At 70.4% G+C, this 57,501-nt stretch carries 44 protein-coding genes (2 of these 44 running past the window's edge); 28 read left to right on the top strand and 16 right to left on the bottom strand.

Annotated elements, in window-relative coordinates; all coding sequences use genetic code 11:
• The 4 genes from KY661_RS07025 to KY661_RS07010 form a co-directional block, all read left to right on the top strand.
• Nucleotides 1–2,735: the 3' portion of a DEAD/DEAH box helicase gene (locus KY661_RS07025; protein WP_225409462.1), read on the top strand. Its footprint begins 214 nt before the window's first position; only the last 2,735 of its 2,949 coding nucleotides appear in the window; its start codon lies off the left edge, out of view; it ends in the stop codon at nt 2,733–2,735.
• Between the two features lie 97 nt (nt 2,736–2,832).
• Nucleotides 2,833–3,438 (top strand): outer membrane beta-barrel protein, encoded by a 606-nt coding sequence (locus KY661_RS07020; protein ID WP_225409461.1) that lies wholly within the window; start codon nt 2,833–2,835, stop codon nt 3,436–3,438.
• A 6-nt stretch (nt 3,439–3,444) separates the two neighbouring features.
• Nucleotides 3,445–4,299, top strand: a complete 855-nt coding sequence (locus KY661_RS07015; protein WP_225409460.1) for an alpha/beta fold hydrolase — start codon at nt 3,445–3,447, stop codon at nt 4,297–4,299.
• Nucleotides 4,300–4,501: 202 nt separating this feature from the next.
• Nucleotides 4,502–6,598 carry a S8 family serine peptidase gene (locus tag KY661_RS07010; RefSeq protein WP_225409459.1) on the top strand — a complete coding sequence of 699 codons (2,097 nt, stop codon included), beginning with the start codon at nt 4,502–4,504 and terminating at the stop codon, nt 6,596–6,598.
• Nucleotides 6,599–6,649: 51 nt separating this feature from the next.
• Here the strand turns inward: KY661_RS07010 and KY661_RS07005 are convergent, their stop codons facing one another.
• From KY661_RS07005 to KY661_RS06995, 3 genes are read right to left on the bottom strand one after another with little or no spacing between them, the layout of a single operon-like run.
• A complete protein-coding gene (locus tag KY661_RS07005) occupies nt 6,650–9,634 on the bottom strand; it encodes an ATP-binding response regulator (RefSeq protein WP_225409458.1) in 2,985 nt (994 codons plus the stop codon).
• Between the two features lie 27 nt (nt 9,635–9,661).
• On the bottom strand, nt 9,662–10,210 hold the full coding sequence (locus KY661_RS07000; protein WP_225409457.1) for a GNAT family N-acetyltransferase: 549 nt from the start codon (nt 10,208–10,210) through the stop codon (nt 9,662–9,664).
• An 18-nt stretch (nt 10,211–10,228) separates the two neighbouring features.
• Nucleotides 10,229–11,998 (bottom strand): DUF885 domain-containing protein, encoded by a 1,770-nt coding sequence (locus KY661_RS06995; RefSeq protein ID WP_225409456.1) that lies wholly within the window; start codon nt 11,996–11,998, stop codon nt 10,229–10,231.
• Nucleotides 11,999–12,132: 134 nt separating this feature from the next.
• Here KY661_RS06995 and KY661_RS06990 point away from each other — a divergent pair, with 134 nt between their 5' ends.
• The 3 genes from KY661_RS06990 to KY661_RS06980 all read left to right on the top strand — a co-directional run bounded on the left by KY661_RS06990 (nt 12,133) and on the right by KY661_RS06980 (nt 14,400).
• Nucleotides 12,133–12,480 carry an iron chaperone gene (locus tag KY661_RS06990; RefSeq protein ID WP_225409455.1) on the top strand — a complete coding sequence of 116 codons (348 nt, stop codon included), beginning with the start codon at nt 12,133–12,135 and terminating at the stop codon, nt 12,478–12,480.
• Between the two features lies 1 nt (nt 12,481).
• Nucleotides 12,482–13,708, top strand: coding sequence for a CPBP family glutamic-type intramembrane protease (locus KY661_RS06985; RefSeq protein WP_225409454.1), 1,227 nt, complete (start codon nt 12,482–12,484; stop codon nt 13,706–13,708).
• 155 nt (nt 13,709–13,863) lie between these two features.
• Nucleotides 13,864–14,400 (top strand): hypothetical protein, encoded by a 537-nt coding sequence (locus KY661_RS06980; protein ID WP_225409453.1) that lies wholly within the window; start codon nt 13,864–13,866, stop codon nt 14,398–14,400.
• Nucleotides 14,401–14,411: 11 nt separating this feature from the next.
• Here the strand turns inward: KY661_RS06980 and KY661_RS06975 are convergent, their stop codons facing one another.
• Nucleotides 14,412–15,404 (bottom strand): methyltransferase, encoded by a 993-nt coding sequence (locus tag KY661_RS06975; RefSeq protein ID WP_225409452.1) that lies wholly within the window; start codon nt 15,402–15,404, stop codon nt 14,412–14,414.
• 395 nt (nt 15,405–15,799) lie between these two features.
• Here KY661_RS06975 and KY661_RS06970 point away from each other — a divergent pair, with 395 nt between their 5' ends.
• A complete protein-coding gene (locus KY661_RS06970; RefSeq protein WP_225409451.1) occupies nt 15,800–16,489 on the top strand; it encodes a tetratricopeptide repeat protein in 690 nt (229 codons plus the stop codon).
• Between the two features lie 45 nt (nt 16,490–16,534).
• Here the strand turns inward: KY661_RS06970 and KY661_RS06965 are convergent, their stop codons facing one another.
• Entirely contained in the window at nt 16,535–17,998 is a 1,464-nt protein-coding gene (locus KY661_RS06965; RefSeq protein WP_075008525.1) for a glutamate synthase subunit beta, read from the bottom strand.
• 3 nt (nt 17,999–18,001) lie between these two features.
• The gene (gltB, locus tag KY661_RS06960; protein ID WP_398577153.1) at nt 18,002–22,561 is read right to left on the bottom strand and encodes a glutamate synthase large subunit; all 4,560 of its coding nucleotides are present in this window, start codon (nt 22,559–22,561) and stop codon (nt 18,002–18,004) included.
• 373 nt (nt 22,562–22,934) lie between these two features.
• Between gltB and KY661_RS06955 the strand changes: the two genes are divergently transcribed.
• The 3 genes from KY661_RS06955 to KY661_RS06945 all read left to right on the top strand — a co-directional run bounded on the left by KY661_RS06955 (nt 22,935) and on the right by KY661_RS06945 (nt 25,302).
• A complete protein-coding gene (locus tag KY661_RS06955) occupies nt 22,935–24,035 on the top strand; it encodes an alanyl-tRNA editing protein (protein WP_263436749.1) in 1,101 nt (366 codons plus the stop codon).
• A gap of 144 nt (nt 24,036–24,179) precedes the next feature.
• Nucleotides 24,180–24,671 (top strand): hypothetical protein, encoded by a 492-nt coding sequence (locus tag KY661_RS06950; protein WP_225409449.1) that lies wholly within the window; start codon nt 24,180–24,182, stop codon nt 24,669–24,671.
• A 4-nt stretch (nt 24,672–24,675) separates the two neighbouring features.
• Nucleotides 24,676–25,302 (top strand): HD domain-containing protein, encoded by a 627-nt coding sequence (locus KY661_RS06945; protein ID WP_225409448.1) that lies wholly within the window; start codon nt 24,676–24,678, stop codon nt 25,300–25,302.
• Here the strand turns inward: KY661_RS06945 and KY661_RS06940 are convergent.
• Nucleotides 25,282–26,133: an MBL fold metallo-hydrolase gene (locus tag KY661_RS06940; RefSeq protein ID WP_225409447.1), complete on the bottom strand. Its 852-nt coding sequence runs from the start codon at nt 26,131–26,133 to the stop codon at nt 25,282–25,284. The genes KY661_RS06945 and KY661_RS06940 overlap by 21 nt on opposite strands.
• Before the next feature lie 174 nt (nt 26,134–26,307).
• Here KY661_RS06940 and KY661_RS06935 point away from each other — a divergent pair, with 174 nt between their 5' ends.
• Nucleotides 26,308–28,101, top strand: a complete 1,794-nt coding sequence (locus KY661_RS06935) for a bifunctional metallophosphatase/5'-nucleotidase (protein WP_225409446.1) — start codon at nt 26,308–26,310, stop codon at nt 28,099–28,101.
• A gap of 38 nt (nt 28,102–28,139) precedes the next feature.
• Complete coding sequence (locus KY661_RS06930) at nt 28,140–29,678, top strand: MBL fold metallo-hydrolase (protein ID WP_225409445.1); 1,539 nt, start codon at nt 28,140–28,142, stop codon at nt 29,676–29,678.
• Here the strand turns inward: KY661_RS06930 and KY661_RS06925 are convergent.
• Entirely contained in the window at nt 29,657–30,679 is a 1,023-nt protein-coding gene (locus tag KY661_RS06925) for a fatty acid desaturase (protein ID WP_225409444.1), read from the bottom strand. The genes KY661_RS06930 and KY661_RS06925 overlap by 22 nt on opposite strands.
• A 64-nt stretch (nt 30,680–30,743) precedes the next feature.
• A complete protein-coding gene (locus KY661_RS06920; RefSeq protein WP_225409443.1) occupies nt 30,744–32,675 on the bottom strand; it encodes an SH3 domain-containing protein in 1,932 nt (643 codons plus the stop codon).
• A gap of 101 nt (nt 32,676–32,776) precedes the next feature.
• On the opposite strand from KY661_RS06920, the gene KY661_RS06915 reads away from it, so the two are divergent.
• Entirely contained in the window at nt 32,777–33,928 is a 1,152-nt protein-coding gene (locus KY661_RS06915; RefSeq protein WP_225409442.1) for an FAD-dependent monooxygenase, read from the top strand.
• A gap of 19 nt (nt 33,929–33,947) precedes the next feature.
• On the opposite strand, the gene KY661_RS06910 is transcribed toward KY661_RS06915, so the two are convergent.
• Together KY661_RS06910 and KY661_RS06905 are read right to left on the bottom strand one after the other, a co-directional pair.
• Nucleotides 33,948–34,469 (bottom strand): FHA domain-containing protein, encoded by a 522-nt coding sequence (locus KY661_RS06910; protein WP_225409441.1) that lies wholly within the window; start codon nt 34,467–34,469, stop codon nt 33,948–33,950.
• A 12-nt stretch (nt 34,470–34,481) separates the two neighbouring features.
• On the bottom strand, nt 34,482–35,009 hold the full coding sequence (locus tag KY661_RS06905) for an FHA domain-containing protein (RefSeq protein WP_075008515.1): 528 nt from the start codon (nt 35,007–35,009) through the stop codon (nt 34,482–34,484).
• 197 nt (nt 35,010–35,206) lie between these two features.
• Here KY661_RS06905 and greA point away from each other — a divergent pair, with 197 nt between their 5' ends.
• The 8 genes from greA to KY661_RS06865 all read left to right on the top strand — a co-directional run bounded on the left by greA (nt 35,207) and on the right by KY661_RS06865 (nt 42,978).
• Nucleotides 35,207–35,716: a transcription elongation factor GreA gene (greA, locus tag KY661_RS06900; protein ID WP_075008514.1), complete on the top strand. Its 510-nt coding sequence runs from the start codon at nt 35,207–35,209 to the stop codon at nt 35,714–35,716.
• A gap of 111 nt (nt 35,717–35,827) precedes the next feature.
• A complete protein-coding gene (gene recG, locus KY661_RS06895; protein WP_225409440.1) occupies nt 35,828–38,512 on the top strand; it encodes an ATP-dependent DNA helicase RecG in 2,685 nt (894 codons plus the stop codon).
• A 70-nt stretch (nt 38,513–38,582) separates the two neighbouring features.
• Complete coding sequence (locus tag KY661_RS06890) at nt 38,583–39,218, top strand: protein-L-isoaspartate(D-aspartate) O-methyltransferase (RefSeq protein ID WP_225409439.1); 636 nt, start codon at nt 38,583–38,585, stop codon at nt 39,216–39,218.
• 66 nt (nt 39,219–39,284) lie between these two features.
• Nucleotides 39,285–39,836 carry a hypothetical protein gene (locus KY661_RS06885; protein WP_225409438.1) on the top strand — a complete coding sequence of 184 codons (552 nt, stop codon included), beginning with the start codon at nt 39,285–39,287 and terminating at the stop codon, nt 39,834–39,836.
• Nucleotides 39,833–41,170, top strand: a complete 1,338-nt coding sequence (thrC, locus tag KY661_RS06880; RefSeq protein WP_225409437.1) for a threonine synthase — start codon at nt 39,833–39,835, stop codon at nt 41,168–41,170. Before KY661_RS06885 ends, thrC begins: the two co-directional genes overlap by 4 nt.
• Before the next feature lie 62 nt (nt 41,171–41,232).
• Nucleotides 41,233–41,574: a hypothetical protein gene (locus tag KY661_RS06875; protein WP_225409436.1), complete on the top strand. Its 342-nt coding sequence runs from the start codon at nt 41,233–41,235 to the stop codon at nt 41,572–41,574.
• The gene (gene tmk / locus KY661_RS06870; protein WP_225409435.1) at nt 41,571–42,233 is read left to right on the top strand and encodes a dTMP kinase; all 663 of its coding nucleotides are present in this window, start codon (nt 41,571–41,573) and stop codon (nt 42,231–42,233) included. The genes KY661_RS06875 and tmk overlap by 4 nt, the downstream gene beginning before the upstream one ends.
• Before the next feature lie 13 nt (nt 42,234–42,246).
• Nucleotides 42,247–42,978 (top strand): competence/damage-inducible protein A, encoded by a 732-nt coding sequence (locus KY661_RS06865; RefSeq protein WP_225409434.1) that lies wholly within the window; start codon nt 42,247–42,249, stop codon nt 42,976–42,978.
• Between the two features lie 3 nt (nt 42,979–42,981).
• Here KY661_RS06865 and KY661_RS06860 read toward each other — a convergent pair whose 3' ends face one another.
• A complete protein-coding gene (locus KY661_RS06860; protein WP_225409433.1) occupies nt 42,982–48,027 on the bottom strand; it encodes a tetratricopeptide repeat protein in 5,046 nt (1,681 codons plus the stop codon).
• A 183-nt stretch (nt 48,028–48,210) separates the two neighbouring features.
• Between KY661_RS06860 and KY661_RS06855 the strand changes: the two genes are divergently transcribed.
• Complete coding sequence (locus KY661_RS06855; RefSeq protein ID WP_225409432.1) at nt 48,211–49,251, top strand: oxidoreductase; 1,041 nt, start codon at nt 48,211–48,213, stop codon at nt 49,249–49,251.
• 57 nt (nt 49,252–49,308) lie between these two features.
• On the opposite strand, the gene KY661_RS06850 is transcribed toward KY661_RS06855, so the two are convergent.
• Together KY661_RS06850 and KY661_RS06845 are read right to left on the bottom strand one after the other, a co-directional pair.
• The gene (locus KY661_RS06850; protein WP_225409431.1) at nt 49,309–49,806 is read right to left on the bottom strand and encodes a hypothetical protein; all 498 of its coding nucleotides are present in this window, start codon (nt 49,804–49,806) and stop codon (nt 49,309–49,311) included.
• A 77-nt stretch (nt 49,807–49,883) separates the two neighbouring features.
• A complete protein-coding gene (locus tag KY661_RS06845; protein ID WP_317987227.1) occupies nt 49,884–50,372 on the bottom strand; it encodes an NUDIX hydrolase in 489 nt (162 codons plus the stop codon).
• A gap of 67 nt (nt 50,373–50,439) precedes the next feature.
• Between KY661_RS06845 and KY661_RS06840 the strand changes: the two genes are divergently transcribed.
• From KY661_RS06840 to KY661_RS06830, 3 genes are read left to right on the top strand one after another with little or no spacing between them, the layout of a single operon-like run.
• The gene (locus KY661_RS06840; RefSeq protein WP_075008503.1) at nt 50,440–50,655 is read left to right on the top strand and encodes a DUF3185 family protein; all 216 of its coding nucleotides are present in this window, start codon (nt 50,440–50,442) and stop codon (nt 50,653–50,655) included.
• A 54-nt stretch (nt 50,656–50,709) separates the two neighbouring features.
• A complete protein-coding gene (locus tag KY661_RS06835; protein ID WP_225409429.1) occupies nt 50,710–53,484 on the top strand; it encodes a M20/M25/M40 family metallo-hydrolase in 2,775 nt (924 codons plus the stop codon).
• Between the two features lie 33 nt (nt 53,485–53,517).
• A complete protein-coding gene (locus tag KY661_RS06830) occupies nt 53,518–53,721 on the top strand; it encodes a hypothetical protein (RefSeq protein WP_075008501.1) in 204 nt (67 codons plus the stop codon).
• Nucleotides 53,722–53,740: 19 nt separating this feature from the next.
• Here KY661_RS06830 and KY661_RS06825 read toward each other — a convergent pair whose 3' ends face one another.
• Nucleotides 53,741–54,571: an Ig-like domain-containing protein gene (locus tag KY661_RS06825; RefSeq protein WP_225409428.1), complete on the bottom strand. Its 831-nt coding sequence runs from the start codon at nt 54,569–54,571 to the stop codon at nt 53,741–53,743.
• Between the two features lie 203 nt (nt 54,572–54,774).
• On the opposite strand from KY661_RS06825, the gene KY661_RS06820 reads away from it, so the two are divergent.
• Both KY661_RS06820 and KY661_RS06815 read left to right on the top strand, forming a co-directional pair.
• A complete protein-coding gene (locus KY661_RS06820) occupies nt 54,775–55,977 on the top strand; it encodes a M14 family metallopeptidase (protein WP_225409495.1) in 1,203 nt (400 codons plus the stop codon).
• 81 nt (nt 55,978–56,058) lie between these two features.
• On the top strand, nt 56,059–56,967 hold the full coding sequence (locus KY661_RS06815; RefSeq protein ID WP_225409427.1) for a prenyltransferase: 909 nt from the start codon (nt 56,059–56,061) through the stop codon (nt 56,965–56,967).
• Here KY661_RS06815 and KY661_RS06810 read toward each other — a convergent pair.
• Nucleotides 56,964–57,501, bottom strand: partial view of a cytochrome P450 gene (locus KY661_RS06810; RefSeq protein WP_225409426.1) — the 3' portion only. It continues 1,268 nt past the right edge of the window; the window shows 538 of its 1,806 coding nt (coding positions 1,269–1,806); its start codon lies beyond the right edge, outside the window; the stop codon is at nt 56,964–56,966. The two genes, KY661_RS06815 and KY661_RS06810, sit on opposite strands and share 4 nt — an antisense overlap.

The raw sequence follows: 57,501 nt of genomic DNA, 5'->3' as shown, positions 1-57,501 counted from the left end.
GCCAGGTGGACCCGTGCGAGCACGTGGTGGCGGCGGCCATCTCGGTGCAGCAGGCGGAGAAGCAGGAGACGCCGCTCGTGGCCACGGCGAACCGGTGGACCCGCGTGGTGTACCACTTCACCCGGGTGGACGGTGGGCTGCAGATCCACCGGACGCTGGTGCACGCGGACGGGCGCGAGGAGCCCTTCGAGGGCAGCCTGACGTCCCTCATGGCGCAGCCGGCCCGGGCCGCGGAGATGCAGATCGAACAGGCGGACCTGGTCGTGGACCGGCTCCTGGAGCGCCGCACCCGCGGGGCCCTGCCGCCCGAGCGGCTGGATGCGCTGCTCAAGGCCCTGGAGCCCGCGCGCAACGTGCTGCTCGATGGGCGCCCCGTGGCCATCTCGGACGAGCCCGTCGTCCCGAAGGCCGTGGTGGAGGACCGGGGCTCGCAGTGGGCCGTGACGGTGATGCGCGACCCCCGCATCGTGGAGGTGGTGAGCCCGGGCGTCGCGCTGCTGGGGGATGCGCTGGCCCGGCTGGGCGAGACGCAGATGACGGGCCCCTGGCTCCAGAACCTCCCCATCGTGCGCACCTACGCGCCCGAGCAGCTCGGCGAGCTGTCCGCGAAGGTGCTGCCCGAGCTGGTCCGCCGCCTTCCGGTGGAGGTCCGCAGCAAGCGCCTGCCGTCCATCGACCGGGACCTCAAGCCGCGCATCCAGGTGGAGCTGCACCAGCTCGACTCGGGGCTCTCGGTCCTGCCGGTGCTCGTCTACGGGGCGCCGCCCTCGGTGCGGATCGACAACGGCAAGATGGTCTACCTGCGCGGGGCGGTGCCCTTGCGCGACGAGGCGGCCGAGCAGCGCCTGATTCACCAGCTCCGGGACGAGCTGAACCTGGTCCCCGGCAGGCGCCTGACGGTGCAGGGCCCGGAGATGGTGCGCTGGGCGGACAAGCTGCGGCGCTGGCGGGGAGACCTCACCGGGGACGGCGCGGGCATCGTCAGTCCCGATGTCCGCCTCCGGCCCTCGCTCCAGCTGGAGTCGGCCGCCTCCGGCACGGGCGTGCCCGAGGTGCGCTTCACGCTCGAGTTCCAGGTGGAGGGCGGCAAGGGCGGGCCGCAGACGGTGGACGCCGCGGCGGTGATTCGCGCGTGGAACGAGGGGCTGGGCCTGGTGCCGCTGGAGGGGGGAGGGTGGGCCCCGCTGCCCCGGGCGTGGCTGGACAAGAACGGCCAGCGCGTGGCGGACCTGCTGGCGGCGCGGCAGGCGGATGGCAAGGTGGCCAACCACGCCCTGCCGGAGCTGGCGGCGTTGTGCGAGACGCTGGAGCAGCCGCCGCCCCTGGGGCTCGACCGGCTGGCGCCGATGCTCCAGGGCTTCGAGAAGCTTCCGCCGCCGGGCCTGCCCGAGGATCTCACCGCCACGCTGCGCACGTACCAGCTGCAGGGCGTGAGCTGGCTGCGCTTCCTCCGGGAGGCGGGGCTCGGCGGCATCCTCGCGGACGACATGGGCCTGGGAAAGACGCTCCAGACGCTGTGCGTCCTGGGGCCGAAGACGCTCGTGGTGTGCCCCACGAGCGTGCTGCCCAACTGGGCCGCGGAGCTCAAGCGCTTCCGGCCCTCGCTCCGCGTGGGCATCTACCACGGGCCGGGCCGCGCGCTGGATGATGCCACGGACGTGACGCTCACGACGTATGCCCTGTTGCGGCTGGACGCCGCGGTGCTCGGGGGGCGCGCCTGGGATGCCGTCATCCTGGACGAGGCCCAGGCCATCAAGAACCCCGAGAGCCAGGTGGCGCGCGCGGCGTTCGGGCTCAAGGCGGGCTTCCGCCTGGCCATCAGCGGCACCCCGATGGAGAACCGGCTGGAGGAGCTCTGGAGCCTGATGCACTTCGTGAACCCGGGCCTGCTGGGCGGGCGCCGCTTCTTCGAGGAGCGCCTGGCCCGGCCCATCACCGATGGCCAGCCCGAGGCGGCCGACCGGCTGCGCCGGCGCATCCGGCCCTTCATCCTGCGGCGGCTCAAGCGGGACGTGGCGCCCGAGCTGCCCCCGCGCACCGAATCCGTGATGCACGTGTCCCTGGATGACCGGGAGCGGGCCGTCTACGACGCGGTCATGGCGGCGACGCGCGCGGAGGTGGTGGCCCTGCTGAACGAAGGCGGCAGCGTGCTGAAGGCGCTGGAGGCGCTGCTGCGCCTGCGCCAGGCGGCGTGCCACTCGGCGCTCGTGCCGGGCCAGCACGCCACCACGTCCTCGAAGGTGCAGACGCTCGTGGAGGCGCTCAGCACCGCCGTCTCGGAGGGCCACAAGGCGCTGGTGTTCTCCCAGTGGACCTCGCTGCTGGATCTCATCGAGCCCGGGCTCAAGGGGGCGGGCATCGCCTTCGAGCGTCTGGATGGAACGACGGCCGACCGGGGCGGGGTCACCACGCGCTTCCAGGCCCCGGAGGGCGCGCCCGTCATGCTGATGTCGCTCAAGGCGGGCGGCACCGGGTTGAACCTCACCGCGGCGGACCACGTGTTCCTGATGGACCCCTGGTGGAACCCGGCCGTGGAGGCGCAGGCGGCGGACCGCGCGCACCGCATCGGCCAGGAGCGTCCCGTGATGGTGTACCGGTTGGTGTCCCAGGGAACTGTGGAGGAGCGGATCCTCGGACTCCAAGAAAAGAAGCGCGCGCTCTTCGAGGCGGCCCTGAGCGAGGCGGGCTCGGCCACGGCCATCACCCGCGAGGATCTGCTCGAGCTCTTCGCGTGAGCCACCTCCATGGAATGCTGGCCTCCCGGAGCCCACTCACGGCATAACAGCCGTGGGCCCCGGGCCGGACGGGCTCATTGGCCAAGGAGTCTTCTCCATGATGCGGAACAGTTGGATCTTCGCCGCCGTGCTCCTCACGGCGACGCTCGCGAGCGCCCAGAATGATGAGGGCCGCCACACCCACGACGGCTTCTTCCTGCGCCTGCAGTTGGGCGGCGGCTACAACCACGCCGGCGCGACGTCGGTGGACCTGAAGCTCAAGGGGGGCGCCGCCGGCCTCAACGCGGAGATTGGCGGCGCGGTGACGCGCAACTTCATCCTCTACGGCAAGCTGTCGGGCTCCGCCGCGCCGGGGCCGGACATCGAGGCGGGCGCTGGACTCATCCGGGGGGATGACGACGTGAGCCTCAACTTCTCCGCGATCGGCCTGGGCGCCAGCTACTACCTCATGCCCAGCAACTTCTATGTCTCGGGCGCGCTGTCCTTCACCCAGTTGAGCATCAGCGTGGACGGCGAGACCCTGGGCGAGACGGACCTGGGCGGAGCCCTGCACCTGGGGTTGGGCAAGGAGTGGTGGGTGAGCGACAACTGGGGACTGGGATTGGGCGCCGAGGTGATGTTCGGGCGGATCCGCAGCGATGACACCGATGATGATTGGAACACCGCCAGCGTCATGGTCATGTTCTCCGCGACGTACAACTGAGTCTCCGTGACGGGCTCACGTGCATTTCCCCTGGAACTCGAGGACTGGGGCGGCAACGGCCCGGTGCTGCATCTGGCGCATGCCAATGGCTTTCCACCGGGCACCTACCGCAAGCTCATCGGGTTCCTGAAGCCCCGCTACCACGTCTTCACGCTGCGCAACCGGTGGCTCGTGCCGGGGACCGACCCCCGGGAAATCCACGCCTGGGATGAGGTGGCTGGGGACCTGGTCCAGGCCCTCCGGGCGCGGGGCCTGGAGCGGATTGTGGGCGTGGGCCACAGCCTGGGCAGCGTGGCCACCCTGCTGGCCGCCTCCCAGGATCCGGGCCTGTTCCGGGCCGTGGTGGCGTTGGATCCGGTGCTGCTCACGGGCCGGCGCCAGCGGCTGCTCCGGGTGCTGACCTGGCTCAAGCTCCGGGGCTGGTTTCCCCCCGCGAGCCAGGCCCGGCGCCGGCGCGAGCTCTGGCCGTCCCGCGAGGAGGCTGCCCGGAAGCTGCGCCACAAGCCCCTGTTCCAGCGGTTCGATCCCGAGTGCTTCCAGGACTACATCACCTCGGGCCTCACCGGGACGCCGGAAGGCACGTTCCGCCTGTCCATCCCCAAGGCCTGGGAGGCCCGCATCTTCGAGACCTCTCCGCGCCATGTCTGGCGAAGCCTTCGCGCCGTGCGGGTGCCCGTGCTGGTGATGCGCGGCGGAGACTCGGATGTGTTTTTCCCCGACGCCCTGGAGCGCGTCCGCGGCACCGTTCCCAACGTGCGGACCGAGGTGCTTCCGGACACCACCCATCTGTTTCCGTTGGAACAACCCGAGGCCTGTGCCCAGCGCATCCTCGCGTTTCTTGACGGTGATACAGACGGTTGACACTGAAAATTGTTACGCCTACCATTATTGATACCGCGTGAAACATCAGGGGGCGATGCGGCCGTCCAGAGACGTGCGCTGAGCCGCCGCGTGGATTTGATGCGCGCGGGCAGCGGAATGCTCTGGGCAGGGAAGGACGAGGAGACAGAGGCCAGTCCGGCCGCTGTCGTGCATTTCATGTCATCCTGGGAGCATTCACGAAATGAATCGTTTTATTGGCTCGCTTTGGCTGCAAGCGCTCACTGCCACCTCCGCGCTGGGGATCGCCGCGGCCGGGGGCCCGGCGGAGGCTGCCGGACGCATTGAAATCAATACGTTGCAAGCGGAAGGGCCGTTCAACCGCTTCATCGTCAAGTACCGGGATGACAGCGCGCAGTTCGCGCGGCCGGAGAGCGTTCAGCGCCACCTGGAGGCCACCTCGCAGCGCGCGGTCTCGCTGAACCGCAACGGGGCCGCTCCCCTGGTGATGGGCCACATCCGCCGGCTGGCCGTGGGGGCCGACGTGGTCTCCGTGGGCCGCGGCCTGGACCGCGCCGAGGCCGAGACGCTGATGCGCGAGCTGGCCGCCGATCCGGACGTGGAATACGTCGAGGTGGACCGCCTCAACAAGCCGTTCGCCGTGCCCAATGACACGCGCTACAGCGAGCAGTGGCATTACTTCGATCCCACGGGCGGCCTCAACCTGCCCGCCGCCTGGGACATCTCCACCGGCAGCGGCGTCGTCGTCGCGGTGCTCGACACGGGCATCACCAACCACAGCGACCTGAACGCCAACGTCGTCGCGGGCTACGACTTCATCAATGACACGACGGTCGCGGGAGACGGCAACGGCCGCGACGCGGACCCCAGCGATCCGGGTGACTTCGAGGGGGGCTATGCCTCCAGCTGGCACGGCACGCACGTGGCCGGCACCATCGCCGCGGTGACCAACAACGCCAAGGGCGTGGCGGGTGTGGCCTACGGCGCGAAGATCTCCCCGGTGCGCGTGCTCGGGCGGGGCGGTGGCTATGACTCGGACATCTCCGACGCCATCATCTGGGCCTCGGGCGGCACTGTGTCCGGCGTACCCGCCAATGCCAACCCGGCCAAGGTCATCAACCTGAGCCTGGGCGGCAGCGGCGCGTGCGGCAGCACGTTCCAGAACGCCATCAACGGCGCGGTGGGCCGGGGCTCGGTGATGGTGATCGCCGCGGGCAACTCGAACGCCAACGTGTCCGGCTTCAGCCCCGCGAACTGCAACAACGTCATCTCGGTGGCCGCCAACGGCAAGACGGGCGCCCGGGCGTCCTACTCCAACTACGGCACGCTCATCGACGTCACCGCCCCGGGCGGCGACGGCGCCTACGGCGTGCTGTCCACGCTCAACGCGGGCAGCACGACGCCGGGCGCGGAGAGCTACGACGGCACCTACATGGGCACGTCCATGGCCGCGCCGCATGTGGCCGGCGTGGCGGCCTTGATCCTGTCGGTGGTGAACAAGACGCCTGCGCAGATCGAAACCATCCTCAAGAGCTCCGCGCGCGCGCTTCCGGGCGCCTGCACGGGCGGCTGCGGCGCCGGCATCGTCAATGCCTACGGGGCGCTCCAGGCGGCCACGAACGGGGGAGGGACCGATCCCGAGCCGCCCACGGGCAACGTCCTGGCGAACAACGTGCCAGCCACCGGGCTGTCGGGCAGCGCCAACACGGAGCTGCGCTACACCCTGGAGGTGCCGGCCGGTTCGAGCAACCTGACGATCGCGACCTCCGAGGGCACGGGCGATGCGGACCTCTACGTGAAGTTCGGCGCGGCCCCCACCACCAGCCTCTCGGACTGCCGCCCGTACAAGAGCGGCAACGTTGAGAGCTGCGCGTTCGCCGCCCCGCAGGCCGGCACCTACCATGTCATGGTGCGTGGCTATTCGACGTTCGCGGGCGTGAAGCTGCTGGGGACCTACACGGCGGGCACGGGCGGTGGGCAGTCGTTCTTCGAGAACACCACCGACTTCTCCATCCTGGACAAGAAGACGATCGAGAGCCCCATCGCCGTGAGCGGGCGCAGTGGCAATGCCCCGGCGGCGCTGAAGGTCGGCGTGTTGATCTCCCACACCTATCAGGGAGACCTGAAGGTGGACTTGATTGCCCCGGACGGCTCCGTCTACGTGCTGCACAACTACACGGGCGGCTCCGCGGACAACATCAACACCACGTACACCGTGAACGCCTCCAGCGAGGCGGCCAACGGGACCTGGAAGCTCCGCGTCAACGACAAGGCCTCGGGGGACACGGGCTACCTCGACAAGTGGAGCCTGCAGTTCTAGAGCGCCCCGGCGCTTGAAGCGGGCGTCCAGCGGGAGGGTTCCGCTGGACGCTCAACCCCGCAGGGGCAGGCGCACGGTGAAGGTGGTGCCCGCGCCGTGGGCGGAGACCACGTGGATCGTCCCGCCGTGCGCGCGGACGATCTGGGAGACGATGTAGAGCCCCAGCCCGATGCTCCGGCCGCTGCGGTCTCCTCCTCCCGAGCCCTGTTGCATGGGCATGAAGAGCCGGGCCTGAAGCTCTGGCGGGATGGGCTCTCCCTCGTTGTGCACCTGGAGCTGGGCCTCGTCCTGCGTTCCGGTGAGCCGCACGGTGACCCGGGTGGCGGCGGGGCTGTACTTCACCGCGTTGGTGGCCAGGTTCGTGACGAGCTGGAAGAGGCGGTCATCGTCCCACTCGCCCGTCTTCACATTCCCGGCCTCGAACAGGATGTCCCGATCCGGGTAGGCGAGCTTCACGTCCTCGATGGCCAGCCAGGCGATGTGCTGAAGCTCGGCCGCGCGGCGCTCGATGCGCAGCCCTCCGCCCAGCCGGGCCTGGGTGAAGTCGAGCAGATCCCGGACCATCCGCATGGCCCGGTCCGCGCTGGCCTGGATGCGGGTGGCCACCTTGGCCGACTTCTCGTCCAGGGTGCCCAGCCGGAACAGGAAGCTCGTGGACATCAAGATGGCGGAGATGGGGTTGCGCAGGTCATGGCTGACGATGCCGATGAGCTGCTGCTCCAGCTCGATGCGCTCCTGCGCCTGCCGATCCCGCTCCGAGCGCTCCCGGGCCAGCCGCACCGCGTTCTCGACGCGTGCGAGCAGCTCCCGCGCGTGGAACGGCTTCACCAGGTAGTCATCCGCTCCGGCCTGGAGGCCCTCGATGCGGGCCTCTTCGCCCGCCCGAGCGGACAGCAGGATGAGCGGGACGCGCTGGGTGCTGGGGTTCGCGCGCAGCTTCTGGATGAGCCCGAAGCCGTCGAGCCGGGGCATCATCACGTCGCTGAGCACCAGGTCCGGGGGGGATTCGAGGACGGCGTGATAGGCCGCCTCGCCATCCGGGACGGCGTCCACCTGGCAGGAGGTCTCCAGCAGCGAGCGGATGTAGCCCCGCATGTCCGCGTTGTCGTCCGCCACGAGCACCCGGGGCCGCTGGCCGGACAGGCCCTGCACCGGTGCTTCCGGGGAGGGGGCAGGGGCCTCGGCGCCCGGGAGCCAGCGGAGGGCCTCCTCGACGAAGGACGCGCTCAAGGTGCCCGGCCCGGCAGGCGCGTTGCCGGAGATGATGCGGTCCGCGGGCACGTGCGCGTGGCCGAGGGGAAGCTCGACGTGGAAGGTGCTGCCCACGTTCTCGACGCTCTGCACGCCGAGGGTGCCCCCGTGCATCTTCACGAGCTCCTGCGTCAGGGCCAGCCCGATGCCCGTGCCCTCGAAGGTCCGTCCCTGGGAGTGCTCCACCCGGTGGAACCGCTCGAAGAGGCGGGGCAGCTCCGCCTCGGGAATCCCCGTTCCGGTGTCGCGCACGGTCAGCCGCACCCGGCCCTCGAGCGGCGTCAGCTTGACCTCGATCTCTCCCTGGAGCGTGAACTTGAAGGCGTTGGAGATCAGATTGAGGACAATCTTCTCCCACATGTCGTGGTCGACATAGACGGGCTCCAGGTGCGCCGGGACGGTGACGTGATACTGGAGCCCGGCCTTCTCCATCGCCGAGCGGAAGGAGCTGGCCACATCCGCGGTGAGCTTCGGCAGGTCCGTGGCCCGGTAGGACGCCTGGACCCGTCCGGCTTCGATGCGTGAGAAGTCCAGCAGCGAGTTGACGAGCTTGAGCAGGCGCAGCGCGTTGCGGTGGATGAGCTGCTGGCGCTCGTGCTGGGCCGGGGTGAGGTTCTCGCCGGTGGACAGGGACTCCTCCAGCGGCCCCAGCATCAGCGTCAGGGGTGTCCGGAACTCGTGCGAGACGTTGGAGAAGAAGGCCGTCTTGGCCCGGTCGATCTCCGCGAGCGCCGCGGCCCGCTGCTGCTCCTGTTCGTACGCCCGCACATTGGAGACCGCCGTGGTCACCGTCGTCTCGAACTGCTCGTAGAAGGCCCGGTAGGTGGAGTCCATCGCCCGCCGGGCGCTGACCCCCGCCACGAGGAACCCCAGGGGCGTGCTCATGCCCGAGGGGATGATGGGAATCAGCAGGGCCGAGGTGGGGGACTCGGGGTAGGGGCCACAGCCCAGGGGGCCGAACCGCTGGTCCAGCGCATCGGCCGGCTCGGTCTGCCGTGACTGGAGCATGCGCGCCACGGGCCAGGCGGCCGGTGCCTGCGTCTCTCCGGTCTCCAGGTGCTCGGGGGCGGCGGGGGTGTCTGGGGCCAGCCCGGCGGCGCCCACCCGGTGGGCGGTGGTGCCATCGAGCCGGTAGATGAGGAGGAAGGGCAGGTCGAGCGCGTAGTCGCCGTGCGACGCCACGGTGACGTCCCAGATCTGCTGCAGGGTCTTGGCCTTGCCGAGCCGCTCGGAGAGGGTCCGGAGCGCCTGGGTTCTCCGGGCGCTGAGCATCTTCTCGGTGACTTCGGTGATGGGGTGGAAGAGCCCGCCCACCTTGCCGGACTCATCCCGGATCGGGCTGAAGGAGAAGGTCATGAAGGCCTCCTCCAGGTACCCGTAGCGATCGAGAAACATGCGCAGGTTCTCGATGTACGAGCCCTCGCCCTGCTGGGCGCGGTCGAAGACGCCGCCCACCGCGGGGAGCGCCGAGGCCCAGCACTCCCGGAAGCGCTGCCCCATCGACTGGGGGTGCTTCTCCCCACAGATGGGGCGGTAGCTGTCGTTGTAGATCTGAACGTGCTCGGGTCCCCATGCGATCAGGATGGGGAAGGTGGACGAGAGGCAGAGGCTGACCGTGGTCCGCAAGCTCTGCGGCCAGGACTCCACCGGCCCCAGGGGCGTCCGGGACCAGTCCATGGCGCGGATCAGCTTGCCCATCTCTCCGCCGCCCGCGAGCCAGTCCAGGCCGCTGGGCAGGAGGGAGGGGGCGTCACGCCCTCCCGGCGTGGGGTGCTCCGGGCTCATGAGGGCGCTCTTTCTTCGAGGGGGGCCTCAAGTGTGGTCCGACGCGCGGCGTTTACGCCACTCCTCCCGGCTCTGCCCCCACAGGCCTATCTCCACTTTTTCATAAGGCGGCGGCAGGCGGCCGGGCCGGAGGTAGCGGGAGCCCAGCCGCTCGGCCACCTTGATGGAGGCCACGTTGGACGGCTCGATGGAGTGGATGATCTCCGTCCAGCCCAGGGTCTCGAACGCCCAGTCCATGGCGGCGGCGGCCCCCTCGGTGGCGTACCCCTTGCCCCAGGCCTCGCGGATCAGCCCCCAGCCCACCTCGGTGCCAGGCCAGCCATCGGGTTGCCAAGGGCCCAACCTGCCCACCCAGCGGTGGGTGGATTTTTCGATCACCGAGAACATGGCGAAGCCATCCAGCGCCCAGGCGCCCGCCAGGGTTCTCAGCTGGCGCCAGACCACGGACGGGTGCTGCACCCCTCCCAGGAAGCGGGTGGCCTCCGGGTCTCCGTGCAGGGTCTTGAAGCCTTCGAAGTCCCCGGCCGTGGGGAGCCGGAGGAGCAGGCGCTTCGTCTCTAGGACGGGGGCAGTCATGGCCTGGGTTTTACCACCTCAAGGGGCCGCATCCTCGCCGAGCATCAGCCTGCGCAGGATGGGGATGGGTGGGTAACCGTAGGAGACCAGCTCGTCGTGGAAGCGCTTCAGGGTGAAGTCCTTGCCCCACTTGGCCTGGGCGTCCTCGCGCAGCTGGAGGATGAGCTTCTTGCCCAGCGCGTAGACGAGGTAGGTGGGATCCGACGTGCCCCGGCGCGCCTCCCGCTCGGCGTTGACGCGCGTCATGTACGCCTCCTTCTCGAAGAAGCTCACCGCCTGCTCGTACGTCATCCCCCGGGTGTGCAGGGACAGGCCCACCACGTAGCGCGCCAGGCGCTGGAGGTAGAGCGCGAGCTGGTTGAGGCGCAGCTTGTCCGCCTGGGCGCCGCTGCCGTAGCCCTCATCCAGCATCATCTGCTCGGTGTACAGGCCCCAGCCCTCGCTGAAGGAGCCCGAGCCGAGCATCCGCCGCACCTTCGAGTCCACCTTCCGGGTCCACAGGAACTGCACGTAGTGGCCGGGGTAGGCCTCGTGGACGGAGACGATGGGCAGCGCGTAGCGGTTGTAGAAGCTCATGTGCTGTGCGACTTGCTCCGGGGTCCACGTGGGCTCGGGCGGCGTCACGTAGTAGTAGGCCTCGGTGGCCTTCGTCTCGAAGGGGCCGGCGATGCTGATGCTGGCGAAGGACAGGGCCCGGTTGAAGGCGGGGGTCTCCGCCACCTGGGCGCGCACCTCGCTGGGCACGGTGATGATGTTCCGGTCGATGACGAACTGGCGCAGCTCCTCCAGCGTGGCGCGCGTGGTGTCCACCAGCGCCTCCGGCGTGGGGTGCTCCTGGCCCAGCGTCTGGTAGACGGCCATGGGCGCCTGGCCGGGGGCGATGCGGCCCGCCACCTCGTGGAACTGGGCCTGCGTGCGCTTCAGCTCCGCGTGGCCCCAGGCCAGCAGCGAGTCGATGTCCTCGGTGACGCCTTCCTCGTAGCGCAGCTTCTGGCGGTACACCGCCTCCCCGATGGGGAACGCGCCCTGGGAGCGGGGCAGCAGGTCCTCGCGCAGGAAGCGGAGGTAGCCGTCGATGGCGGCCAGGCAGCGCGCCTGCTCCTGCTGGAATTGGGCGTGCAGGGCCTCGTCCTTCACGGAGGCGAAGGCCTTGGGCAGCGTCTCGGCATAGAGGGCGCGCGTGCCGGTGGCCTGCTGGAGGGCAATCTCCGTCCACAGCCGGGGTGGGTTCTTCAGCGTGCCCTGGGCCACGGTGAAGACCGCGGGCACCGTCTTCATGCGGCTCACCGCCGAGCGCATGCGCTCCGGCATCGGCGCGAAGTCCCGGTTGATGAGCTGGTAGACGGCGTTGGAGGCGATGCCCAGGTACGTGTTGGGGTTGCGCTCCCAGCCGCGCACGGCCTCGTGGTCGAGGATCCGGGCCCTCAGGTGGTTCTCCAGGATGTCGTAGTCCGCCTGGTCCAGGGGGGGCAAGGCCTGGCGGTCCACCCGCTGGGGCAGGGCCTCCAGCTCGGCCTTGAGGTGCGCGAGGTGGGCGGTGCGCTCCTCCACCGTGAAGCCTCGCAGCTCCGCGTCATAGGTGTGGATGCCCGCCTGGGTGGCCGAGAGGGGAAAGCGGCGGAAGTGATCCTCGAAGTGCGCGTCCACGAAGGTGCGCAAGGCCGTCTGCGCGGGCGACAGGGCGGAGGCGTCCACCGGCGCCTGGGAGGCGGGCGGGCGCGAGGCGGTGCAAGCAGGAGAGAGCAGGAGGAGCGTGGTGAGCGCGCCCAGGACTCGCATCGAGTGCATGGAACCTCGGGAGGGAAAGAGGGGAAGGGAGCCTCGCCGAAGCCCCCGGGGCCGGCAAGCCGGACTGCGGCCTCTGGCGTTTAGAGGATAGGCTGGGGCCGTGGCACCTCTCGCTTCCCCTGGGACGACACGGCATGGCCAGCAAGTTCTCGACCGTCGATGAGTACATCGCCTCGTTTCCCGAGGACGTCCAGGCCATCCTCCGCCAGCTCCGGCAGTCGATCCGGAAGGTGCTGCCCACGGCGGAGGAGAAGATCAAATACGGGATGCCCGCCGTCATGCTCAACGAGCGGCACGCGGTGTACTTCGCGGCGTGGAAGCGCCATATCGGGCTCTACCCGATCTACCGCTCCGAGGCGCCCATCGAGGAGGAGCTCGCGCCCTACCGCGATGCGAAGGACACCCTCAAGTTCCCGCTGAACCAGCCCATTCCCTACGGCCTCATCGAGCGGGTGGCCGTCCACCTCTCGAAGAAGGCCTAGCATGTGGAACGTGCGCGATGTGCCCCCGCTTGCCGCCTCCCTCTGTGACAACGCCCCCTCGCGGGGCAGAGCCCTGGCCGAGGCGGCGCTCGTGCTGGCCACCGTCTTCCTGCCCGCGAACCTCGGTGCCCTCGGACGCGCGCCGCTGATCGCCGCCACGGGCGTGCTCGCCGTCGCGGGGTTCGCCCTGCTGCGCCCGTGGGTGCCGTGGCGCGCGGGCCAGCGGGCGCAGGCCGTGCTGACCGTGCTCCTGTGGCCCCTGGCGCTCGGGGCCTCGCTGGGGGGCGCCTGGTTCATGGAGCCCGCCGCGCCGCCCCCCCGGCTGGGCGTGACCCATACCCAGCCCTCCGGCCCGGGCGTCGAGCTCACCTCGGTGAAGCCGGGACTGCCGGCCGAAGGAAAGCTGGAGGAGGGGGACCGCATCCTCGCGGTGAATGGCTCGCCCCTGGCCGAGTCCGAGCCCGAGCTGGACTTCCAGACACGCGTGCGGGAGGCCGGAGACGGTGAGGCCACCACGATTCGCTTCACCCTGGAGCGCGCGGGGCAGGTGCGCGAGGTGGAGGTGCCCGTGGGCCCCTCGCGCAAGGCCCGGCCTTTCCAGGGCAATGCCATGACGTGGCTGTGCATCCGGGCGCTCGGGATGTGTCTGCTCGTGGCCCTGCTGCTGTGGCGCAATGGCCAGGGGCCCGCCCAGGTGGGGCTTGTGCGCGAGGGGCTCGGCCGGGAGCTGCTCTGGGGGCTGCCCGTGTTCGCCTGCACGTACGCCGTCCACATCGCGGTGTCCGTGCCGGTGGCCACCCTGGGCGCCCTCCTCAAGCTCTCGGGCGCGGAGATGGCTGCCCGCAGGGAGGTGGCCAGCTCACTCGTGGAGACCGGGCTGAGCGTGCCCGCCTTCGCGTTGATGATGGTGCTCGTCACCGGCTTCGAGGAGCTGACCTTCCGGGGCTTCCTGGTGCCGCGGCTGCGGAGCGTGCTGGGCGGGCACTGGTACGGGGCGGTCGCGCTGGCCGCCGCCCTCTTCGGGCTGGGACACGTCTACGAGGGCACGCTCGCGGTCTTCCAGACGGCCATGCTGGGCGCCTGGTTCGGGTTCGTCTTCATCCAGCGCGCGCGCCTGCTCTCGGTGATGTTCGCCCACGCTGCCTTCAACACGGTCAACTTCGCCCTCATGTTGTGGCTCCAGAGTTCAGGCCTCCTGGAGAAGCTTTCAAGGATGGCTCCCCAGTAGGCCTGGGGGCGAACCCATGGCCACCTGCGGCTGGCGGAGGTGGAGCGGCAGCTGTCGCAGGCATGCGAGGCGCTGTATGGCAGTTATGACGAGTGTTACAAAACAGGAAAGTGGCCTGCCGAGTACCAAGGGGATTCTTGTCCGGGAGGCTCGCAATGACGTCCACCCGTCGAGAGTGGTGGAACACTATCGCGCGGGAAAAGGACTATCTGAACCTGTCGCTGTTCCACTCCGAAGTACCGTTCAACGTGACCGTGCGTGTGCTCAAAGACTTTGAGCACCGGTTTCTAAGGGAGGCTCGGACACCTGCCGAACGGTTGCACATTCAACGGCTGACAACAAAGGACGTTCTTGTTCAAGCTTACGGGGATGCCCGGCCCTGGAGAGACTTTGGCCCGCACTTGCTACGCATGAAGCGGCTCGGGTTCCCGGATCTCGGGACTCGCGTGCTGATTGCCTGTCTCTACGTGCAGGCACTTGGCCTGTTTCCGGAGCGTGCGCGGGATGCTTTCGCGCTCTTGGCGGATGCAGAACGCCGGGTGCGGCGGCTGCCGAAAACGAGGCGTGGCCGCCAGCAATGGCTGGACGGAATTACCGGCGCGCGCCGCATGGCGGAGATGCAAGGGCTCCGCCCGGCTCAACGGAGAGCCCCACGTCCCCCGGGAAGGCCTGGCAGCCCCCGGGATGGGTGAGTTCCGCGTGCTCAAGGCTTTGCGTGGGCCCGGTCTGCCCAGTGGTTCCCGTAGATGTCGTGAGACACCTGCCCGAACCCGGAATCCGCGAACCATTGTTCGATGTCAGGGGTCGCGGGCCGGTCCTGAAACTCCGGTGACAGCGCATCGTACAGCGTGAACACCATGTAGTCGTATATCTCGCGCAGGCCGAGCGACGGCAAATCCCACTCGGCGGGAGCCGTCGCTCGCGCCGCGTTGGAGGTCTGGAACAGGGCCCACATGATCGGCGCGGCCACCAGTCCTTCCGCGCGCACCAGCCAGAAGAGCGCCTTGGGGGGCAGCTTGTGGCCCCGTCCGAAGTGCAGCTTGTCCCGCACCCAGTAATAGGGGCGCCAGGACGGGGCCTCGTCCGGATGACGGTAGAGGCAGACCGCGAGCCGGCCGCCCTGGGCCACCAAGCCCCCGACGGCATGGAGGCCTCCCCGGGTATCGCCCGTGTGGTGCAGCACGCCGAAGCTCAGCGCCCGCGAGAACGCCTGGTTGCGCAGCGGCGGCTTCAACGCGCTGCCCCGCACGAACGAGAGGTTCTTCAGGTCCCGGAATCGCTCCTGGCACCGCGAGAGCGTGGGCGTCATGTCGAGCCCCACCACCTTCACCTCGGGATAGTCCCGGGCGATGCTCGCGGCGGTATCCCCGCTGCCACAGCCGACATCGAGCACGATTTCGCCCGAGGAGGGCCGCCCCAGGCAGGCGTCGGCGATCCACCGGGCGCGGCGGTCGGCATCGACGCCGTAAATCAGGCCCTCGCGCTCGAAGCGGCCGGTCCACCGGAGCTTCCATTGCTCCGCGAAGTCCACCCGCGCCGGCGGCACCACGAACAGTTCTGGCACGGAGTCCCGCACCGGAAAGGTCTTCGTGCAGCCCACGCAGCGCAAGGTGCCTTCGTCCAGCGTCCCGCTCGCCAGCTCGATGCGCCCACGGCACGCGGGGCACGCCAAGAGGTCCATCAGCCACTCACGCATGGTGGCCTCCCCAGGGAAGACAGAACAGCCTCGGCTAAGGCTGGAAATGAAGTTATTTCTTGGTTTTTACGACTGTCCTTTATTGTTGGTGACAGGGGGATTGAAGTCAACGCGCTCTTCAAGTCACAGCCGCCGATGACCGCCCCGAACAACGTGCCCAGGGGGATTCCCGGCCAGGGCCGAGGCGCGTTTCCGGGGCTCGTTAGTCACTGATCAGTCACCCGGTTCCTTTCGAAAGCGGGGGACCGTCCGGATCGACTGTATCTGACGCGGGGCGCAAGGCCCTGGAACGGGTTTCTGGATGTAGGTTTCCCCAGGAAGGGGTAGAACGGGGGCCTTTCCCCGTCTGGGCCTCCGGAAGCGGAGGACAGGCCTGCCAGTGCACGAGGTGGTGGATGTCCGAGCAAGTCGCGAAGGAACTCGTCGATAAGGGAGTTGGGCTGTCCGACTCGAACAAGATCCAGGAGGCCCTTCCGCTCTATGACGAGGTGATCCAGAAGTTCGGGACCGCTTCCGAGTCCAGCCTCCGCGTGCAGGTGGCGCGTGCGTTCACCAACAAGGGCATCGCCCTGCACCGGCAGCAGAAGCCCCTGGAGGCTCTGCCACTCTATGACGAGGCCATCAAGCGGGCCGAGGGCACCGAGCCGGCCCTGCGCGAGGCGTCCGCGAAGGCACTTCTGCAGAAGGCCAACATCCTGCGCGAGCTCAACCAGAACGACCAGGCCATGGCGCTGTGTGCCGACCTGATCAAGGGCATCGCCGCCTCGGCCATGCCCGTGCCGGTGGCCGGCGCGCTCTTCACCATGGCCGACACGCTGTCGACCCTGGGCCGCCAGGACGAGGCGCTGCCGCTCTATGACGAGGTGGTGCAGCGGTTCGGCGCCAGCAGCGATCCCGCGCTGAAGCCGCTGGTGGCCGGCGCGCTCTTCAGCAAGTCCATGGTCCTGCGCTTCAAGAACCGCCACCCGGAGGCGATCGCCGCCTACGACGACATCATCCAGCGGTTCGGCAACGCCACCGAGCCGCACCTGCGCAACATGGCGGCCATGGCGCAGCAGAGCAAGAGCGAGCTCCAGCCCAAGTAGGCAGGACGAAGAGGCCCCTGTACCCACAGGGGCCTCTTCCCTGGCTCAGCCGAAGGCGGCGTCCCGGCCGCGGCTCGGCAGGGCCGAGGGCAGCCCCGAGAGGTACGTGTCGACGGCCTTCGCCGCCTCGCGCCCCTCGGAGAGCGCCCAGACGATGAGGCTGGCCCCGCGGCCGGCATCTCCCGCGCAGAACACGCCGTCCACCGACGTGGCGAAGCCCTTGTCGATCTGCACCGTGCCGCGGGGCGAGAGCTTCACCCCGAGCTGCTCGCTGAGCTGCGCCGTGTCCGGCCCCGTGAAGCCCATGGCGAGGATGAGCAGGTCCACCTCGTGCCTCACCTCGGTGCCGGGGGCCTCCACCAGCCGGAACGGGCCGTCCCCGTCGCGCCGGGGCTCCACCTTCACCGCGTGCAGCGCCTGGAGCCGGCCGTCCTGGCCCGACAGGTGCTTGGTCATGAAGCCGAACTCGCGCACGCCGCCTTCCTCCTGGCTGGAGGAGGTGCGGAACACCAGCGGCCAGCGCGGCCACGGGTTGTCGGCGGCCCGGACCTGGGGCGGCGCGGGCATCAGCTCCACCTGCGTCACGCTCGTGGCCCCCTGGCGGATGGACGTGCCCAGGCAGTCCGAGCCGGTGTCGCCACCGCCCAGGATGAGCACCCGCTTGCCCGCCGCGCTCAGCCGCGGGTCCAGCGTGGCCAGCCCCGAGACGACCCGGTTCTGGTGCTCCAGGAACTGCATCGCCGGCAGCACGCCCTCCAGCTCGCGGCCGGGCACCTCCAGCTCGCGGGCCTTGCGCGCGCCCATGGCCAGCACCACCGCGTCATGCTGCTCGCGCAGGGCCTTGAAGCCGATCTCCTTGCCCACGTCCACGCCGGTGCGGAACTGCACGCCCTCGGCCTCCATCACCGCCAGGCGCCGGTCCAGCACGGACTTCTCCATCTTGAAGTCCGGGATGCCGTAGCGCATCAGCCCGCCGAGCCGGTCGTCCCGCTCGTACACGGTGACGGTGTGGCCGGCCTGGTTGAGCTGCGCCGCCGCGGCGAGCCCCGCCGGGCCTGAGCCCACCACCGCCACCCGGCGGCCCGTGCGCGTGGCCGGCGGACGCGGCGTCACCCAGCCCTCGGCGAAGGCCCGCTCGGCGATCTCCTTCTCCATCTGCTCGATGGTCACCGGGTCCTGGTTGATGGACAGGACGCAGGCGGCCTCACACGGGGCGGGGCAGAGCCTGCCCGTGAACTCCGGGAAGTTGTTGGTGCCGCTCAGCGCCAGGTACGCCGCCTTCCAGCGCCCGTGGTAGACCGCGTCGTTGAAGTCCGGGATGGGGTTGCCCAGCGGACAGCCCTGCTGACAGAAGGGCACGCCGCAGTCCATGCACCGGCCCGCCTGCCGCTTGGCCTCGTCGGGCGCCAGCGGCAGCACGAACTCCTTCCAGTCCTGCACGCGCTCGGCCTTCTCGCGCTTGGGGGCCGGACGGCGGCTCCACTCCAGAAACCCTGTTGGCTTTCCCATGCTCTAGCCCTCGCTCCCCACGGCGTGCAGCCGCTGCGGCATGACAGAAGGGGGCTTGCGCGCCGCGCGCCGCGCCTGGAGCACCCGCTTGTAATCGGTGGGCATCACCTTCACGAACTGCGGCACCATCAGCTCCCAGTTGTCGAGCACCCGCCGCGCCAGCGTGCTGTTCGTGTGGTGGAAGTGGCGCTCAATCATCCCGTGCACGAGCCACAGCTCCGACTCGTCCACCAAGGACTCCAGCTCCACCATCTCCAGGTTGCACGCCTTGCGGAAGGTGCGCTCCCGGTCCAGCACGTAGGCGGTGCCGCCGCTCATGCCCGCGGCGAAGTTGCGCCCCGTGGGGCCCAGCACCACCACCACGCCGCCCGTCATGTACTCGCAGCCATGGTCGCCCACGCCCTCCACCACCGCCTGGGCGCCGCTGTTGCGCACCGCGAAGCGCTCACCGGCAAGCCCCCGCAGGTACACCTCGCCGGCGGTGGCGCCGTAGAGCACCGTGTTGCCCACCAGCACGTTCTCCTCCGGCACGAAGCGGCTGCCGGATGGCGGGTAGACGATGACGCGCCCGCCGGACAGCCCCTTGCCGAGGTAGTCGTTGGCGTCGCCCTCCAGCTCCAGCGTCACGCCGCTCGCCAGGAACGCGCCGAAGCTCTGGCCCGCCGAGCCCTGCAGGCGGATGCGCAGCTGGCCATCCGGCAGCCCCCGGGCCCCATGGCGCCGGGCAATCTCGCCCGAGAGCATGGCGCCCACGGCGCGGTGGATGTTGCTCACCGGCCGGGTGAGGAACGTGGGCGAGCTGCCCTCCAGCGCCGGGCCCGCGTTGCGCAGCAGCTCGTGGTCCAGGTGGTCCGACACGTCCTTGCGGTGCGGCGTGTCGCAGCGCCGGGGCTCGCTGGCGGGCGCCCGGGCCGGCTCCAGCAGGGCCGAGAGGTTCACCTTGCGCGCCTTCCAGTGCGTGAGGCTCGGGCGCTGGCGCAGCAGGTCCACCCGGCCCACCATCTCCTCCAGCTTGCGGAAGCCCAGCGCCGCCATCTGCCGGCGCAGGTCCTCGGCCACCATGAAGAAGAAGTTCACCACGTGCTCGGGCTTGCCGTGGAAGCGCTCGCGCAGCGCCAGGTCCTGCGTGGCGATGCCCACCGAGCAGGTGTTGAGGTGGCACTTGCGCAGCATGATGCAGCCCAGCGCAATGAGGCTCGCGGTGGCCATGCCGAACTCCTCGGCCCCCATCATCGCCGCCATGAGCACGTCCCGCGCGGTGCGCAGGCCGCCGTCCACCTGCACCCGGATGCGGCTGCGCAGGCCGTTGTGCACCAGCACCTGTTGCGTCTCCGCCAGCCCCAGCTCCCACGGAAGTCCCGCGTGCTTGATGCTGGACAGGGGCGAGGCGCCCGTGCCGCCCTCGTAGCCGGCGATGACGACGCAGCCCGCGCCCGCCTTGGACACGCCCGCGGCGATGGTGCCCACGCCCACCTCGCTCACCAGCTTCACGCTCACCCGCGCCTGCGGGTTCACCGACTGGAGATCATAGATGAGCTGCGACAGGTCCTCGATGGAGTAGATGTCGTGGTGCGGCGGCGGCGAGATGAGCGTCACGCCCGGCGTCGACCAGCGCACGCGCGCGATGCGCTCGTCCACCTTGTGGCCCGGCAGCTGGCCGCCCTCGCCGGGCTTGGCGCCCTGGGCCATCTTGATCTGCAGCTCCGCGGCGTTGACGAGGTACTCGGTGGTGACGCCGAAGCGCGCGCTGGCCACCTGCTTGATGGCGCTGCGCCGCGAGTCCCCGTTCTCATCCAGCTGGTAGCGGTGCGACTCCTCGCCGCCCTCGCCGCTGTTGGAGCGGCCGCCGATGCGGTTCATCGCCACGGCCAGCGTCTCGTGGGCCTCGGCGCTGATGGAGCCGAAGGACATGGCGCCCGTGACGAAGCGGCGGACGATCTCGCTCGCGGGCTCCACCTCCTCGAGCGGCACGGGCGTACGGCCCTCGGCGACGACTTCCAAGAGCCCGCGCAGGTTGCAGTGCTCCTGGGTCTCGTCGTCCGCCAGCTTCGAGTACTCGGCGAAGAGGAGAGGATTGTTGGTCCGCGCCGCCGTCTGGAGCTTGGCCAGCGTGGCCGGGTTCCACTTGTGCGTCTCGCCGCGGCGGCGCCACTGGTACAGGCCGCCCGCGGGCAGCACGGCCGCGTCCAGGTTGGCCGCGGGCCCGAAGCCGCGCTCGTGGCGCTCGAGCACCTCGCGCCCCAGCTCCGGCAGGCCCACGCCCTCGATGCGCGAGGGGGTGCCCGTGAAGTGGCGCTCGATGAGGTGGCGCTCCAGCCCCACGGCCTCGAAGAGCTGCGAGCCGCGGTAGGACTGGAGCGTGGAGATGCCCATCTTGGACATCACCTTGAGCAGGCCCTCCTCGATGCCGTGGATGAACTGCTCCTGGGCCTTCTCGTGGTCCACCTGGAGTTCGCCCGCCTCGGCCATGGCGCGCAGGGTGTCCAGCGCCAGGTAGGGGTTGACCGCCGAGGCGCCGTAGCCAAAGAGGCAGGCGAAGTGGTGCACCTCGCGCGCCTCGGCCGTCTCCACCACGAGGCCCGTGTACATGCGGATGCCGTCGCGCACCAGGCGCTGGTGCACCGAGGAGACGGCCAGCAGCACCGGGAGGGGCACGTGCGCCGCGTCTACCCCGCGGTCGCTCAGCACGAGGATGCTGGCGCCTGCGTCCACCGCCTCCACGGCGCGCGAACACAACCGCTCCACCGCTTGCTCGAGCGAAGCTTCGTCCCCGTCCACCGGGTAGAGCAGCGACAGGATGTGCGTCTCGAAGACGCCCTCGCCGCGCACCGCCGCGAGCCGGGCGAACTGGCCGTTGGTGAGGATGGGGCCGGGCAGCGCCATGCGGTGGCACTGCTCGGGCGTCTCCTCCAGCGTGTTGCCCTCGGGCCCCAGGCCCGTGCTCAGCGTCATCACCAGCGACTCGCGGATGGGATCGATGGGCGGGTTGGTCACCTGCGCGAAGAGCTGGTGGAAGTAGGAGAAGAGGCTGGGGGCCTGGTCGCTGAGCACCGCGAGCGGCGTGTCCGTGCCCATGGAGCCCACCGGCTCCTTGCCCGTCTCCGCCATGGGGCGCAGCAGCAGGCGCGTGTCCTCGTCCGTGTAGCCGAAGGCCCGTTGCAGCCGCCACAGCTCCTCGCCCGCGAGCCGCGTGGGGGCCGGCTGGGTGGGCAGGTCATCGAAGGTGAACACGTTGCGCTGCAGCCACCGGCGGTAGGGCCAGCGCTCGGAGATGTCCGCCTTGACTTCCTCGTCCTCCAGGATGCGGCCCTCGGTGGTGTCCACCAGGAGCATGCGGCCCGGGGTGAGGCGGCCCTTGCGGCGCACTTGCGCGGGGTGCACGTCCAGCACGCCCGTCTCCGAGGCGAGGATGACGCGGTCATCCTCGGTGACGAGGTAGCGCGCGGGGCGCAGGCCGTTGCGGTCCAGCGTGGCGCCGATGAGCTGGCCGTCCGTGAAGGCGATGGCCGCGGGGCCGTCCCACGGCTCCAGCAGCGCCGAGGAGTACTCGTAGAAGGCGCGGCGCTCGTCGCTCATCGTGGCGTGGCCCTCCCACGCCTCGGGGATCATCATCATGAGCGCGTGCGGCAGGGTGCGGCCGCCCAGGCACAGCAGCTCCATCATGTTGTCGAACTGGGCCGAGTCGCTCTTGCCCGGGACGATGAGCGGGAAGAGGGGCTCCAGGCTGCCGCCGAAGCGGGCCGATTGGAGCAGGCCCCGGCGGGCGGTCATCCAGTTGCGGTTGCCGCGCAGCGTGTTGATTTCGCCGTTGTGGGCGATGTAGCGGAAGGGCTGGGCCAGCTCCCACGTGGGGAAGGTGTTGGTGGAGAAGCGCGAGTGCACCAGCGCCAGCGCGCTCACCATCTCGGGGTGCTGCAGGTCCAGGTAGAACTTGGGCAGCTGCCGGGGCAGCAGCAGGCCCTTGTAGACGAGGGTCTCGGCCGAGAAGCTGGCCACGTGGAAGCGCCTGTTCGGGTCCACCCCGCTCGCGAACACCCGGTTGCTGGCCAGCTTGCGGATGCGGTACAGCTTGCGCTCGAAGGCGCTGGGCACCACGCGGCGCCGGGCCACGAAGAGCTGGCGGATGACCGGGGCCACCTCGCGCGCCACGGTGCCCAGGTGCTCCGGGGCCACCGGCACGTCGCGCCAACCGAGCACCCGCTGGCCTTCTTGGGCCACGACTTCTTCCAGGATGGCCTCGCACGCCGCGCGCGCCTCGGGCTCGGGGGGGAGGAACGCCTGCGCCACCGCGTACTGCCTGCGGGGGGGCAGCTCGAAGCCCAGCCGGGGCATTTCCCGCTCGAAGAACCGATGGGGCATCTGGATGAGGATGCCTGCGCCGTCTCCCGTCTCCGGGTCCCGTCCCGCCGCCGCCCGGTGGCTGAGCCGGTTGAGCAGCTCCAGCCCTTCCTCGACGATGCTGCGTGACCGCTCACCCTTGATGTGGACCACGAAGCCAACGCCACAGGCGTCATGCTCCATCTCAGGTTCATAGAGCCCGTAGCGCCCCGGGATGTACGACATCAGTTGGCTCCTTCTTTGCACTCGGTCCGCACCCGGTACGGGCACACCCAGAGTCCGTAACGCACTACGCTAATGCGACACGTCAAGTTGGGAAAGAAGCTTCTCGGGGAGGGGCTTTGGCCGAATTTGCTTGAAACACCAGCGAGCGGGCAGGTCATCCGCCCTGGCAAAAATCCTTTAGTCACAAGGGGTTCCGGCCGGACGAGCCTTGGGTTCCTGGGGGGCTCTGGGGCTGCCGCGCCTGGGCGTTGTGTTATCCCTGGGACAACCCATGGCATCCACCGAACGTCTCTATTTCGCTGATCCATTTCTGCACCGGTTCCAGGGCCGTGTCGTGGCCCACTCCACTTGGGAAGGAGTCCCCTCGGTCATTTTGGAGCGCACCGCGTTCTATCCCGAGGCCGGCGGGCAGATGGCCGACCGGGGCTTGCTGGGGGCGGCCCCCGTGCGCGACGTCCAGGTGGACGACGCGGGGCTCGTTCACCACCTGCTGGAGCTGCCCGAGGGGGCAAGCCTTCCCGCGGTTGGGAGCGAAGTCTCCGGCGAGATCGACCGGGTGCGCCGCCGCCTCCACATGGCCCTGCACACCGGCCAGCACATGCTCTCGCGGGCCCTGGTGGATGTGGCCAACGCGAACACCGTCTCCTCCCGCCTGGGCGAGACGCTCTGCACCATCGATGTGGACCTGGACGTGCTCGACGAGCGCAAGGTGGCCGAGGCCGAGGCGTTCGTGAACGCCGTCATCGATGACGATGTGGCCATCCGCGCCTTTTTCCCCACCCCCGAGGAGCTGGCGGCGCTGCCGCTGCGCCGGGCGCCGAAGGTGACCGAGAACATCCGCGTGGTGCAGATCGAAGGCTTCGATGTGTCCCCGTGTGGGGGCACGCACTGCACCCGCTCCGCGCAGGTGGGGATGATCCGGGTGCTGAGCGTGGAGCGCTACAAAGGAAAGGGCCGGGTGACGTTCTCGGCGGGGCGCCGGGCCCGGAGCGAGCTGTGGGCGGAGGCGGGCACCCTGCGCGGGCTGAGCCGGGCCTTCACGTGTGGGCCGGGCGAGGTGCCCACCTCCATCGACAAGCTGCGCCGGGAGCTCACCGAGGCCCGCGAGGCGCTGGGCGCCGCCCGGGCCCAGCTCGCCGAGCACGCCGCCGGGGAGCTGGCCGCCGCGCTGGAGCGCTCGCCGGAGCACCGGGTGGTGGCGGTGCTGGAAGGCGCCTCGCCGGAGTCCCTGCGGGCCGTCGCGGCGCGGCTCACCTCGCGGCCGGAGGCGGCCGTGTTGCTGGCGGGCCGGCTTCCCGAGGGGATGCCGGTGCTGATTGCGCGCGGGGCGGGCTCCTCCTTCGGGTGCGGGGCCTTCCTCAAGCGCCTGGCGGAGGCGGCCGGCGGGCGGGGCGGGGGCCGTCCCGAGCACGCCGAGGGGCGGCTTCCTCCCGGTACGGACTTCCCGGCCCTGGTCGCCTCGCTGCTCGGCTGAGGGGCGCGGAATGAACCGGCGGGGGCAGGGCGTTAGGCTGGGTCCGCCGCGCCAGAGCGGCGGTTGGGCCGGGGTCCCCGAGGGTTTGCTTGCATTCTCCGGGCAGACAGCGGCATGTGAGGCAGCGTGAGCGTGCCAGACAGCATGAATCCTTCCTCCGTGAGCGGGCAGGGGACTTCGGCGGACGAGGTCCTCTTCAGCGCCTTCCGGGAGCGGAAGACCTCGAACCGCCGCTGGTGGCTGGTGGCCCTGCTGGTGCCGGCGCTGGCCGCCCTGGCGGCCTGGGTGTCGCTGCACGAGGTGCCCGGCTCGATGCGCGTCATCACCGCCAACGGCATCAAGATGGTGAGCCCGGGCATGGCCCAGGAGGAAGTGCTCCGGATGCTGGGCCGCCCCGTGGGCCGGGAGCGCAACGCCGCGGGGCAGGACTGCTTCCAGCACGGCCAGTTCTCCCTCACCGAGCCGTCCACCACCCTGTACGTGCTCTGCTACGAGGGGGGGCAGCTCCGGGACGTGTCCACCCGCCGCTACTCGCTCTGGGGCGTGGGCCCCGACGGCACCTTCGTCCCCGCGGGCATCCAGATGGGCCCCCCGCCCACGCAGGCCACCCCCGCGCCCGCCCCCCCGGGGCCGTGAGCCGATGAAGACGAAGGCCCCCCCGCCCATCACCCACCTGGCCGGGAGGGCGGCCCTGCCGCTCATCGAGGCCTACTTCGAGTTCAACCACCTCAAGCAGCTCTACCGCCAGGGCTGGCTGCGCGTGGGCGTGCCCCCGGAGCGCTGCGAGAGCGTGGGGGAGCACTCGCTGGGGGTGGCGCTGCTGTGCCTGTTCCTCGCCGAGAGCTGGTTTCCCGAGGCGGATGCGTTCAAGACGGTGCGCATCGCGCTCCTGCACGACTTGGGCGAGGCGCGGGTGGGGGACATCACCCCCCATGACGGCGTGAACCCCGCGCAGAAGCATGTCTTGGAGCGCAAGGCCGTGGAGCAGATCCTCGGCAAGCTGCCCCGGGGCGCGGAGTACCTGGCGCTCTGGGACGAGTACGAGCAGGGCAGCTCCTTCGAGGCCCGGCTCGTGCGCCAGGTGGACCGGCTGGAGATGGGACTCCAGGCGTGTGTCTACGAGCACCAGGGGATGGGAGACCTCTCGCAGTTCTTCGCCTCCGCCCAGAAGGTGCTGGAGACGCCCCAGTTGCAGGCCCTGTTCGCGGAGCTCCAGGCCTTGCGGCCTCCCACCCCCGGAAGAGGCTCAGCCGAACCAGGGGCCTGACTCCGGGGCGAAGATGCGCACCCGCTCCCGGAGGCCCTCCGGGAGCCGCTCCCGGAGGATGGCGTGGACCTGGGCGGGGGCGTAGGCCTGGCTGAAGTGCATGAGCACCAGGGCCTCGTTCTGGAAGCGGTCCGCCCGGGCGATGATTTCATCCAGGTGGGTGTGCAGCCGCTCGCGCACCGCCTCCACCGTCTGCCGCGCGTCCACGTAGGTGCTCTCCAGGATGAGGACGCGGCTCTGGAGAATGCCCGGCGCGGTCTCCAGCACGTCCGACAGCGTGTCGGTGGCGTAGGCCAGCTCCAGCCGCTCCGTCTGCTCGAAGATGGCGGCGCCCTGCTGGCGCAGCCGGGCAATCTCCGGCCCCGGCAGCCCGTGGTGCTCGGGCTTCAGCTTGGTGACGCGCCGCAGAAACTGGTAGCCCAGCGAGGGCCCCGCGTGGTGCGTGCGGAAGGCGCGCACCCAGAGATCATGCGAGAGGTGGCGCTCGTCCCCCGGGAGCAGGGGGATGGCCTGGATGGCGGTGGCCGAGCGGTGCAGCCTTCCCGCGGCCGCCAGGGACTCCTGCACCGCCGCCTCGATCTCCGCCGGGAGGAACACCTGGAGCGGCGCCGTCTTGCCCATCAATCCACGGATTCCCAGCAAGGAGCCCAGCGCGCTGGAGTGGTCCGGGTGGCCGTGGCTCAGGAAGAGCCGGTCCGTGCCGGCGAAGCTCCGCAGGGGGACGCCCGCATCGAGCACCACCCCCAGCTCGGGGACTTGCAGCGAGGTGTAGACGCCACCCAGGGAGATGCCTTGGACGGTGTAGGGGCCTGCCTGCACGGCGGTCATCATGACCGTGACGTTAACGGCGAGGGCCGCGCGGTTCCGGGGAATTCCGCGCTCCCATGGCGTTGACGGGATCGTTACCGGCGGGGTGGTTCCGCGCGGGCCGGTTTTCGGATATTTCCTCTCGTCTCCATGTCCTCGTCCTCCTCTGCCCCTCGTGGCTCGAAACGTTCCAAGGCCTTGCTGCTGGCGAGTGCCTGTGCCGCTGCCTCGCTGCTCGTTCTGCATGCCGGCTGTGGCGATGATGATGATCAGAAGCCCCCTACCGAACAGCCCGGAACGCCGGATGGCGGCGACGGAACGCCGGATGGCGGCGGCGGGACGCCCGATGGTGGCGATGGGACGCCGGATGGCGGCGGGGATGCCGGGCCGGATCCCGAGCCCCGCGATGTCCGCGTGCAGGTGCTCTCCATCAACGATCTTCACGGCAACCTCGAGCCGCCCACGGGCAGCAGCGGCCGCGTCCGGACCGCGCCGGACACCGAGGTGAACGCGGGCGGCGTGTCGTACCTCGCCCACCACATCGCCGAGCTGCGCAAGGACAACCCCAACACCATCGTCGTGTCCGCGGGAGACCTGATCGGCGCCTCGCCGCTGGTCTCCGCGCTGTTCCACGACGAGCCCACCATCGAGGTGATGAACCAGATCGGCCTGGACCTCAACTCCGTGGGCAACCACGAGTTCGACGAGGGCTCCGCCGAGCTGCGGCGCATGCAGACGGGCGGATGCCACCCGGTGGACGGTTGCCAGGGCAGCCCGAACTTCGCGGGGGCGCAGTTCAAGTTCCTCTCGGCCAACGTCTTCACGGACGTGCCGTCCAGGCAGACGCTCTTCCCGGCCTACGCCATCCGTGAGTTCGAGGGCGTGAAGATGGCCTTCATCGGGATGACGCTGGAGGGCACGCCCACCATCGTCAACCCGAGCGGCATCACCGGCCTGACGTTCAAGGACGAGGCGGAGACCGTCAACGCGCTCATCCCCGAGCTGAACGCGCAGGGTGTGAAGGCCGTCGCGGTCATCATCCACGAGGGTGGCCTGCAGGAGGCGGACGGGCTCTACAACGACTGCAAGGGCATCTCGGGCCCCCTGCTGGACATCGTCAACCGGTTCAACAAGGAAGTGGACTTGGTGGTCTCCGGCCACACGCACCAGGCCTACAACTGCGTCATCAACGGCATCCGCGTCACCAGCGGCGCCAGCTACGGGCGCATCGTCACGGACGTGGACCTGGTGCTGAACACCGGCACGAAGGACGTGAAGGAAATCACGGCGCGCAACGTCATCGTCACCCGCGAGACGGCGAACGCGCCCGTGCAGACGACGGTGGACACCTACGTCGCCAAGGCCGCGCCCCTGCGCGACAAGGTCATCGGCTACACCGAGGCCGAGCTGCTGCGGCCCGTGCGCGCGCCGTCGGCCACCAACTCGGGCGAGTCCGTGCTCGGCAACGTCATCGCCGACGCCATGCTGGCCATCACCCAGGCCCCCGAGAAGGGCGGGGCGGTCATCGCCCTGATGAACCCGGGCGGCGTGCGCGCCGACATCAACGCCGGGGACATCACCTACGGAGAGGTGTTCACCGTGCAGCCCTTCGCCAACAACGTGGCGACGATGACGCTCACCGGCGATCAGCTCAAGCGCGTGCTGGAGCAGCAGTTCCCGCCCATCAACGCCAACCCGTCGGTCATGCAGGTCTCCAGGGGCTTCTTCTACCGGTTCTCCCTGTCCGCCCCCGCGGGCAGCAAGGTGGACGCCTCGTCGATGACCCTCAACGGGGTGGCCATCGATCCGGCGGCGAGCTACCGCGTGTCGATGAACAACTTCATGGCCTCGGGCGGGGACAACTACTCGGTGTTCACCGAGGGCAAGGACCTGCTCATGGGGCCCATCGACGTGGACGCGCTGGAAGTCTATCTGCGCGCCAACAACCCGCTGACCGTCCCGGCGCTGGGCCGCATTCAGGTGACCCCGTAGGGATGATGGGCCGTGCCTGACGCTCCGGGGGTTCGCCGATGAAGCTCACCCTTCACCGGGGCGTCAGCCTGGCGGTGCTCGCCTCGGCCCGGACCGAGGCCGAGCACCATGAAGACCTGGGGTGCAGCATCCAGGGCCCCACCTCGCGGCCCGTGCGCCGGGCCCACGCCGCGCTGAAGCGGCAGCTCGCGGTGCTGGGCCCCGCCCGGGCGCTGCAGGAGGCCCGGGCCCTGGTGCGGTGGCTGGAGGACACCCCGCGCTACGCCGCGCTCTGTGAGGACGGGAAGCGGCGGCGGGGCCGCCGGGTCCTCCGGCACGAGGTGCTCTTCCCGGACGCCCGCCGTCACCGTCCCCGGGTGCTGCACCTGCGCCAGGAGCAGCTCGGGCTCGATGTTCCCGTGTCCCAGGCCGAGTGGCCGGTGCTCTCGGAGCTGTTCGCCTGCCTGTCGCGCGGGGCGAGCCGGGCGGAGCTTCGCGCGCTCTCGGCGGCGCCCGCGGTGGGCGCGCTGCTCGCGGACATGTCGGGGGCAGGCTGGCTCGTCCGCCACCCGGGCCCCGTGACGGTGCCCACGCCCGGGGCGCTCTTCGTGGGCCACAACACCGTGCTCGTGGCGGGGCGCCAGGGGCGCGTCCTCGTGGACCCGTACTTCCGGCCCTCGAGCGGGGTGGATGGGCCGGAGTACCAGCCGATGCAGCCGGGGGACCTGGGGCCCGTGGACGCGGTGCTCATCACCCACTCGCACGGGGACCACTTCCACCTGGGCTCGCTGCTGCGGCTGCCCAGGGACACGCGCATCTTCGTCCCGGCGGTGGCGCGCGAGAGCCTCTTCTCCACGGACTGCGTGCTGCGGCTGGAGCAGCTCGGCTTCACGCGCGTGGAGCCCCTGCGCTGGGGAGAGGAGCGGCAGGTGGGAGACCTTACCGTCCGGGCCCTGCCGTTCCATGGCGAGCAGCCCACGGACCAGAAGGGGCTCTACGGGGAGCTCTTCAACGAGGGGAACACCTGGCTCGTGCGGGCCCCGGGCTTCTCGGCGGCCTTCTTCGCGGACGCGGGGCACGATGTGCGCGGCGACATGCGCGAGGTGTGCCGGCGCGTGCGCGAGGAGGGGCCCGTGGACGTGCTGTTCTGCGGCGTGCGCGGCTTCCGGCTCAAGCCGCTCTTCTTCGGCTTCTCCACGCTGGATGCCTTCCTGGTGGATGTGCCCCTGGAGCACCTCACCGAGCCCCAGCAGCTCATGGCCGGGCCCGAGGAGGCGCTGGCGTTCGGCGCGCTGCTCGGCGCCCGCTACGTCGTGCCGTGCGCGGACGGCGGGGCGCCCTGGTACTGGCGCGAGGGCATGGGGCCGCGCTACCCGGGCTATCCCGGCGAGCCCGTCACGGGGGCCAGCACCCTGGACGAGAACCCGGACGCGGACCCGTACCCGGAGCGGCTGGCGCAGGTGCGCGGGGCCCAGGGGCCCCGGGCCTTGCTGCTGCGGCCCGGCGAGGCGATGCGCTGGAAGGGGCGCGGCGCCCCCGAGGTGGTCCGGACGCCGGGCTTCCTCTGGCCGTTCGGTCAGGAATTCAAGATCGAGTAGCGCGGGTTGCCCCAGCGGTTGGCGCGCGAGATGACGCTGAAGTCATTGATGCGCGCGCCCTGCTTCTTCAGCTCCTCGAACGCCACGGACGCGACCATCTGCCGCAGGTAGAACGGCTGGTTGGCCACGAAGTGGTGGATGATGTGCGTCTTGCCGAAGTTGAAGGTGAAGAGGTTGAGCGGCCACACCAGCGGGTGGTGGAGGATCTGGTTCTGGAAGAAGACATCTCCCTGGGGGATGTCCTCGTAATAGTGGCTGTAGGAGGAGATGAGCGTCAGGCAGGCCTGGCGCAGCAGGTTGGGCAGCACCCAGAGCACCACGGCGCCGCTCACCCACGGCCAGCCCCAGGCGGGCAGGGGGCCTCCCATGCTGCCCGTCAGCCCGTAGGCCAGGGCCAAGAGCAGCAGCAGGCAGGCGAACAGCCGCGTGGGCAGGAGCCCCGCGAGGATCTGCTTGGGCGGGAAGCCCGGCGCGTCCTTGCGGATGCCCAGCAGCAGCAGCGTGCTGCCCAGCGGGGAGGTGGCGAGCACCAGCCGCAGGAACAGGCTCCGGGTGCCCAGCCCCAACATCCGCTCCTCGACGTCCTCGCGCTGGCCGCTCACCTTGTGGTGGTGCAGGTGCAGCTCGCGCTGGGTCCACGGGTTCATGCCCAGCTTGCACACCCACGTCACCCCCAGCAGGAGGTTCTGCAGCCAGGGCTGGTGGCGGAAGTAGAGGTGGTGGATGAGATCGTGCTCGAGCTCGTGAATGACGGAGAGCGGCAGCGCCATCAGCGGCAGGGCCAACCACCCGGCGAGGTGCCCGCGCGCATAGAGCGAGGCGATGAGCGCCAGGGCCGCCAGACTGGCCAGCAGGAAGACCAGGCCCGCCTGGCTCTGGTACTGGAGCCAGGCGTGCCGCATCCGGAGGCGGTGCTCTTCCTTCCGGATGGCGTAGGTGATGCTGTGGGCGCGCGCCCGGGTGTCCTTGGGGTACCGGGACGGGTCGGCGCTGGTGTTCATGGCCGCAACGTGAGGCCGGCCGGAAGCGAAGAAAACCTGTACTTCAGGGATGCCTAAAGGGGGCTCACCGACCGGGGCGGACCTTCTGACGGGTGGGGCACTTTCCGCAGTGCCGGGAGAGGTGCAACGCGTACACCACGCCCTCGAAGTCATTGCGTTCGAGGAAGGCCTCCGGTGACTTCTTCAGGGCCTGGGCGAAGTCCTGCATGCGCTTCCAGGCGGCCGTGGCGTCCATCGCGAAGAGCGCGCCATGGGCCGAGTCCTCCCACTGGAGGGTGCTCATCCAGTACTCCCAGCGGCCCTCCGCCGGGCCGAGGGCCACGAGGACCTCCGTCATGCGCGCCTCCCGGAAGGCCGGGGTGAGCATGGGCTTGTCCTGGTAGCGGTTCACCTCCAGCGGCAGCTCGAACAGGTAGAGCATGGCGCCGGGCTGCGAGCTTGGCCTCACGCTGACCCGCATCCGCGAGGGCTTGGCGTAGAGGTTCTCCAGCCGCGCCGAGTCCTTCAAGTGTTGGGTGATGATCTCCTCGTGCTCGCCGAGCATGCTGTCGACGCCCGCCTTGTCGCGCAGGACGTGTTGACGCGCCTCGGCATCGTATTCGGAGAGGTCCGACAGGCACACATCGCACGGGGACTCCAGGCCGGAGACCTGAGCGCACACGGCCCCCTGGGGCTTGGGGAAGTCCGCCCCCAGCGCGAACTCCACCGGCTCCACGCGCGCCTCCAGGGGATGGCCCGTGCAGCCATAGAGGCTGGTGACGCCGTCGATCTTCGGCTCCTGGCGGGCCGGGGGGGCCTTGGCGCCCGGGTCCTTCATCCGCAGGGCGGCGGCCACCGCCAGCCGGTACCGCTCCTCCTGGAAGGCCGCGTCGATGAGCGCCGGCGCCACCTGGACGCGCTCCTCTGGCCCCGCGAGCGCCACGGCGCGCTTGAGCAACTCGAGCCGGGCGTCGCCGGGCTCCAGCGCCAGGGCCTTGGCCTGTTGCCCGGCGGCGCTCAGGCGCTGGGCCTGGAGCGAGGCGATGGGCAGGTAGCCCCGGCCCTGGCCGCGCTGGCGGGTGAAGAAGGAGGCGCGCTGGACCTTGCCGCTGCGCACCTCGGCGAAGTCCCCCAGGTCCACCGCCATCCAGGGCGTCTGCGGCGTGAGGAGCTCCACGTGCGCCCAGGGCGGCTGGACGTCCAGCACCTGCACCGCCGCGTCCGCCGACAGCACGGTGAGGATGGAGTCCCGGAGGTCCGCGCCCTCCCGGAGGTGGACCCGGGAGGGAATGACCCAGCCCTTGGCCCCCGGGCGGGGGGGCTCGGCGCCGCGGGCCTTCTCGTTGAAGTCGAGCTCCAGCTGAAGGGAGGCGGGCTCCGTGCCGGCGCGCTCCAGCGCATCGACGAGCGCCCCGCTGCGCCCGGTGCCCTCGGCCAGCACCCGGGCGGACCGGGCCCAGCGCATCGCCTGTGGGAAGTGGCCCTGCTTGAGCATCGCGCGGGTCTCGTCCAGGAGGAGCTCCCCCGTGGGCTTCTTCTCGTGGAGCGCGGAGGCGTCCGCGAAGCCCAGGAGCGTGCCCTGGCGCACCACCCCGGTGTACCCGGCCACGCCAGGCACCTGGGCGGCCAGCAGGTGAACCGCGTCCCCCAGCTTCAGCGTCTCGACGGTCTTCGAGGCGGGGTCCGGGTTGGAGTGGACGGACAGCTCCTCCTGCCAGACGAAGCGGGCCTCGCCCTGGAGCGGGAAGGGGGCCAGCCCCTCCAGCGTCGTCCAGCGCAGGCCGGAGGGGGTCATCACCCGGCGCCACCCCTCGGTCTCCCAGGGGCGGGCGGGCTGCACCTTCAGCCGGGTGCCCCGGGGGAGCTTCTCCACGACGGGGGCCTCGGGGTGCGGCTCCTCCCGGAGCCCCAGCGCCTCGTGGACGACGGCCATCTCCTGAGGCTCGCCACAGGCGGTGGCCAGCAGCACCAGCAGCATCCCAGCCAGGGCCCGGGCGGCACGGTTCGATGAGCGCATGTGCGCTCCAGGAAAGCCCAATGCGGCGCCGCCGACAATGCCGGACGGAGGGCTGGGAAAGAATCAGGACGCGCCCGCGGGCGGGTGCTAAGTCGGCCCGCATGAAGACTGGATTCACGGTGCTCATCGCGGGCGGTGGTATTGGTGGACTCACGCTCGGGGTGGCCCTGCGCCGGGCGGGAATCGCTTTCAGGATCTTCGAGCGTGCTCCCGCCATGCTGAAGGTAGGCGCGGGCATCTCGATGCAGAGCAATGCGATGCTGGCCTTCCGGACCCTGGGCATCGACACCCGGGTGGCCGCGGCCGGCCAGCAGATCAACCGGGGCGCCATCCTCTCGCCCCAGAACGAAGAGATTAACTCCATGCTGGTGAAGGAGGCGGCCGAGGCAGCGGGCGCGCCGATGATCACCCTCCACCGCGGGCTGCTCCAGGACGTGCTCCACCACGAGGTGGGAGACGACTGCCTGACGCTCGGCGCCAAGGTGGAGGGCTACCGGGATGGGCCCGAGGGGGTCTTCGTCAAGCTCGCGGATGGCACGGAGGTCCGGGGCGATCTGCTCGTGGCCGCCGATGGCCTGCGCTCCGCGGTCCGGGCGCAGATGCTCCACGAGCCCGCGCCGCGCTACTCGGGCTACACGAGCTGGCGCGGGGTGTGCGAGGTGTCCGATGGGGTGCAGCCGGACTTCACCTCCGAGAGCTGGGGGCAGGGGGGCCGCTTCGGCGTCGTTCCCATCGGCAACGGGCAGACCTACTGGTTCGCCACGGCGAATGCCCCGGAGCACGGCGTGGACCAGCCGGATGCGCGGACGGAGCTGCTCAAGCGCTTCTCCGGCTGGCATGCCCCGATTCCGCAGCTCATCCAGAACACGCCGAACTCGGCCATCATGCGCACGGACATCCACGACCGGCCCCCCATCCAGCAGTGGGCGCAGGGGCGCGTGGTGCTCCTGGGGGATGCGGCGCACCCGATGACGCCCAACATGGGCCAGGGCGGCTGCCAGGCCGTGGAGGATGCCGTGGTGCTCGCGCGGTGCCTGGCCGTCGAGGCGGAGCTGCCCGCGGCGCTCGCCCGCTACCAATCCCTGCGCGTGAAGCGGGCCAATGACTTCGTCACCCGGTCCTACCGGATTGGCCAGATTGGCCAGTGGGAGAACTCCGCCGCATGCTGGGTGCGGGCGAAGCTGCTGAAGGCGATGTCCAGCAATCGCGTGACCCCGGACATGCGCCGCAGGCTCGAGTTCTCCGCCCCCTGAGCCGTGCGCGGGCGCCCCGCTACTTGTGGCGCCCGCCGGCCAGCTCCCCGCGCAGCCGCGCGTGCAGGGTCTCGGTGAGCAGGAACCAGAACTGCACGTGCCCGAAGCTCAGGATGTCGCCATCGCGCAGTGTCACCTCCCGGTCCATGATGAGCGTGCCGTTGAGGAAGGTGCCGTTGCGCGAGCCCTGGTCCTTCACCGTGCACCGGCGCTCGGCCTGGTTCCACTGCAGCCGCGCGTGCTGCTTGGACACCGAGCCATCCTCCACCACCAGCTCGTTGCCGGTGATGCGGCCAATGGACAGCGCGTCGGTCGCCTCCAGCGGGGGCAGCAGCGCGACGATGAGCTCGTCGAACTCGAACAGCAGCGAGACGATGCCCTGTTCAATCACCTTGGGGTCCGCCACCCGGGTGGTGTTCGCCCCCGCTGTGGGGTCCTCGGTGGGCGGGCGCTGGATGAGCGCGAAGGGGCCCAGCTGGCGGCGGAAGGCGTCCAGCGGGAGGGACGTGCCGAGTGCTCGCAATTCCTTGACGGAGATCATGACGGGTGTGCCTCAAGCGTAGTGCGCGGTGTGCAACATCGACAGGAGACTGAGCGTCTCCAGGAAACAGAATTCCGTATCCCCGAAGCTCAGCATGTCCCCGTCGCTCACGAGGGCATTGGCGTCGCGGATGTACTCGGCGTTGATCAACGTGCCGTTGCGGGAGCCCAGGTCCGTCAGCATGCACCGGCGCGCCAGCGCGTCCCAGCGCAGCACCGCGTGGCGCTTGGAGACGGACGGGTCGTCCACGACGAGATCATTGTCGGGCAAGCGGCCAATCTGCAGCTCCTCGCTGCCCCGGATGGGCGGCAGCGTGGCCACGCTCAGGTCATCCAGGTGCTGGAGCAGCTCCGCCATGAGCATCTTGGCGGAGGCCTGTGCGCGCGCCACCCGGGTGCGGTGCGCCCCGAGCCGCAACGCCAGCCGCTCCATCACCGGATCCGGCGGCTGCCGCACGAGGACGAAGGGCCCCACCTGCCGCAGGAAGTCCTCTTTCTGGAGATTGCCCGCCAGGGCCCGGACCTCGCGAACCAACAGCATGCGCCCAGCCTAGTGGGTTGGTTGTCCGCCGAACACCCAGACGCTTATCGGGCCGTGCCGGCTGCTTTCGTTTGCTCGATAGTCAAAGCTCTCCTACATTTGGGGCAGCTTTGCGGTAGCCGCTCTCCGGCCGCCCCTGGAAAGGGCGTGCCGGAAGGCGGCCCTTTTTATTTTTTGCCCTGGAAGGAGCTGGTTCGATGAGCGGTAACATCCCGATGACCCCCTCCGGTCTCCGGAAGCTCAAGGAGGAGCTCAAGCAGCTCCAGACCGTCGAGCGCGGGAAGATTTCTCGGGAGATCGAGGTCGCCCGGGCCCATGGAGACTTGCGCGAGAACGCGGAGTACCACGCCGCCAAGGAGAAGCAGGGCCACATCGAGGGCCGCATCCTGGACCTCAATGACTGGATTGCCCGGGCCGAGGTCATCGACACCAGCAAGCTCAAGGGCGACGTGGTCGTCTTCGGCGCCACCGTGGTGCTGCTGGATCCGGACACCGACAAGACGGTGACCTACCGCATCGTGGGCGAGCTGGAGGCCGACATCAAGAAGCGCTGGCTGGCGGTCACCTCGCCGGTGGCCCGGGCGCTGATTGGCAAGCGGGTGGGGGATGTGGCCCTGGTGCGCAGCCCCGGGGGCGAGCGCGAGTTCGAGATCCAGGACATCCGCTTCGAGGATCCGCAGGACGACGAGTCCGCCCCGGCCCCCTGACGCACCGCCGCCGGAGCAGCGACCGGGGGAGGGGGCCCGTGCCCGCTCCCCCCGTTCCATTCCGTGCGGAACGTCATCCCCGCTCTTTACGATGGGCGCTCGGATTCGCACGTGAGCCATCCACTTGTCAGCCTCGTAGGGCCTCTGCGGTACGCCTGTCAGCGGGACTTCGCCCAGCTGTCCACGGTGAGGGATTTGCGCGGCCTGCTGGAGCGGGCCCTGGCGGGCGCCTCGGGGGTGGATTCCCAGGCGCTGACGGTGCTTCGCGCCGCGCTGCCCCACGTGGATGCGCCGCGGGTGGAGCACCGCAAGGCCGCGCTGCGGCGCATCGTGTCCGCGCTCCAGCTCAGTGGCCTGGAGCTTCCCCCCGAGCTGGCCTGCGTGGCCGCGCAGGAGGCTCCAGTCCCGGAAGGCGCTCCCGCCGCGCGGGTCGAGCCCGTGCGCGAGGGCGTTCCCCCGTGGAAGGCCGCGGAGCCGCTTCCCGGGGGCCCTGCCTCCGGGCGGCTGGCCTTTCCGGCCGCACCGAAGCCCGCCGCCGCGAAGCCCCCCGCCGTGAAGCCTCCGGCCACGGCCGCGCAGAAGGCGCCGGAGCCAAAGGCCGACGCACCGAAGAAGGCCGCCGCGGGCAAGAAGCGCAAGCGCGCGGCGGGGGCCGAGGAGTCCCGCGCCGAGGCGAAGCTGCTGTCCATCGCGCCGCGCTCGGGGCCGCTGTCCACGCCGCTCAAGACGCTGGGCAAGCGGCTCGGTCCGCGCTTGCTGAATGCCCTCGACAAGAAGGGGCTGCGGCGCATGGGGGACATCCTCTTCCTGCTGCCGCGCTGCTACGAGGACCGGCGCAAGCTGCACACCATCGCCGGGCTGGAGCCGGGCAGGCGCGGCGTCACCGTGGGCACCGTGAAGTCGGCGGACTACGTGGCCGGCCGCAACGGCAAGCGCTACTTCAAGGCCGTGGTCGCCGACCCGTCAGGGAGCATCGCCGCCACGTATTTCCACGCCGGGCCGTGGCTCAAGAGCCGCTTCACCGTGGGCAAGCGGCTCGTGCTCTCCGGCGAGGTCCGCGCCTCCATGTCCGGCCGGGAGATGGCGCACCCGGAGATCGAGCCCGCGGAGGATCTGGAGTCCTCCTCGGTCCACTTCAACCGCATCGTCCCCATCTATCCCGGCTTCGAGCGGGGGGATCAACGCTCGTTCCGCGATGTGGCCGCCCGGGTGAGCGAGAACTACGCGCAGCAGATCGAGGAGCCGCTGCCCGAGGCGCTGCGTAAGCGGCTCGGGTTGGTGACGCTGCCCGAGGCGCTGCGCAGCATCCACTTTCCTCCGGACACCGCGGACCTGGAGGCGCTGGATTCACACCAGAGCCCCGCGCACCGGCGGCTCGCCTTCGATGAGCTGTTCTTCCTGCAGCTCGGCATGGGGCTCAAGCGCCAGAACGTGAAGACGGAGCGGGGCATCGCCTTCAATGTCTCCCGGGAGCGGATGGCCCGGGCGCGGGGGGCGTTGCCCTTCCAGCTCACCGGCGCGCAGTCGCGCGTGGTGGACGAGCTGGCCGAGGACATGGCCCGCGCCGAGCCCATGAACCGGCTCGTCCAGGGGGATGTCGGCTCGGGCAAGACGGCCGTGGCGGTGGTGGCCTCGCTGCTCGCGTTGCAGGACGGCTACCAGGTGGCCGTCATGGCCCCCACGGAGATCCTCGCCGAGCAGCACGAGCGCAGCTTCCGCCGGCTCCTGGAGCCGCTGGGCTTCCGCGTGGGGCTGGTCAGCGCCGCCGGGACGGCGAAGCACAAGCGCGAGGTGCGCGAGGCCGTGGCCCGGGGGGAGATTCACCTCGCGGTGGGCACCCATGCCCTCATCCAGGGCGGGGTGGCCTTCGAGAAGCTGGGGCTCGCCGTCATCGACGAGCAGCACCGCTTCGGGGTGCTCCAGCGCCACACGCTGATGAGCAAGGGCCCCACGCCGGACGTGCTGGTGATGACCGCCACGCCCATTCCCCGCACCCTGGCGATGACGCTCTACGGGGACCTGGATGTCTCCATCATCGACGAGCTGCCCCCGGGGCGTACCCCCGTGTCCACCCGCGTCTTCAACGCCCAGCAGCGCGCCCGCGTGTACGAGGCCGTCGGCGCGGAGATCGCCAAGGGGCACCAGGCGTACATCGTCTATCCGCTGGTGGAGGAGTCCGAGAAGCTGGACCTGGAGGACGCCACGCAGGGCGCGGAGAAGCTCCAGCAGGTGTTTCCGCATGCCCGCGTGGGGCTGCTCCACGGGCGGATGAAGCCCGAGGAGAAGGACGCGGTGATGGAGGCGTTCCGCGAGCGGCAGATTCACATCCTCGTGTGCACCACCGTGGTGGAGGTGGGCGTGGACGTGCCCAATGCCTCCGTCATGGTCATCGAGGCCGCCGAGCGCTTCGGGCTCTCGCAGCTTCACCAGCTCCGGGGCCGGGTGGGGCGCGGCGCCGCCATCAGCTTCTGCTTCCTGATCGCCAGCCTCGCGCGCTCCTGGGAGTCCACCGAGCGCCTGTCCGTGATGGAGCACAGCAGCGACGGCTTCGTCATCGCCGAGAAGGACCTGGAGATTCGCGGCCCCGGGGAGTTTCTCGGCACGCGCCAGAGCGGCCTGCCGGAGCTGGCCGTGGCCAACCTCGTCCGGGACGGGGACCTGCTTTCCCTGGCCCAGATCGAGGCGCGGAAGATTCTCGAACGCGATGCCCACCTCCAGGCGCCCGAGCACCTGGGGCTCGTGAAGGCCCTGGAGGAACGCTGGGAAGGCCGTCTGGCGCTGGCCCGGGTAGGATAGGGGAGGCGCGCATCCTACCTGTCCATCCCGGGGGCATGCGTATCCTTATATAGGGAAGGAGGAGGCACCCATGGGAGACCGCATCCTGGCGGAGGCGCTGGCCAAGAAGGGCATTCAGGATTCCCGCGTGCTGGAGGCCATCGCGCGGCTGGACCGCGCCGCCTTCATCCCCGAGGCCCTGCGCCATGCGGCCACGGAGGATTCTCCCCTGGCCATTGGCCATGGGCAGACCATCAGCCAGCCGTACGTCGTGGCGCTGATGTCCCAGGCGCTCAGCCTGCGGGGAAGCGAGCGGGTGCTGGAGATCGGCACGGGCTCGGGCTACCAGACGGCCGTCCTCGCGCAGCTGTGCAAGGAGGTCTACTCGGTGGAGATCGTCCCCGCGCTTGCCCGCTCCGCGAGCCTCCTGCTGAAGGACCTGGGCTTCTCGAACGTCTTCCTGCGCGAGGGGGACGGGGGCCAGGGGTGGCCCGAAACGGCGCCGTTCGACGTCATCATCGCCACGGCGGCCCCGGAAGCCGTGCCGCCCCGGCTTCTGGCCCAGCTTCAACCGGGTGGTGTCATGGTCATCCCCGTGGGGCCTCAAGGGGGGGCGCAGGAGCTGCTGCGGATCACCCGATCCCCGGAAGGCCTGTTGCCCCGGGTCGAGCACCTGTTGCCCGTGCGCTTCGTGCCGATGACGGGCGAAGTCCAATCCCTGGGCTAGCGCACGGCGCAGCGTTGCTCCCGGGGCATGTGGCCCGTTAACCTTCACGGCATGATCATCTGCCCGATGTGCGAGCACTCCCAGGCGCAGGGGAGCGAGTGCGAGAACTGTGGCAAGAAGCTCCAGCAGCCTATGCAAGCGGCCCCCGTGGTGGTGGCACCGCTGCCGGAGCTGGAGCAGACGCACCACGCGGGTGGCCGGGTCGCGGTGCCCAGCGAGCTGATTCCCGAGCTGGACTTCACGCGCCAGAAGGCAGGGCCGGATCTTCCCGCCCAGGTGCTCCCGGAGATGGAGACGACGCGGTCGGCCCCGGTGGCCCACGTCCCCCTTCAGCCCGTGCAGGATCTGGACACGGGCCGGGCCGCCGCGGATGGCGTGCGCACGGCGGCGCCCACGGGGGCCGTCGTCTGCCGGTACTGCCGCAACGTCCAGGCGGAGGGTCTGGTGTGTGACCGCTGCGGCATGCGGCTGCCCCGGGCGCGCCTGGCCCCGGCGGCCGAGGCCCAGAAGGCGGGCTCGGAGGAGGACGCGTGGAAGCCCTGCCAGAAGTGCCGCACGCCCACCCGGCCCGGGAAGCTCTGCTCGGTGTGTGGCACGCGCGTGGCGGCCGAGCCATGAGCGCTTCGGGCCCGGCCTTCCGCGCGGAGTACGCCTGCAGCGAGGCCTGTGGCTTCCGCACCTCGCTCTGGGAGGTCATCTACCGCTGCCCTCGCTGCGGCTCCCTGCTGGAAGTCTCCCATGACCTGGAGGCGCTGCGCGCGGTGCCCGCCGCCGAGTGGAAGCGCCGCTTCGAGTCCCGCTTCGGCCAGGCGCGCCTGCCGCACGCCTCGGGTGTCTGGGGCAAGCACGAGTGGGTGTGCCCGGAGCTGCCGGCCGAAGACATCGTCTCCCTGGGCGAGGGGCGCGTGCCGCTCAAGCCCCTGCCGCGCATGGCGAAGGCGCTGGGGCTGGGCAGCCTCGACTTGAAGGAGTGCGGCGTGTCCCCGACGGGGAGCTTCAAGGACTGGGGGATGACGGTGCTCGTCTCCGCCGTGAAGCACCTGCGGACGCGCGGCGTGCCCCTGCGGGCGGTGGCGTGCGCCTCCACGGGGGACACCTCCGCGGCGCTCGCGGCCTACTGCGCCGCGGCGGGCATCCCCTCCGTGGTGTTCCTGCCCAAGGACAAGGTGTCGCTGGCGCAGCTCGTCCAGCCCATCGCCAACGGGGCGCGCGTGCTGTCGCTGGACACGGACTTCGACGGCTGCATGAAGCTGGTGCAGCAGGTGACGGAGGACCGGGGGCTGTACCTGGCCAACTCGATGAACTCGCTGCGTATCGAGGGGCAGAAGGTGGTGGCCTTCGAGCTGGCCCAGGACTTGGGCTGGGAGGTGCCCGACTGGGTCGTCATCCCCGGCGGCAACCTGGGCAACGCGAGCGCCCTGGGCAAGGGCTTCCAGATGCTGCACGCGATGGGGCTCATCTCCCGGCTGCCGCGGCTGGCGGTGGCGCAGGCCCAGCGGGCCAACCCCCTGGTGCGCTCCTTCCGGGGCGGCTTCAGTGAGCTGGAGCCCATGAAGGCCGAGCGCACCCTGGCCTCGGCCATCCAGATCGGCAACCCGGTGTCCTTCAAGCGCGCGGTGCGGATGCTCCGGGCGTTCGACGGCGTGGTGGAGGATGCCAGCGAGTCCGAGCTGGCCAACGCCGCGGCGCGGGCGGACCGGGAGGGCACCTTCACCTGTCCCCACACGGGCGTGGCCCTGGCGGCGGTGGAGAAGCTGGTGGCTCAAAAGGTCATCGCCCCGGGGGCGAGCGTGGCGGTGGTGGCCACGGCGCACGGGCTCAAGTTCGCGGACTTCAAGGTGGGCTACCACCGGGGCACCCTGGCGGACGTGGAGAGCCTGCGGGCCAACCCGCCCCTGGAGCTGCCCGCGGAGCTGGGCGCGGTGCGCGAGGCCCTGGAATCCCTGGGTTAGGGCGGCCCGGAAAGCAGGGCTGCCGGCTCGACGGCGGGCAGGGGCTGCGCTATGCCCCGCCCGTGAACGCCGACAACCCCGATGAATTGCGGTCTCAGCTCGAGCAGCTCCAGGGAAGCCTGGCCGCCCGGCAGAGCATCCTCCACTTCGCCCACGCGGGCGTGGCCACCCTCGTGGCCTTCATCCTGGGGGGAGCGGCCGCCAAGCTCTTCTGGGACTCCCTCCGGACGCCGGTGCTGGGCTTCGTGGCCGCCGCGGTGGCCCTGGGGCTCGTCGTCTATGGGCTCTCGCACTACCTCAAGGGGCGCCGGGAGCTCGCCGGCGAGCTGAAGCGCTACGGCGACCTGCTGGAGCTGCGGCGCCGGCTGCGCCTGGACAATCCTTCCCTGTTGCTGCCCCGGTGAGCACCGTGCGCCGCAAGCCGGGCAAGGGGCGCTTCTTCGTTCTGGAGGGGCTGGATGGGGCGGGCACCACCACGCAGGCCGAGCGCCTCGCCGCCGCCCTGCGCGCCGAGGGCCACACCGTGCTCACCACCCGGGAGCCCTCGGATGGGCCCATCGGGACGATGATTCGCCAGGCCCTCACGGGCCGGCTCGTCCTGCCCCAGGGGGGTGGGCCGCTGGCGCCGGAGACGCTGGCGCTGCTGTACGCGGCCGACCGCACGGACCACCTGAAGGCCAAGGTGCTCCCCGCGCTGGAGGCGGGGCACATCGTCCTGAGCGACCGGTACGTGCTGTCCTCGCTGGCCTACCAGGGCGCGGCGCTGGCCATGGCGTGGGTGGAGGCGGTGAACGGCCACGCGGTGTCCCCGGACCTGACGCTGTTCGTCCACGTGTCCCCGGCGGTGGCGGCGCGCAGGCGCGCGGCGCGGGGCGGGGCCAAGGAGCTGTTCGAGGAGGACACGCTCCAGCGGCGCATCGCCCGGCAGTACGAGGAGGCCATCCGGCGGCGCGAGTCCCAGGAGCCCATCGTCCGCATCGACGGGGAGGCCTCCGTGGAAGCCGTGACGGAGGCGGCGCTGGCGGAGATTCACTCCGTGCTCGGGCGCAAGCGCGTGCGCTAGACTCGGCGCTCCCATGGAGCGTACCGGCGCAGCGGCGGTCATCATCGGCAACGAAGTGCTCACCGCGAAGGTGGTGGATGCCAACGGTCCGCTGCTCATCCGGCGGCTGAGGGAGGTGGGCATCCCCCTGCGCTCGGTGGAGATCATCCCCGATGACGTGGACATCATCGTGGAGGCGGTGGCCCGGGCCCGCGCGCGCGCCCCCTACGTCTTCACCAGCGGGGGCATCGGCCCCACGCACGACGATGTCACCGTGCGCGCGGTGGCGCTGGCGCTGGGGCGGCAGGTGGTGCGGCTGCCGGAGATGGTGGAGCTGGTGCGCAAGCGCTCGGAGAACCTCACCGCCGAGGCCCTGCGGCTGGCGGACGCGCCCGAGGGGGCGGTGCTGCTGCCCCAGGAGGGCACCTGGTTCCCGGTGCTGACGGTGGACAACATCTTCCTGCTGCCCGGGGTGCCGCAGCTCTTCAAGCTGCAGCTGGAGACGGTGCTGGCGCGGCTGCGCGGCACGCCGGTGCACCTGTGCAACCTGTACCTGCGGCTGGGCGAGAGCGCCATCGCCGCGGTGCTGGACCGGGTGGCGCTCGACATGCCCCACGTGGCCATCGGCTCCTACCCGGTGTTCGACGCCACGCTGGACTACCGGGTGAAGGTGACGGTGGAGGCCGCCGAGGCGGCGCCCGTGGAGCAGGCCGTGGCGCGCATCCGCGGCGGCCTGCCCGCGGATGCCATCGTCCGCCAGGAGTAGCGGCTACAGCGACATCCCCAGCCGCTGCCGCATCCGGAAGAAGTCGTCCGAGAGCGAGAAGTTCAGCATCTCGCGCAGGTCCTCGCGGTGCTTGAGCGCCGCGAACACTGGATCCATGGAGTCGATCTTCGAGTTGGACATGGCCGGATCCTCGCGCAGCACCACCCCGAGGCCCACCGAGACATCGCCGCACATGAGCATGCCGGCGCGGTCCGCGGAGAGCGAGAGGGCCTCGGCCATGGCCTTGGCATCCACCCGGGTGGCATCGCCCAGGGCCATGGCGGGCATCTCCAGGGACTTGAGGGCCTTGCGCGTGTAGGCCTTGCGCAGCTGCTTCACCATCTCGTCGTTCTTGCGGCCGAGCGCGGAGAACTGGGGGGCGAAGATGCGGATGGAGTTGCCCAGCAGGTCCGCCGTCTCGCCCTGGGAGAGCTTCGAGAGCATGGCCGTCCGGTTGAGCAGGCCCAGCACCGCGCGGCCGATGAGGAACTTCTGCTCGCGGGCGTTGAACTTGCGCACCACGTCCTGGCCCACGCACACGCACAGGGGCTCGGTGGTCTCCAGCGTCATCAGCCCGCGGCGGGCCTGGTAGACTTCGAACTCCTCCACGCCGAAGACCTTGGCCACCGAGAGGATGGCCTTGAACACGGCCGAGTCCGGCTTGAGGCGGTCCACCTTGCGGTCCACGCCCAGCATCTCGAACTGGGGCGGGTAGAGCTTGCCCACCTGGTCACCCACGGCGCGCAGCACCTCCAACAGGGGGCCCCGGGCGGAGGGCGGCAGCAGGGCGTTGTCCAGGTCCGCCAGCGCCAGGCGCTCCTGGGCCTCGTGGGGCAGGCGGTTCTTCGCCTCGCTGTAGAAGACGCTCTCGGCCTCGTTGGCCGAGCGGAGGAACTGCAGCACGGCGGCGGCGCAGAAGGCCTTGTCGTACTGCTTGAGGCCTTCCCACAGCTTGAAGAGGGCGTGCAGGCTCTCCACGCGCGAGGGGTCCAGCTTGAGCAGCTGCCGGTGCTCCTCGATGGCCATGGGCGTGGTGCTGCTGTCGCGCGTGTAGAGGTCGGCGAGGGCCGCGCGCGCGGCCAGGTGCGAGGACTCCTGCTCCAGCACCTGGCGGTAGACGGCGATGGCGCGGGCAGGCTGCTCCAGCGAGCGGGCATACAGCTCCGCCAGGCGCATCCGCACGGCCTGGGCGCGCTGGGGCTCCGAGGCGAGCGCCCCCACCTGGGCCTCCAGCATCTGCGCCAGCTCGGGCAGGCTGGCCGAGCGCTCGTAGAGGATGACGAGCCGGTCCACCAGCGCCGTGTCGCCCGGCACCAGCTCCAGGGCCTTGCGGTACAGCAGCGAGGCGCTCGCCATGTCGTTCAGGCCCTCGTCGTGCACGCGCGCCAGCTCCACGGTGTGGCGGGCGCGGTCCTCGTTGGGCAGGTCCTGCTCCAGCAGGCGCTTGAGGCAGTCCACGGCGCCCGTCCAGTTGCGGCCCTGCAGGTGCAGGGTGGCCAGCCGGTCCAGGGCCTCGGTGTTCTTGGGCAGCGTGGCGAGCGCCGTCTGCAGGTGCGCGGCGGCCCGGCCCGGCTCGTTGAGGTGCGTCTGGTAGAGCCCGCCCAGGGTGAGGTGGTGCTGGGCCAGCAGGCGCGGGTCTCCGCCCTGCTGCACGCGCTGGGCGAGCGCGGCGGCGGCCTCGGCGTAGTTCTGGGAATCCAGCAGGAGCCGGCCCTTCAGCTCCAGGGCATCCGGGAAGCTCGGGTGCGCCTGGAGGGCGCGCTCCACCAGGGCCAGGGCCTTGGCGCGGTCATCCAGCGCGGTGAGGAAGAGCTTCGCCCCGCTGACGAACGCGGAGGCGGCCCCGGCGGCATCGCGCTTGACGAGCCGGGCCTCGCCGCGGCGCTCGTGCAGGGCGGCGAGGTCCGCGGTGCCGCCGCGCTGGGCGAGCAGGTCCTCCAGGCCGGTGGTGGCCGCGGCGTTGAACGGATCCTTCTCCAGGGCCTGCCGGTAGAGCAGGGCGGCCCCGTCGAGATCATTCAGCTTGGAGGAGGAGAGCTTCGCGGCGGCGATGAACGCCTCCACCGCGCTGCGCGAGTCCTTGCTGGCGCGGGCCTCGGCCTCCAGGCTGGCGCGGGCGGCGGCGGGGTTGCCCTGCTTGAGCTGCACGCGGCGCGCGCCCATGAGGGCGGGCAGGCACGTGGGCTGGCCGTCCAGGATGGACTGGTAGAGCTGGGCGGCGCGCTCCAGGTCCCCCAGCTTGGTCTCGGCCACGTCGGCGGCGCGCAGGAGGAGCTCCACGCGCTCGTAGGGGTCCGTTACCGCCTCCAGGCGGCGGGCGTACAGCCACGCCAGGCCCGCGGCGTCCCCGGCCTGGCGCATGGCGCGCTCCAGGGCGAAGCTCACGCGCACGTCGGCGGGGTCCTCCTGGAAGGCCAGCTTGTACTCGTCCAGGGTGCTCTCGGAGAGCGTCTGGTCCTGGTCCACGGCGGCCGACAGGCGCAGCGCGGTGCGCAGGCGCGTGTCGGTGACGCGCTCGGCGAGGCGGGCGCGCAGCTCGGCGCGGCGGGCGCGGTCGCCGGAGCGGATGCGCTCCAGCATCTTCAGGGCGGAGAGCTGGCCCGGCTCGAGCTGGAGCACGGCCTCGCAGCACTGGGCGGCGCGGGTGGGCTCCTGGAAGCGGTCCATGTAGAGGCGCGCCAGCTTGAGGTAGGCGGCGACCTTGGCCCCGGGCGAGTGGCCCACCTGGGTCTCCCGGTCGAGGATGGCCACCAGCTCCTTGGTGTTGTCCTGGGTGACGTACAGGCGCTCCAGGGCGCGCAGGGAGGCGGCGTGGCTGGGGGCCACGCGCAGCACCTCCTGGTAGCCCTCGATGGCGAGCCCCGGCCGCTGGAGCTGGTCCTCCCAGATGGCGGCGGCCTGGAACAGGGCGTTGGCGCGCTCGGTGGGGTCGATGCGGTTGGCGGCCTCAGAGCGCAGCACCTCGATGAGGCTCTCCCAGGCGTTCTGGGTCCGGTAGATGCGGGCCAGGGCGCGCAGGGCGGGGAAGTAGCTGGGCGCCAGCGTCAGCGCCTCCTGGTACGAGGCGATGGCCTCGTTCTCGCTCTTGAGCCGGTGCTCGTACAGCTCGCCAATCTTGTAGATGAGCGTGGAGGCCTGCTCGGTGGAGGAGGCGATCTCCGCCTCGGCCCGGTACATCTTGATGAGCTCGTTCCAGCGGCCCTCCTGCGCGTACAGCCGCCCCAGCGCCTTGAGCGCGGGCAGGTACGAGGGGGACAGCGCGAGCACGCGCTCGTAGACGGTGATGGCGCCGGGGCGGTCCTTCAGGTGCTCGTCGAGAATCTCGGCGTTGCGGTGGTAGAGCGAGAGCACCTGCTTGGTGTCGCCCGCGAACGAGGCCTCGAGTTCCTGGGTCTCGATGAGCTCGCGGTACTGCCCGGCGCGCTCGTAGAGGCGCGACAGGTTGCGGAGGGTGGGCAGGTGATCCGAGGCGAGATCCAGGATGCGCTTCATGCAATCGATGGCGTGGACCAGATCGCTCAGGCGGTCCTCGTAGATGCCCGCCATCTTGTTGAGGGTGGTGATGAGCTGATCGCGGTCAGCCGTCTGGAGCAGATCCTGCTCGTACATGGCCACCAGCTCGGCGAAGCGGCCCTGGCGCTCGTAGAGGCGGGCCAGCGCCTTCTGCGCGGGCAGGTAGCCCGGCTGGAGCTGGAGGCAGGCGTTGTAGCGGGTGATGGCGTCTTCCTGGCGGCCCAGCCGCTCCTCCAGCACTTCGGCCGCCTTGTACATGCGGGCGGCCTTCTGCTTGGGCTCATCGCCGGCGGCGATCTCCGCGTCGAACACGGAGACGAGCCCCTCCCAGTTCTGGAGCCGGTGGTAGAGCTTGCCCATGCCCGCGAGCGCCGAGGCGTGGCCGGGGATGCGCGCGAGGATGGCCTGGTAGCGGGCGATGGCGTCCAGCTCCCGCTTGAGGTCCTCCTCGTAGAGGGCCGCCAGGCGCAGGTTGATGGCCACCAGCTCGCTCTCGTCGTTGATGGAGCCCACCCACGAGAGCAGCACGTCGGCCAGCTCCTCGTAGCGGCCCTGGGTCTCGTAGATGCCGGCCAGCTCCGACAGGACGAGCGGCTCCTGGGGCGTCACGCGGCGGGCGGCCAGCAGCGCGGCGAGGGCGTCGTCCTTGCGGCCCAGGCGCTCGTAGATTTTCGCGATCTGGAGGTACGCGGGGGTGGCCTGGGTGCCCAGCAGGTGGGCCTCGGAGGCCAGGGCGGCCAGCATCTCGTCGGTGCGGCCCTCGCGCTCGGCCACGCGCTTGAGCGAGGCGAGCAGCAGCAGGTCCGAGCGGTCCAGGGTGAAGGCCTCGCGGAAGCAGGCCGCGGCGGCCTCGGGCTGCTTGAGGCGCTCCTCCAGCACCAGGCCGGCGGAGGTGAGGTAGTGGGCGCGCAGCGCGGGCGTCTCCAGGGCGGCGGAGAGCAGCCGGTACACCTCCACGAGGGCCTCGGAGTCGTTGCGGGCCGCGTAGTGCGCCTCGAGCTGGGTGAGCAGCGCCACCTCCGTGGGCTTCAGCTCCAGGCACTGCTGCCAGGTGGCCTTGGCATCGGCCTCGCGGGACAGGCGCTCTTCCAGGATGGTGGCCTTCTCGAAGAGCAGCGCGGCCTTCTGGCGGGGCTCGTCCGTGCCGTTGAGCTCCGCGTCCAGCAGCTGGAGCACCATCTGCCAGTTGCCCACATCGGCGAAGAGGCGGCGCGCGGCGCGGATGTTCACCAGGAACTTCGGCGCCAGCTTGTAGGCGGCCTGGAAGGCGACGGCGGCGTTGCGCGGGTTCTTGAGCGTCTCCTCCCAGATGAGACCCAGCTCATGGAAGAGCAGGGCCGCCTGCTGCGGCTCCGAGACGCTCAGGGCGCGGGCCTCCCGGTCCAGCGCGGCGACGCGCTCCCGGGCCTCCTCCTCGGCCGTCACAGGAGGCAAGGTTCCCAGGTTCTGGGCGAGCACCTCGGTCGCGGGCTTCGCGGGCGGCACGGGGGGAGAGACGAAGGACGAGGTCTTCGTGAGATCAGTCGGCTCGCTCATCGGGAAGCAGGCTCCGGCGGTGAAGAATGCGGGGCCTCGGGGGCCCCCGGCCTGGGGGTCGTAACATGCAGCCAGCCAACCCCTCAAGTTCCCGACTTCCTTGATGAAATGAGTGTCTGATCCCCCTGGAGACAGGCAAGCGAGGGCTTGGGATGGCGCCCGCCCCACGCTACGGTCGGGCCCATGGCGGACCTTCCTTCCCCTCGAAAACCCCTGCGCGTGGGCCTGATCGGCTACGGCCTGTCCGGTGCCACGTTCCACGCCCGGCTGCTCGCGGCCGAGCCCGCCTTCGTCCTGGATGCGGTCTCCACCCGGAACGCCGAAGCGGTGGCCCGGGACTGGCCCTCGGCCCGGGTGCTGTCCGTGGACGCGCTGCTGGCGGACCCCACCCTGGAGGTCGCCATCGTCACCTCGCCCAATGACAGCCACGCGGAGCTGGCGCGGCGGGCGCTCCAGGCCGGCAAGCACGTGGTGGTGGAGAAGCCCTTCACCCTGGACTCGGGCGAGGCGCTCCAGCTGGGCGCCCTGGCCCGGGAGCGCGGCCTGTGCCTGGCCGTCTTCCACAACCGGCGCTGGGACGGGGACTTCCTCACCGTGAGCCAGCTCCTGGCGCAGGGGCGGCTCGGCACGTTGTACAGCTTCGAGAGCCACTTCGACCGCCTGCGCCCCCAGGTGAAGAAGCGCTGGAAGGAGGACGCGGTGCCGGGAGGGGGGCTGCTGTGGGATCTCGGCGCCCACCTGATTGATCAAGCCCTGCAACTGTTCGGCCTGCCCGAGTCGGTGATGGCGGACCTGGGCCTGCAGCGCCCTGGCGCCCAGGCCGTGGACTGGTTCCACCTGCTGCTGCGCTACGGCGAGCTGCGGGTCATCCTGCGCTCGGGCTCGGTGGTGCACGAGCCCTGGCCGCGCTTCGTGCTGCACGGCGAGGCGGATGCCTTCGTCAAATATGGGCTGGATCCCCAGGAGGAGCAGCTCAAGGCGGGCCTGCTGCCGGGCGCCCCGGGCTGGGGCGCGGAGCCCCCGGAGCGGCATGGCCGCTTGAGCCAGGGCGGAAGCGTGCCCACGGCGCCGGGAAGCTACGGACGGTTCTATGGCCAGCTGGCCGCCGCCATCGCGGGCCAGGGGCCCGTGCCTGTGACGGCGGAGAGCGCCGCGGAGGTGATCCGCGTCATCGAAGCGGCCCAGCGCAGCGCCAGCGAGGGCCGGCGCGTCTCACTGGCCTGACGCGTTCCTGGCAAGCCGCCCCGGAGGACGGGAGGCGGCCCACCCGGGAGGCGGACTTCAGTTCGGCCGGATCTGCTTGAGGGCCTGCTCGACGTAGCGCACGCCCTTGGCGGTGATGGCCTTGCCCTTGCGCGTCTCCTGGGCATAGCCGGTGTTCATGCGCAGCGCCTTGGCGGCGTTGGGGGCGGCGTAGCTGACGCCGAAGGTGCCCCAGAAGCGCGAGGTGGTGCCGGACGTCACCTCCAGGTTGATGGCGCGCGCCAGGTAGAGCGGGATGAGCGAGCGCAGGAGCTGATCCTTCTGCTGCTGCCCGGCGGTGACGAGATCCTTCTGCTGGGGGTGGCCCTTGAGCGCGTCGACCAGCTGCGTCACGGCCTGGGAGGACTGAGCCCGCGGAGCCTTGGTGCCAGCACGTGCCGGGCTCGCCTTGGGGCTGCTCTTGGCGGCGGCCTTCGGGGCGGCGGACTTGGCGGCCTTCGCGGTACGGGCCGGCGTGCGCTTCACCGGGCGGGCGGAGGAGGTCTTTTGGATCTTGGCTTCGGGCTTCTTGGGCATTGAGGGCTCGATGGCAGTTAAGGGCAGTGTCTCACGGCAGTGCTTCCACTCAGAGTAGGTGATCTCTGGTTCACTTCTCAAATTCGGGCATAGGACCAGCTCACCGCGCGGCCCTGGGCGTAGGGCATGACCCCATGGAAAGCCCGTGGATCACTATCGAAAACCAGGGGAAGAAAGTGCCGGTCCCCATCCCACAGGGGCAGTTTCAGGATGTCCTGAACAGGCACCCAGGACAGCTCCCCCTCCGGGTTGCGCTCCAGCGGGGTGCCGGTGAACCGGTCGATCAGGAAGACAAACCCCAGCCAATCCTCGCCCTTGGGGCCGAACCCGGGCCAGCTGATCGTCCCCCGCAGCCGCAGATCCACACACTCGAGGGCGGCCTCCTCGCGGATCTCCCGGCGCATGCAGGACACCACATCCTCGTCCGGCTGCATTTTCCCGCCCAGGCCGTTGTACTTGCCGAGGTGCGCATCCTGGGGGCGGGCATTGCGGTGGATGAGCAACACCCGGCTCCCGTCGGGGGACAGGACATAGCCGAGCGTGCCGATGATGGGGGTGTAGGGCATGGCGCGCTGCATACCGGATCCGCCGGGATGGGGTAGTTTGCGGCACCAACTCGGAGAAGGAGGGGCTGTGGCCCGGCTCGTGGGAGTGATGCTCGCCGTCGCGGGGGCAGTGGTGCTGTGGATGGGATTGAAGGCGAAGGACTCGCTCACCGAGCGCGCCAGCGAACTGCTCACCGGCGGTTACACCGAGCGGACCACGCTGTACCTGGCCGGTGGGGGCGCGGCGCTGGCCGGTGGAATTCTGCTGGTGCTGTTCGGCGGCGGGGGCCATAAGCGCAGGTAACAGCGAGGAAAGGGCGTTGAGAGGCCTGGGAGGCGGTGCCATGGTCGGCCCGCCATGAAGCGTTCCCTGCCCCTGCTTGCCCTGATCTCTTGTGCCACCCCCTCCACCCCAGGCCCCGCAGCGGGCGCCCCCGCGGCGGCCCTGCGGCCGGAGGAAGTCCACCTGGCGGACCTGCGCCAGCTCACCTTCGGCGGGGAGAACGCCGAGGCCTACTGGTCCTTCGACGGGAAGCACCTCTCGTTCCAGGCGAACCGGGGGGACATGGGGTGTGACCGCATCTTCCGGATGACGGTGGACCCCTTCTCCGAGGCCCAGGTCTCCAGCGGCAAGGGCGCCACCACGTGCGCCCACTTCCTGCCGGGGGACCAGGAGCTCATCTACGCCTCCACGCACCTGGGGGGCGAGGCGTGCCCGCCCAAGCCGGACCGCTCCATGGGCTACGTGTGGGCGCTCTACGACAGCTACGACATCTTCAAGTCGAACGTGGATGGCAGCGGGGTGACGCGGCTGACGGAGACGCCTGGGTACGACGCGGAGGGCACCGTCTGCGGCAAGGACGGCTCCATCCTCTTCACCTCCACCCGGGACGGGGACATCGACCTGTACCGCATGGACAAGGACGGGGGGAACGTGCGCCGGTTGACGGACGCCCCCGGCTATGACGGCGGGGCGTTCTTCAGCGCGGACTGCTCGAAGATCGTCTGGCGCGCCTCGCGCCCGAAGCCCGGCAAGGAACTGGAGGACTACCAGGGGCTGCTCGCCCGGGGGCTGGTGCGGCCCTCGAAGCTGGAGCTGTTCGTGGCCAACGCGGACGGCTCGGAGGCCAAGCAGATCACCTATCTCAACGCGGCCTCGTTCGCCCCGTTCTTCCACCCCAACGGCCAGCGCATCCTCTTCTCGACGAACTACGGGGACCCCAAGGGCCGCGAGTTCGACATCTGGGCGGTGAACGTGGACGGCTCGAACCTGGAGCGCATCACCACCGCGCCGGGCTTCGACGGCTTCCCCATGTTCTCGCCGGACGGCAAGTGGCTGGCGTTCTCCAGCAACCGGGCCACGGAGCCGGGCAAGGGGGACACCAACGTGTTCCTGGCGCGCTGGGTAGAGGACGCCAAGCCGGTGGCGGCCGTCCCCACCCCCGCGGATCAGGTAGCGAAGGACGCCGCCTTCCTCGCGGCCCCGGAGCAGGAAGGCCGGGGCATCGGCACGAAGGGCCTGGAGGCCTCGGGGGCCTACATCGAGAAGCGCTTCGGGGACCTGGGCCTGAAGCCGGCCGGTGACGGCGGCACCTTCCGCCAGGCGTTCCCGGTGACGGTCTCGGCGAAGCCGGGCCCGAAGACGCAGGTGTCCCTGGGCGGCAAGGCGCTCCCGGCGGACGCCTACACGGTGCTGGGCTTCTCGGCGCAGGGGGCGGTGCAGGGGCCGCTGGTGCTGGCGGGCTACGGCATCGCCGAGCCCTCGCTGAAGGTGGACGACTACGCGAAGCTCGACGTGAAGGGGAAGATCGCCGTGGTGCGCCGCTTCGTCCCGGACAGCCCGGAGTTCGCCGAGACGGAGAAGCAGCGCCGCTCCGGCGACCTGCGGCACAAGACGTGGGTGGCGCGGGAGAAGGGGGCCAAGGCGCTCGTGGTGGTGGACTGGCCGGTGGCCCCCACGCCGCAGCCGAAGGACTGGGCGATGCCCACCGAGGCCGCCCTGCCGTCCCCCTCCATCGAGGGACCGGGCGACGCGGGCATCCCCGTCATCGTCGTGAAGCGCTCGGCGCTGGAGCCGCTCATGGCCCGGCTGAGTGGGGGCAAGCGCGTGGAGGCGCGCCTGGAAGTGGAACTGGAGCGCGAGACGCAGCAGACCTTCAACGTGGCGGGGCTGCTGGAAGCAGGGGAGGGCAAGCAGCCCGGAATGGTGGTGATCGGCGCCCACTACGATCACCTGGGGCTCGGTGGACGGAACTCCCTGGCTCCGGACAAGCGCGAGCCGCACGTGGGGGCCGATGACAACGCCTCGGGCGTGGCGGCGCTGCTGGAGATCGCCCGGCAGCTGAAGGAGAAGCGCGCGGAGCTGCGCCGGGACGTGCTCTTCCTCGCCTTCTCCGGGGAGGAGTCGGGGGTGCTGGGCTCCTCGTACTTCACGCGCGCGCGCGGGGAGGCGGGGATGAAGGACGTGGCCGCGATGCTGAACCTGGACATGGTGGGAAGGCTGCGCGGCAACACGCTCTCGGTGCTGGGGGCGGAGTCGGCCGAGGAGTGGAAGCCGCTCGTCGCCGCCGCCTGCGAGCAGGCGCGCGTGCAGTGCACCACGGGAGGGGACGGCTACGGCCCGAGCGACCACTCCCCGTTCTACGCGGCGGGCGTGCCGGTGCTGCACTTCTTCACCGGGACGCACTCGGACTACCACAAGCCTTCGGACACGGTGCAGGCGCTGAACGTGGCCGGTATCACCCGGATCGCCGACATCACGGCCGCCATCGCCCGGGGGCTGGGGGAGCGCCCGGCGCTGACCTACCGGAAGCTGCCCTCGCCGGCGCCGCAAGGCGACATGCGCAGCTTCAACGCCTCGCTCGGCACGGTGCCGGACTACGCGGGGCCGCCGAACGGGCAGAAGGGCATGCTGCTCGCGGGGGTGCGCGCCGGGGGCGCCGCGGAACAGGCGGGCCTGAAGCGGGGGGACATCCTCGTGAAGCTCGGCACGCACGCGGTGGGCAGCGTGGAGGACCTGATGTACGTGCTGAACAGCGCCAAGCCGGGCGAGACGGTGACGGCGGTGGTCCTCCGCGACGGCAAGGAAGTGCCCCTGCCGGTGACCTTCCAGGAGAGCAAGCGGCCCCGGTAGTGGGAGGAGGGCGGTTGAGGTAGGCTCCAGGCCATGTCGCATCCCAAACCGCCCCCCAAGAGCCGTGCGGACAAGGTCTACACGGCGCTCCAGGGAGATGACGAGTTCAGCACCTTCTCCATCGACCCGGACCGCAAGCCCAAGGTGGTGCTGGACACGAACGAGTCGGTCCGGGCGGTGGCCACGCCCATCTCCCGGTCGATCATCCGCTTCTTCCGCAAGGTGTTCGGCGAGTAGCCGCCGCCCCTGGGGCTCCCTACTTCTTCTTGATGGTGAGCTTCGCCTCGGTGGTCTTGCCCGCGCCCGCCGCGGTGATGGTGGCGGAGCCGGGCTTGACGGCCTTCACGTTGCCGGTGGCATCCACGGTGGCGATCTTCTCGTCGCTGGAGGTGAACGAGAAGCTGACGCCCTTGATGGCGGCGCCGTCGGTGCCCTTGGCCACGGCGGCCAGGGTGGCCGTCTCGCCGACCTTCAGGGTGGCGGGGACCGTCTCAAGGGCGACGGCGGAGATCTCCGGCAGGGCCACGACGACCTCGAACCCCTGCTTGAGCTCACCGGAGGTGGCCGTCACGGACGTGGTGCCCACGCCCTTGGCGACGAGCTGGTTGCCCTGGACCTCGACGATGGCGGGGTCGGCGCTGGTGAACGCCACCGGGGCGTCCTTCACGGGCTGGCCCGCGTCGTCCAGCACCTGGCTGTCCACGGCGGCCGTGGTGTCCAGCCCCGTGAGGGACAGGGGCGCGCCCTTCACGGCGATGCTGGCGGGGATGCTCACGGTGACGGGCACGGTGGCGCTCTTCTCCCCGCTCTTCACGGTGATGGACGCCGAGCCGCTCTTGCCCGCCGTCACCGTGCCGGAGGGGTCGACCTGGGCCACCTTCCCGTCGCTGGAGGCGTACTCGAACTTGGAGTCCTCGACGGGCTTGCCGTCGGCGGTGAGCGCGCGGGCCTGCAGGGCCTCCTTCTGGCCGGCGGAAGAGAGCGACACCTGCGCGGGCTTGACGTCGATCTTCTCGACCTTCTGGCAGCCAGCGGCCGTCAACGAGACCGCGGCCACGAGCATCACGGGATGAAACAGTGACTTCATGATGGATTCTCCTGCGGATAAAGCTTGCAATTCAAAGGATTGGGGGAAGCCCCCGCGAACCCATACCAAATTGTGAGTGTCTTCACCTACTCTCTGATGTGTCACCGCCCTTTTCCTGGCTCAAACCCGTGACTGCTCCAGCCCCTTTGATCACCGATATTTGGAACACCGTCCGTTTCCACGAATTGCCGCCGTTGCCGCTCGTGCGCCACGCGCAGGTGGAGGCCTGGGTGCGCCGCCTCCGGGAGGAAGCCCCGGACGTGTTTCAGGTGGAGACCGCGGGACACTCGGTCGAGGGCCGGGCACTTCACCATGTCTGGTTTGGCCGGGGCCCGAAGCACGTCTTGCTCTGGTCCCAGATGCACGGCGACGAGCCCACGGCCACCACGGCGCTGTTCGAGCTGTTTGAATACATCCGGCGGGACCGCGAGCACCCCCGGGTGGAGGCCTTGCTCGCGGGGCTCACCGTGCATGCGGTGCCCATGCTCAACCCGGATGGGGCCGAGCGCTTCCAGCGGGTGAACGCCCAGGGCATCGACATCAACCGGGACGCGCTGATGCTCCAGACGCCGGAGGGCCGCACCCTCAAGGCCCTGCGCGACCGGCTCCAGCCCTCTTTGGGCTTCAACCTTCACAACCAGGACTGGCGGACGGCGGTGGAGAAGACGCGCAAGCCGGCCTCCATCTCGCTGCTGGCGCCCGCCTTCGACGAGGCGCGCGGCGACAACCCGGGGCGGGTGCTCGCCAAGAAGGTCTGTGCGGTCATCCGGGACGCGCTCGAGCCTCTCATTCCGGGCCAGATTGGCCGGTACAGCGATGCCTTCGAGGTCCGTGCCTTCGGGGACAACATCGGCCGCTGGGGCACGCCCACGGTGCTCATCGAGACGGGCCCCTGGCCCACGGCGGACCATGACGAGGCGCTGCGCCGGTTGAACTTCGTGGCCCTGGTCACGGCGCTGGAGGCGCTGGTGAACGGGCAGGCGGAGGCGGCGGACCTGGGGCGCTACGACTCGATTCCCCTGAACGAGAGCAAGGGCCTGCTGCGCCTCGTGGTGAAGGGCGTCCAGGTGTTCGGCGAGGCCGGGGAGGCCTTCACGGCGGACCTGGGGGTGGCGGCGAGCCCCGCGGTGCGGAAGAAGGCCGGAGCGGCCGTGGCGGTGATGGCGGGCGAGATCGCGGAGCTGGGAGACCTGCGCGTCTTCGGGGCGCTGGAGACGGTGGACGGGGCCGGGCTCACCGTGGTGCCGCTGCCCCCCGAGCCGCCGAAGGAGGGCGACACGGTGCCGCTGCCGCCGCGGGGGGACTGCACGGTGCGGGTGGGCCAGCCTGCGGAGCTGATGCTCTTGCGCGCGGCCCCTGCGCCCGGCCTGTGGCGCGTGGAGCGCCTCATCCGGTTCGAGCGCTAAGCCAGGGAAACAGCAGGCATTCCGTAGAACTCAGGAATTCTTGCTTGACTGTGAAATATCAGGATTACAGTATAAACGTCCATGTTAGAATCTGGACGTTTACGCGCGTACTCCCGGCTCCTGAAGCTCAACCTTCCCGAACTCGGCCTGTTTCCCCTGATTGGCTTTGGGATTCTGGCGGCGGACATCCAGGGCGCGAGGCCCTGGCAGCTGTGTCTGGCGTTCCTGCTGTTCAGCCTGTGCTGCTCCACGCTGTCCATCGTGCTGGATGACATCGAGGGCTACCGCGACGGCGTGGACCAGACGCATGCGCTGGCCGCGAAGCGGAACATCACCAAACCCCTGCTCACCGGGGAGCTGACCCTGCCGGAGGCCTGGAAGGCGGCGGCGGCCATTGTCCTGTTCGCGGCGGTGACGGGCACGGGGCTGGTGTGGCTGACCCCCGCGCCGGCGGTGGCGACGCTGGGGCTGCTGGTGGTGACGATGGCGGGCGTCATCCAGTACTCGTGGGGCACCAAGCTGTCCTACCGGGGCCTGGGCGAGCTGGTCGTCATCTACGGGGCGACGATGACGGTGCTGCTGCCGGTGTGGCTGCTGCGAGGCCACCTGGACACGGCGACGATCTGGGTCGCGCTCATGGCCGGCATTCCCTACGCCGCGCAGATCGCCATCTCGAACGCGGTGGACTACGACGGGGACAAGGCCAGCGGCCGGCGCACCCTGACGGTGATGGTCGGCGCCCAGCGCGCGCCCTGGATTGCCCTGACGCTCCTCGGGCTGTTCTGGGGGCTGTTCGTGGCGGGCCTGGCCACGCGCACGTTGCCGCTGGCGGTCATCACGTGGCTGGTGCTGCTGCCCAACCACGTGCGTGTGCTCCGCTGGGCCTTCGAGGGCCGGTATGCGGACTCCCGGCTCCTGTCCTTCAAGACGATCCGGCTCCAGCTCGGCGTGTCGTGCCTCTCGCTCGCGGCCGGGGCGATCCTCGGTTAGGCGCTGGGCGCAGCGGCTGGGGCGCCCCGGTGACGCAGGCGCACCGAGAGCCCCTTCGGGTGCATGGTGAACGAGAGGACCTCCCGGACCTGGTCCGGGGGGCCGATGCGCTCGACGTCGAAGTTCTGGAAGAGGGTGGCGAGCACCACCCGCATCTCGAGCAGCGCCAGGGTCCGGCCCGGGCACATCCGGGGGCCTGAGCCGAAGGCGAAGTGGCCCATCGGATCCGACGAGCCGCCGCCGGGCTGGGCCAGCCAGCGCTCGGGCTGGAAGGTCTCCGGCTCGGCGAACTGCGAGGCGCTGCGGGACACCGGGCGCAGGAGGGCCCAGGTCGCCGTGCCCTTGGGCAGGACGACATCCTCCAGCACCAGGTCCGTGTTCGTCTCCATGAACATCACTGGAACCACGGGGCGCAGCCGCATCGCCTCGTTGGCGATGGCATTGGCGTAGGACAGCTTCCCGGCGGTGTCGATGTCCCCGGGAACCATGGCCTCGCCGAGCACGGTGCCCAGCTCCTCGCGCAGCGCGGCCACC

The sequence above is a fragment of the Allostigmatella hybrida genome (genome assembly GCF_020103775.1).
GTDB lineage: Bacteria > Myxococcota > Myxococcia > Myxococcales > Myxococcaceae > Hyalangium > Hyalangium aurantiaca.
Note: the sequence above shows the minus strand (reverse complement) of the source record. Positions and strands in the feature narration are given on the sequence as shown.

What these genes read in the sequence shown, in the direction of transcription:
- KY661_RS06850 (WP_225409431.1), bottom strand. Translation starts at nt 49,806, where the DNA reads ATGCCCAAGAAGCCCGAAGCCAAGATCCAAAAGACCTCCTCCGCCCGC.
- KY661_RS06970 (WP_225409451.1), top strand. Translation starts at nt 15,800, where the DNA reads ATGTCCGAGCAAGTCGCGAAGGAACTCGTCGATAAGGGAGTTGGGCTG.
- KY661_RS06825 (WP_225409428.1), bottom strand. Translation starts at nt 54,571, where the DNA reads ATGAAGTCACTGTTTCATCCCGTGATGCTCGTGGCCGCGGTCTCGTTG.
- KY661_RS06925 (WP_225409444.1), bottom strand. Translation starts at nt 30,679, where the DNA reads ATGAACACCAGCGCCGACCCGTCCCGGTACCCCAAGGACACCCGGGCG.
- KY661_RS06980 (WP_225409453.1), top strand. Translation starts at nt 13,864, where the DNA reads ATGACGTCCACCCGTCGAGAGTGGTGGAACACTATCGCGCGGGAAAAG.
- KY661_RS06845 (WP_317987227.1), bottom strand. Translation starts at nt 50,372, where the DNA reads ATGCCCTACACCCCCATCATCGGCACGCTCGGCTATGTCCTGTCCCCC.
- KY661_RS06985 (WP_225409454.1), top strand. Translation starts at nt 12,482, where the DNA reads ATGTGGAACGTGCGCGATGTGCCCCCGCTTGCCGCCTCCCTCTGTGAC.
- KY661_RS06865 (WP_225409434.1), top strand. Translation starts at nt 42,247, where the DNA reads ATGGAGCGTACCGGCGCAGCGGCGGTCATCATCGGCAACGAAGTGCTC.
- KY661_RS06830 (WP_075008501.1), top strand. Translation starts at nt 53,518, where the DNA reads ATGTCGCATCCCAAACCGCCCCCCAAGAGCCGTGCGGACAAGGTCTAC.
- KY661_RS06920 (WP_225409443.1), bottom strand. Translation starts at nt 32,675, where the DNA reads ATGCGCTCATCGAACCGTGCCGCCCGGGCCCTGGCTGGGATGCTGCTG.
- greA (WP_075008514.1), top strand. Translation starts at nt 35,207, where the DNA reads ATGAGCGGTAACATCCCGATGACCCCCTCCGGTCTCCGGAAGCTCAAG.
- gltB (WP_398577153.1), bottom strand. Translation starts at nt 22,561, where the DNA reads ATGTCGTACATCCCGGGGCGCTACGGGCTCTATGAACCTGAGATGGAG.
- KY661_RS06815 (WP_225409427.1), top strand. Translation starts at nt 56,059, where the DNA reads ATGTTAGAATCTGGACGTTTACGCGCGTACTCCCGGCTCCTGAAGCTC.
- KY661_RS06950 (WP_225409449.1), top strand. Translation starts at nt 24,180, where the DNA reads ATGAATCCTTCCTCCGTGAGCGGGCAGGGGACTTCGGCGGACGAGGTC.
- KY661_RS06975 (WP_225409452.1), bottom strand. Translation starts at nt 15,404, where the DNA reads ATGCGTGAGTGGCTGATGGACCTCTTGGCGTGCCCCGCGTGCCGTGGG.
- KY661_RS07020 (WP_225409461.1), top strand. Translation starts at nt 2,833, where the DNA reads ATGATGCGGAACAGTTGGATCTTCGCCGCCGTGCTCCTCACGGCGACG.
- KY661_RS06995 (WP_225409456.1), bottom strand. Translation starts at nt 11,998, where the DNA reads ATGCACTCGATGCGAGTCCTGGGCGCGCTCACCACGCTCCTCCTGCTC.
- KY661_RS06885 (WP_225409438.1), top strand. Translation starts at nt 39,285, where the DNA reads ATGTGCGAGCACTCCCAGGCGCAGGGGAGCGAGTGCGAGAACTGTGGC.
- KY661_RS07010 (WP_225409459.1), top strand. Translation starts at nt 4,502, where the DNA reads ATGAATCGTTTTATTGGCTCGCTTTGGCTGCAAGCGCTCACTGCCACC.
- KY661_RS06990 (WP_225409455.1), top strand. Translation starts at nt 12,133, where the DNA reads ATGGCCAGCAAGTTCTCGACCGTCGATGAGTACATCGCCTCGTTTCCC.
- KY661_RS06835 (WP_225409429.1), top strand. Translation starts at nt 50,710, where the DNA reads ATGAAGCGTTCCCTGCCCCTGCTTGCCCTGATCTCTTGTGCCACCCCC.
- KY661_RS07000 (WP_225409457.1), bottom strand. Translation starts at nt 10,210, where the DNA reads ATGACTGCCCCCGTCCTAGAGACGAAGCGCCTGCTCCTCCGGCTCCCC.
- KY661_RS06930 (WP_225409445.1), top strand. Translation starts at nt 28,140, where the DNA reads ATGAAGCTCACCCTTCACCGGGGCGTCAGCCTGGCGGTGCTCGCCTCG.
- KY661_RS07005 (WP_225409458.1), bottom strand. Translation starts at nt 9,634, where the DNA reads ATGAGCCCGGAGCACCCCACGCCGGGAGGGCGTGACGCCCCCTCCCTC.
- KY661_RS06855 (WP_225409432.1), top strand. Translation starts at nt 48,211, where the DNA reads ATGGCGGACCTTCCTTCCCCTCGAAAACCCCTGCGCGTGGGCCTGATC.
- KY661_RS06910 (WP_225409441.1), bottom strand. Translation starts at nt 34,469, where the DNA reads ATGATCTCCGTCAAGGAATTGCGAGCACTCGGCACGTCCCTCCCGCTG.
- KY661_RS06915 (WP_225409442.1), top strand. Translation starts at nt 32,777, where the DNA reads ATGAAGACTGGATTCACGGTGCTCATCGCGGGCGGTGGTATTGGTGGA.
- KY661_RS06965 (WP_075008525.1), bottom strand. Translation starts at nt 17,998, where the DNA reads ATGGGAAAGCCAACAGGGTTTCTGGAGTGGAGCCGCCGTCCGGCCCCC.
- KY661_RS06945 (WP_225409448.1), top strand. Translation starts at nt 24,676, where the DNA reads ATGAAGACGAAGGCCCCCCCGCCCATCACCCACCTGGCCGGGAGGGCG.
- KY661_RS06890 (WP_225409439.1), top strand. Translation starts at nt 38,583, where the DNA reads ATGGGAGACCGCATCCTGGCGGAGGCGCTGGCCAAGAAGGGCATTCAG.
- KY661_RS06860 (WP_225409433.1), bottom strand. Translation starts at nt 48,027, where the DNA reads ATGAGCGAGCCGACTGATCTCACGAAGACCTCGTCCTTCGTCTCTCCC.
- KY661_RS06940 (WP_225409447.1), bottom strand. Translation starts at nt 26,133, where the DNA reads ATGATGACCGCCGTGCAGGCAGGCCCCTACACCGTCCAAGGCATCTCC.
- thrC (WP_225409437.1), top strand. Translation starts at nt 39,833, where the DNA reads ATGAGCGCTTCGGGCCCGGCCTTCCGCGCGGAGTACGCCTGCAGCGAG.
- KY661_RS06905 (WP_075008515.1), bottom strand. Translation starts at nt 35,009, where the DNA reads ATGCTGTTGGTTCGCGAGGTCCGGGCCCTGGCGGGCAATCTCCAGAAA.